General features: G+C 59.2%; 54 protein-coding genes and 1 pseudogene (2 of these 55 cut by a window edge). 23 read left to right on the top strand and 32 right to left on the bottom strand.

Annotation, left to right across the window (positions count from 1 at the left end; genetic code table 11):
* Positions 1 to 1088 carry the 5' portion of a homogentisate 1,2-dioxygenase gene (gene hmgA, locus UF78_RS09210; RefSeq protein WP_045161861.1) on the bottom strand. The gene continues 217 nt to the left of window position 1, outside the view, so the window shows 1088 of its 1305 coding nt (coding positions 1-1088); the start codon lies at positions 1086 to 1088; its stop codon lies off the left edge, out of view.
* Positions 1089 to 1204: 116 nt separating this feature from the next.
* On the opposite strand from hmgA, the gene UF78_RS09205 reads away from it, so the two are divergent.
* Positions 1205 to 2005, top strand: a complete 801-nt coding sequence (locus UF78_RS09205) for an IclR family transcriptional regulator (protein WP_045161860.1) — start codon at positions 1205 to 1207, stop codon at positions 2003 to 2005.
* Between the two features lie 168 nt (positions 2006 to 2173).
* Here the strand turns inward: UF78_RS09205 and UF78_RS09200 are convergent, their stop codons facing one another.
* The gene (locus UF78_RS09200; RefSeq protein WP_045161859.1) at positions 2174 to 3163 is read right to left on the bottom strand and encodes a zinc-dependent alcohol dehydrogenase family protein; all 990 of its coding nucleotides are present in this window, start codon (positions 3161 to 3163) and stop codon (positions 2174 to 2176) included.
* A gap of 107 nt (positions 3164 to 3270) precedes the next feature.
* Here UF78_RS09200 and UF78_RS09195 point away from each other — a divergent pair, with 107 nt between their 5' ends.
* The 3 genes from UF78_RS09195 to ttdR all read left to right on the top strand — a co-directional run bounded on the left by UF78_RS09195 (position 3271) and on the right by ttdR (position 5933).
* Entirely contained in the window at positions 3271 to 4188 is a 918-nt protein-coding gene (locus UF78_RS09195; RefSeq protein ID WP_045161858.1) for a LysR family transcriptional regulator, read from the top strand.
* A 165-nt stretch (positions 4189 to 4353) separates the two neighbouring features.
* On the top strand, positions 4354 to 4899 hold the full coding sequence (locus tag UF78_RS09190) for a DUF4256 domain-containing protein (RefSeq protein WP_045161857.1): 546 nt from the start codon (positions 4354 to 4356) through the stop codon (positions 4897 to 4899).
* Between the two features lie 119 nt (positions 4900 to 5018).
* On the top strand, positions 5019 to 5933 hold the full coding sequence (gene ttdR, locus UF78_RS09185) for an L-tartrate utilization transcriptional activator TtdR (RefSeq protein ID WP_045162060.1): 915 nt from the start codon (positions 5019 to 5021) through the stop codon (positions 5931 to 5933).
* Between the two features lie 112 nt (positions 5934 to 6045).
* On the opposite strand, the gene leuD is transcribed toward ttdR, so the two are convergent.
* The 9 genes from leuD to UF78_RS09145 all read right to left on the bottom strand — a co-directional run bounded on the left by leuD (position 6046) and on the right by UF78_RS09145 (position 15765).
* Positions 6046 to 6654 (bottom strand): 3-isopropylmalate dehydratase small subunit, encoded by a 609-nt coding sequence (gene leuD / locus UF78_RS09180; protein WP_045161855.1) that lies wholly within the window; start codon positions 6652 to 6654, stop codon positions 6046 to 6048.
* Between the two features lies 1 nt (position 6655).
* Positions 6656 to 8077 (bottom strand): 3-isopropylmalate dehydratase large subunit, encoded by a 1422-nt coding sequence (gene leuC, locus UF78_RS09175; RefSeq protein ID WP_045161854.1) that lies wholly within the window; start codon positions 8075 to 8077, stop codon positions 6656 to 6658.
* Positions 8078 to 8308: 231 nt separating this feature from the next.
* Positions 8309 to 8518, bottom strand: coding sequence for a hypothetical protein (locus UF78_RS22870; RefSeq protein WP_155397617.1), 210 nt, complete (start codon positions 8516 to 8518; stop codon positions 8309 to 8311).
* 144 nt (positions 8519 to 8662) lie between these two features.
* Complete coding sequence (locus UF78_RS09170; protein ID WP_045161853.1) at positions 8663 to 9952, bottom strand: MFS transporter; 1290 nt, start codon at positions 9950 to 9952, stop codon at positions 8663 to 8665.
* Positions 9953 to 10026: 74 nt separating this feature from the next.
* Entirely contained in the window at positions 10027 to 10395 is a 369-nt protein-coding gene (locus tag UF78_RS09165) for an ethanolamine utilization protein EutQ (RefSeq protein ID WP_045161852.1), read from the bottom strand.
* Positions 10392 to 11720, bottom strand: coding sequence for an NAD(P)/FAD-dependent oxidoreductase (locus tag UF78_RS09160; protein ID WP_045161851.1), 1329 nt, complete (start codon positions 11718 to 11720; stop codon positions 10392 to 10394). The genes UF78_RS09165 and UF78_RS09160 overlap by 4 nt, the downstream gene beginning before the upstream one ends.
* A 10-nt stretch (positions 11721 to 11730) precedes the next feature.
* Entirely contained in the window at positions 11731 to 13113 is a 1383-nt protein-coding gene (locus UF78_RS09155) for an FAD-dependent oxidoreductase (RefSeq protein ID WP_045161850.1), read from the bottom strand.
* A 5-nt stretch (positions 13114 to 13118) separates the two neighbouring features.
* The gene (locus UF78_RS09150; RefSeq protein WP_045161849.1) at positions 13119 to 14564 is read right to left on the bottom strand and encodes an aldehyde dehydrogenase family protein; all 1446 of its coding nucleotides are present in this window, start codon (positions 14562 to 14564) and stop codon (positions 13119 to 13121) included.
* 10 nt (positions 14565 to 14574) lie between these two features.
* Positions 14575 to 15765: an aromatic ring-hydroxylating oxygenase subunit alpha gene (locus UF78_RS09145; protein WP_196298650.1), complete on the bottom strand. Its 1191-nt coding sequence runs from the start codon at positions 15763 to 15765 to the stop codon at positions 14575 to 14577.
* 410 nt (positions 15766 to 16175) lie between these two features.
* Here UF78_RS09145 and UF78_RS09140 point away from each other — a divergent pair, with 410 nt between their 5' ends.
* Positions 16176 to 17882, top strand: coding sequence for a BCCT family transporter (locus tag UF78_RS09140; RefSeq protein ID WP_045161847.1), 1707 nt, complete (start codon positions 16176 to 16178; stop codon positions 17880 to 17882).
* Positions 17883 to 17956: 74 nt separating this feature from the next.
* Here UF78_RS09140 and UF78_RS09135 read toward each other — a convergent pair whose 3' ends face one another.
* Positions 17957 to 18865, bottom strand: a complete 909-nt coding sequence (locus UF78_RS09135) for a LysR substrate-binding domain-containing protein (protein ID WP_045161846.1) — start codon at positions 18863 to 18865, stop codon at positions 17957 to 17959.
* 630 nt (positions 18866 to 19495) lie between these two features.
* On the opposite strand from UF78_RS09135, the gene UF78_RS09130 reads away from it, so the two are divergent.
* The 3 genes from UF78_RS09130 to UF78_RS22865 all read left to right on the top strand — a co-directional run bounded on the left by UF78_RS09130 (position 19496) and on the right by UF78_RS22865 (position 22661).
* The gene (locus UF78_RS09130; RefSeq protein ID WP_045161845.1) at positions 19496 to 21244 is read left to right on the top strand and encodes an ATP-binding protein; all 1749 of its coding nucleotides are present in this window, start codon (positions 19496 to 19498) and stop codon (positions 21242 to 21244) included.
* A 52-nt stretch (positions 21245 to 21296) separates the two neighbouring features.
* The gene (locus UF78_RS09125) at positions 21297 to 21983 is read left to right on the top strand and encodes a hypothetical protein (protein WP_045161844.1); all 687 of its coding nucleotides are present in this window, start codon (positions 21297 to 21299) and stop codon (positions 21981 to 21983) included.
* A 138-nt stretch (positions 21984 to 22121) separates the two neighbouring features.
* Positions 22122 to 22661, top strand: coding sequence for a hypothetical protein (locus UF78_RS22865; RefSeq protein ID WP_155397616.1), 540 nt, complete (start codon positions 22122 to 22124; stop codon positions 22659 to 22661).
* 249 nt (positions 22662 to 22910) lie between these two features.
* Here UF78_RS22865 and UF78_RS22860 read toward each other — a convergent pair whose 3' ends face one another.
* The 4 genes from UF78_RS22860 to UF78_RS09110 all read right to left on the bottom strand — a co-directional run bounded on the left by UF78_RS22860 (position 22911) and on the right by UF78_RS09110 (position 25820).
* Positions 22911 to 23876, bottom strand: coding sequence for a hypothetical protein (locus tag UF78_RS22860; protein WP_155397615.1), 966 nt, complete (start codon positions 23874 to 23876; stop codon positions 22911 to 22913).
* Positions 23877 to 24292: 416 nt separating this feature from the next.
* The gene (locus UF78_RS09120) at positions 24293 to 24664 is read right to left on the bottom strand and encodes a DUF7079 family protein (protein WP_045161843.1); all 372 of its coding nucleotides are present in this window, start codon (positions 24662 to 24664) and stop codon (positions 24293 to 24295) included.
* A complete protein-coding gene (locus UF78_RS09115) occupies positions 24661 to 25266 on the bottom strand; it encodes a hypothetical protein (RefSeq protein WP_045161842.1) in 606 nt (201 codons plus the stop codon). The genes UF78_RS09120 and UF78_RS09115 overlap by 4 nt, the downstream gene beginning before the upstream one ends.
* Positions 25263 to 25820, bottom strand: coding sequence for a PAAR domain-containing protein (locus UF78_RS09110; RefSeq protein WP_045161840.1), 558 nt, complete (start codon positions 25818 to 25820; stop codon positions 25263 to 25265). Before UF78_RS09110 ends, UF78_RS09115 begins: the two co-directional genes overlap by 4 nt.
* 479 nt (positions 25821 to 26299) lie before the next feature.
* Between UF78_RS09110 and UF78_RS09105 the strand changes: the two genes are divergently transcribed.
* The 4 genes from UF78_RS09105 (at position 26300) to tcyN (ending at position 29629) form a co-directional block, all read left to right on the top strand.
* A complete protein-coding gene (locus UF78_RS09105) occupies positions 26300 to 27298 on the top strand; it encodes a D-cysteine desulfhydrase (protein ID WP_045161839.1) in 999 nt (332 codons plus the stop codon).
* 110 nt (positions 27299 to 27408) lie between these two features.
* On the top strand, positions 27409 to 28206 hold the full coding sequence (tcyJ, locus tag UF78_RS09100; protein WP_045161838.1) for a cystine ABC transporter substrate-binding protein: 798 nt from the start codon (positions 27409 to 27411) through the stop codon (positions 28204 to 28206).
* Positions 28203 to 28871: a cystine ABC transporter permease gene (tcyL, locus tag UF78_RS09095; RefSeq protein ID WP_045161837.1), complete on the top strand. Its 669-nt coding sequence runs from the start codon at positions 28203 to 28205 to the stop codon at positions 28869 to 28871. The genes tcyJ and tcyL overlap by 4 nt, the downstream gene beginning before the upstream one ends.
* Positions 28871 to 29629 (top strand): L-cystine ABC transporter ATP-binding protein TcyN, encoded by a 759-nt coding sequence (gene tcyN / locus UF78_RS09090; protein ID WP_045161836.1) that lies wholly within the window; start codon positions 28871 to 28873, stop codon positions 29627 to 29629. The genes tcyL and tcyN overlap by 1 nt, the downstream gene beginning before the upstream one ends.
* A 292-nt stretch (positions 29630 to 29921) precedes the next feature.
* Here tcyN and UF78_RS09085 read toward each other — a convergent pair whose 3' ends face one another.
* The 3 genes from UF78_RS09085 to UF78_RS09075 form a co-directional block, all read right to left on the bottom strand.
* A complete protein-coding gene (locus UF78_RS09085) occupies positions 29922 to 30401 on the bottom strand; it encodes a VOC family protein (protein WP_045161835.1) in 480 nt (159 codons plus the stop codon).
* Between the two features lie 133 nt (positions 30402 to 30534).
* Positions 30535 to 31194 carry a glutathione S-transferase family protein gene (locus UF78_RS09080; RefSeq protein WP_045161834.1) on the bottom strand — a complete coding sequence of 220 codons (660 nt, stop codon included), beginning with the start codon at positions 31192 to 31194 and terminating at the stop codon, positions 30535 to 30537.
* Positions 31195 to 31607: 413 nt separating this feature from the next.
* A complete protein-coding gene (locus tag UF78_RS09075; RefSeq protein WP_045161833.1) occupies positions 31608 to 32036 on the bottom strand; it encodes a DoxX family protein in 429 nt (142 codons plus the stop codon).
* A gap of 305 nt (positions 32037 to 32341) precedes the next feature.
* Here UF78_RS09075 and UF78_RS09070 point away from each other — a divergent pair, with 305 nt between their 5' ends.
* Positions 32342 to 33004 carry a hypothetical protein gene (locus UF78_RS09070; RefSeq protein ID WP_155397614.1) on the top strand — a complete coding sequence of 221 codons (663 nt, stop codon included), beginning with the start codon at positions 32342 to 32344 and terminating at the stop codon, positions 33002 to 33004.
* A 284-nt stretch (positions 33005 to 33288) separates the two neighbouring features.
* Here UF78_RS09070 and UF78_RS09065 read toward each other — a convergent pair whose 3' ends face one another.
* Both UF78_RS09065 and UF78_RS09060 read right to left on the bottom strand, forming a co-directional pair.
* Positions 33289 to 33756 (bottom strand): GNAT family N-acetyltransferase, encoded by a 468-nt coding sequence (locus tag UF78_RS09065; protein WP_045162058.1) that lies wholly within the window; start codon positions 33754 to 33756, stop codon positions 33289 to 33291.
* A 91-nt stretch (positions 33757 to 33847) separates the two neighbouring features.
* On the bottom strand, positions 33848 to 34621 hold the full coding sequence (locus UF78_RS09060; RefSeq protein ID WP_045161831.1) for an AraC family transcriptional regulator: 774 nt from the start codon (positions 34619 to 34621) through the stop codon (positions 33848 to 33850).
* A 233-nt stretch (positions 34622 to 34854) separates the two neighbouring features.
* On the opposite strand from UF78_RS09060, the gene UF78_RS09055 reads away from it, so the two are divergent.
* On the top strand, positions 34855 to 36066 hold the full coding sequence (locus tag UF78_RS09055) for an MFS transporter (protein ID WP_045161830.1): 1212 nt from the start codon (positions 34855 to 34857) through the stop codon (positions 36064 to 36066).
* Positions 36067 to 36089: 23 nt separating this feature from the next.
* On the opposite strand, the gene UF78_RS22440 is transcribed toward UF78_RS09055, so the two are convergent.
* From UF78_RS22440 to UF78_RS09040, 3 genes are all read right to left on the bottom strand, one after another.
* Positions 36090 to 36686, bottom strand: coding sequence for a TetR/AcrR family transcriptional regulator (locus UF78_RS22440; protein WP_196298649.1), 597 nt, complete (start codon positions 36684 to 36686; stop codon positions 36090 to 36092).
* Positions 36687 to 36690: 4 nt separating this feature from the next.
* Positions 36691 to 37980: a beta-ketoacyl-ACP synthase II gene (gene fabF / locus UF78_RS09045; protein WP_045161828.1), complete on the bottom strand. Its 1290-nt coding sequence runs from the start codon at positions 37978 to 37980 to the stop codon at positions 36691 to 36693.
* A 103-nt stretch (positions 37981 to 38083) separates the two neighbouring features.
* Entirely contained in the window at positions 38084 to 38629 is a 546-nt protein-coding gene (locus UF78_RS09040; protein WP_045161827.1) for a PaaI family thioesterase, read from the bottom strand.
* A 258-nt stretch (positions 38630 to 38887) separates the two neighbouring features.
* Between UF78_RS09040 and UF78_RS23275 the strand changes: the two are divergent.
* A pseudogene (locus UF78_RS23275) lies at positions 38888 to 39124 on the top strand (SDR family NAD(P)-dependent oxidoreductase); the annotation flags it as partial.
* Here UF78_RS23275 and UF78_RS09030 read toward each other — a convergent pair.
* Both UF78_RS09030 and UF78_RS09025 read right to left on the bottom strand, forming a co-directional pair.
* Positions 39121 to 39687 (bottom strand): TetR/AcrR family transcriptional regulator, encoded by a 567-nt coding sequence (locus UF78_RS09030; protein ID WP_045161824.1) that lies wholly within the window; start codon positions 39685 to 39687, stop codon positions 39121 to 39123. The pseudogene UF78_RS23275 and the gene UF78_RS09030 sit on opposite strands and share 4 nt — an antisense overlap.
* A 123-nt stretch (positions 39688 to 39810) precedes the next feature.
* Positions 39811 to 40734, bottom strand: a complete 924-nt coding sequence (locus UF78_RS09025) for a LysR family transcriptional regulator (protein ID WP_045161823.1) — start codon at positions 40732 to 40734, stop codon at positions 39811 to 39813.
* Between the two features lie 176 nt (positions 40735 to 40910).
* Here UF78_RS09025 and UF78_RS09020 point away from each other — a divergent pair, with 176 nt between their 5' ends.
* On the top strand, positions 40911 to 41615 hold the full coding sequence (locus UF78_RS09020; RefSeq protein ID WP_045161822.1) for a pirin family protein: 705 nt from the start codon (positions 40911 to 40913) through the stop codon (positions 41613 to 41615).
* A 161-nt stretch (positions 41616 to 41776) separates the two neighbouring features.
* Here the strand turns inward: UF78_RS09020 and hppD are convergent, their stop codons facing one another.
* On the bottom strand, positions 41777 to 42856 hold the full coding sequence (gene hppD, locus UF78_RS09015) for a 4-hydroxyphenylpyruvate dioxygenase (RefSeq protein ID WP_045161820.1): 1080 nt from the start codon (positions 42854 to 42856) through the stop codon (positions 41777 to 41779).
* 579 nt (positions 42857 to 43435) lie between these two features.
* Here hppD and UF78_RS09010 point away from each other — a divergent pair.
* Complete coding sequence (locus UF78_RS09010) at positions 43436 to 43810, top strand: YgaP-like transmembrane domain (protein WP_045161819.1); 375 nt, start codon at positions 43436 to 43438, stop codon at positions 43808 to 43810.
* 210 nt (positions 43811 to 44020) lie between these two features.
* Positions 44021 to 44236 (top strand): hypothetical protein, encoded by a 216-nt coding sequence (locus UF78_RS09005; protein ID WP_045161818.1) that lies wholly within the window; start codon positions 44021 to 44023, stop codon positions 44234 to 44236.
* Between the two features lie 31 nt (positions 44237 to 44267).
* On the opposite strand, the gene UF78_RS09000 is transcribed toward UF78_RS09005, so the two are convergent.
* The 3 genes from UF78_RS09000 to rfbD form a co-directional block, all read right to left on the bottom strand.
* Positions 44268 to 44465 carry a hypothetical protein gene (locus UF78_RS09000; RefSeq protein WP_045161817.1) on the bottom strand — a complete coding sequence of 66 codons (198 nt, stop codon included), beginning with the start codon at positions 44463 to 44465 and terminating at the stop codon, positions 44268 to 44270.
* The gene (locus tag UF78_RS08995; RefSeq protein ID WP_045161816.1) at positions 44462 to 45631 is read right to left on the bottom strand and encodes an NAD(P)-dependent oxidoreductase; all 1170 of its coding nucleotides are present in this window, start codon (positions 45629 to 45631) and stop codon (positions 44462 to 44464) included. Before UF78_RS08995 ends, UF78_RS09000 begins: the two co-directional genes overlap by 4 nt.
* Positions 45632 to 45746: 115 nt before the next feature.
* Complete coding sequence (rfbD, locus tag UF78_RS22435) at positions 45747 to 48218, bottom strand: dTDP-4-dehydrorhamnose reductase (protein ID WP_230623593.1); 2472 nt, start codon at positions 48216 to 48218, stop codon at positions 45747 to 45749.
* Between the two features lie 37 nt (positions 48219 to 48255).
* Here rfbD and UF78_RS08980 point away from each other — a divergent pair, with 37 nt between their 5' ends.
* Positions 48256 to 49290, top strand: a complete 1035-nt coding sequence (locus UF78_RS08980; protein ID WP_045161815.1) for an NADP-dependent oxidoreductase — start codon at positions 48256 to 48258, stop codon at positions 49288 to 49290.
* Between the two features lie 111 nt (positions 49291 to 49401).
* Here the strand turns inward: UF78_RS08980 and UF78_RS08975 are convergent, their stop codons facing one another.
* Both UF78_RS08975 and UF78_RS08970 read right to left on the bottom strand, forming a co-directional pair.
* Positions 49402 to 50748 (bottom strand): esterase-like activity of phytase family protein, encoded by a 1347-nt coding sequence (locus UF78_RS08975; protein WP_045161814.1) that lies wholly within the window; start codon positions 50746 to 50748, stop codon positions 49402 to 49404.
* An 83-nt stretch (positions 50749 to 50831) separates the two neighbouring features.
* Positions 50832 to 51656: an aldo/keto reductase gene (locus UF78_RS08970; RefSeq protein WP_336434156.1), complete on the bottom strand. Its 825-nt coding sequence runs from the start codon at positions 51654 to 51656 to the stop codon at positions 50832 to 50834.
* A gap of 561 nt (positions 51657 to 52217) precedes the next feature.
* Between UF78_RS08970 and nirB the strand changes: the two genes are divergently transcribed.
* The 4 genes from nirB to UF78_RS08950 all read left to right on the top strand — a co-directional run.
* Positions 52218 to 54776, top strand: coding sequence for a nitrite reductase large subunit NirB (gene nirB, locus UF78_RS08965; RefSeq protein WP_045161812.1), 2559 nt, complete (start codon positions 52218 to 52220; stop codon positions 54774 to 54776).
* Positions 54776 to 55153, top strand: a complete 378-nt coding sequence (gene nirD, locus UF78_RS08960) for a nitrite reductase small subunit NirD (RefSeq protein WP_045161811.1) — start codon at positions 54776 to 54778, stop codon at positions 55151 to 55153. The genes nirB and nirD overlap by 1 nt, the downstream gene beginning before the upstream one ends.
* Positions 55154 to 55260: 107 nt before the next feature.
* Positions 55261 to 56073, top strand: a complete 813-nt coding sequence (locus tag UF78_RS08955; protein WP_045161810.1) for a formate/nitrite transporter family protein — start codon at positions 55261 to 55263, stop codon at positions 56071 to 56073.
* A 43-nt stretch (positions 56074 to 56116) separates the two neighbouring features.
* On the top strand, positions 56117 to 56261 hold the beginning of the coding sequence (locus UF78_RS08950) for a bifunctional protein-serine/threonine kinase/phosphatase (protein ID WP_045161809.1). It continues 1577 nt past the right edge of the window; only the first 145 of its 1722 coding nucleotides appear in the window; the start codon lies at positions 56117 to 56119; the stop codon falls past the right edge of the window.

The raw sequence follows: 56261 nt of genomic DNA, 5'->3' as shown, positions 1-56261 counted from the left end.
TTGTGCAGCGAAGCACCACCGGGCGAGAAACCGTCGGCCTTGGCATCGTAGGCGCCATCGATCAGGCCCATGAATTCGTTCATCAGGTTGCGGTGGAACCACGGCGGTCGAAAGGTGTTTTCCGCCACCATCCAGCGTGGCGGGAAGATCACGAAGTCGATGTTGGCCATGCCGTGGATGGCGCTGGGCGAGGTCAGTACGGTGAAGATCGAGGGATCCGGGTGGTCGAAGCTGACAGTGCCGATCGTGTTGAACCGGCGCAGATCGTACTTGTAGGGCACGTTGTTGCCATGCCAGGCGACCACGTCCAGCGGCGAGTGCCCGAGCTCGGTGGCCCAGAGTTCGCCGAGGAATTTCTGCACCAGCTGAACGGGTTCGTCGCGCTCTTCGAATTGCGCAACGGGCGCCAGGAAGTCACGCGGATTGGCCAGGCCGTTGCTGCCGATCGGCCCCAGATCCGGCAGACGCAAGGCACAGCCATGGTTCTCGCACACGTAGCCGCGGGCAGTCGTGTCCAGCAACTCGACGCGAAAGCGCATGCCGCGCGGGACTACCGCGATCTCAAGCGGGCCCACCTCGAGCACGCCCAGTTCGGTGACCAGCTTCAGCGCACCTTGCTGCGGCACCAGCAACAGTTCGCCATCAGCATTGAAGAAGACTCGCTCCATCGACACGTTCGCCGCGTAACGATAGATGCTCGCTCCCGCCGGCTGGTCGGGCTCGAAATTGGCCGCCACACACATCAGACCATCGAGGAAATCCGTCGCGGTCTCAGGGAATGGCTCGGGGTTCCAGCGCAGCCGATTGGGTGTGACCGGTCCCAGCTCGCTGCCGAGCTGACGATCCAGACGCTGATACTGGCCATGGTTGGCCGAAGGACGGATTCGATACAGCCAGGCCCGACGCGCTTCGCTGCGGGGCACGGTGAAGGCCGTGCCGGAGAGCAACTCGGTGTAGAGGCCGTACGGCACCTTCTGCGGGGAGTTCTGGCCGACCGGCAGCGCGCCCGGCAAGGCCTCGCTACTGAATTCATTGCCGAAGCCGGACAGATATCGAGCAGTTTCACCAGATTGTTGTTGTCGTTGCATAGCTGTATCTCTTTAGCGTAATGCGTTTACGCAAAAAGTAATTTGAACTCACCGAGGCGTCAAGCTATAAACAGCGCCTTCAGAAAAGTGGCCGCAGACACAGGACAGCTGAACTCATGGCAGACAGCAACGCGGATACGGCGCCTCGCCGACAGAAAGTACAGGCCGCCGAGGTGGGCACGGACATCCTCACTGCATTGGCCGAACTGGCTCCTGCCACGTCACTGTCGCGCCTGGCCGAACACGTCGGCATGCCCGCCAGCAAGGTCCATCGTTATCTGCAGGCGCTGATGGCCAGCGGCTTCGCCGAGCAGGATCCGCTGACCAATCACTACGGCTTGGGCCGCGCTGCCTTGTTCGTCGGGCTGGCCGCGCTGGGCCGGCTGGACGTGGTCAAACTGGCCACGCCGCATCTGGCGCAACTGCGCGACGAGCTCAACGAAACCTGCTTTCTCGCCGTCTGGGGCAACCGCGGGCCGGCCGTCGTGCATGTCGAGCAGGCGGTCCGGGCCGTCACGCTGGTGACGCAGGTGGGCTCGGTGCTGCCGCTGCTGGGTTCGTCCACCGGTTTGGTGTTCAACGCCTTCATGCCGAATGCGGAAACGGCCGAGTTGCGCGAGGAAGAAATGAAGCTCCCGTCCGCCCCTTCCTCCACCGCCCTGTTCGCCACCATGAGCGAACTGCAACGCACCCACATCCAACCCGTGCACGGCCTGCTGATGGCAGGCGTCAACGCACTGTCCGCGCCGCTGTTCAGCGGCAATCAGCGGTTGGCGGGCGTCATCACGATAGTCGGCGCCGAGCCAGGCTTCATGGCAGAGGTGGATGGCGAAGCGGCGCAGCGCTTGCTGGGCGCGGCTAGGAAAATCAGTGCCCGGATGGGAGCGGGTTCGTTCACTCCATCGGCGGATGAATGAACCGCGGGAACGAACCACCGGATACCAGGCACCAGGGCACGTCGCAGAAACATAGGGCGTGGAGCTTGGCGGCAGCTTCCCACCAAAGCAGATGACGGGGCGAGCAGTGAAGCGACATCTGCACCACACCTTGCTCGCCACCACCCATAGCCCGCACCGCCCTGGCACCTATAGCGTAACCACGACCTTGCCAAACTGCTCGTTCGATTCAACGAAGCGATGCGCTTCAGCTATCTGCTCGAAGGGAAGCACCTTCGCGATCACCGGACGCAGCACACCTGACTCCAGACCGTTGAGAATAAAGGTCTTGGCCGCCTGGAGACGTGCGCGGTCAGTGGTGATCTCGTGCACGAGGTAACCACGCAGAGTGAGCGACTTGCTGAGCACCGTGAATAGCGGGAACGGCGTTGGCTCCGGGCTGAGCCCACCGTATTCGAGGAGAATACCGCCTTGCGCCATCGCTTCGGTCAACGGCTCGAACAGCGGGCCGCCAATAGGGTCCAGCACTACCCGTGCACCCCTTGGGCCTGTGATTTCCTTGAGACGGACAGCAAGATCCTCCTCTGCCATCGCAATCACATGGCGGGCACCGGCCGCACTCAAAGCGGATCGTTTGGCTGATGTGCGAGTGACGGCGATTGGCGTTGCGCCCACCAGATTGGCGATCTGGATAGCCGCCAGGCCGACGCTGCTGGAGGCTGCCGTCACCACCACGAAGTCATCCTTGCCGAGCTCGGCGATGTCCACCAGCGCGCCGTAAGCGGTGAGGTACTGCATCCAGATCGCCGCAGCCTCCTCCCAGGCAAGAACAGGCGGATGCTTGACGATCAGTTCGGCAGGAAACAGCGCCAGCTCGCCATATGCGGGCCAACGGACCATGGACTGCGGCGGCACTACACTGACCGCGTCCCCTGGCTCCAGCCCTTCCACCTCTTCACCCACACTCTCGACGATGCCCGCCGCCTCCAGTCCAAGCCCCGAGGGGAAGATGGCTTGCTCGATATAACGCCCCTCGCGCAACAGCGTTTCCGCCCGATTGATTCCCAACGCCTTCACGCGTATCCGGACTTCTCCCCGTCCCGGCTTCGGTATATCCACCTGCTCGATGCATAGGACTTCGGGGCCGCCATGTTCGTGAAACCGCACTGCTCGCGTCATTTCCTGCCTCCAAAATAGAAACCAAATGGATGCAATCAACTATCCCAAGCCCGGAGATGCGTGATAAATGACGGATAAGATAAAACACTCGAAACCAGGAGTTTCCAATGGACCGGCTCACCAGCATGGCGGTATTCGTCAGGGTCGTCGAACTCGGGTCTTTCGCTGCCGCAGGCAACGCTCTGGACCTTTCCGGGCCTATGGTGGGCAAGCACATTCGCGCGCTCGAAGAGCGCCTCGGCGTGCGGCTGATTTCCCGGACCACGCGGCGTCAAAGCCTGACGGGTATCGGCAATGCCTACTACGAACGCTGTCGGGCGATCCTCGCGGAAGTGGAACTGTCCGAGGCGCTCGCCGCTGACCATATGGCCGAGCCAAGGGGGAAGCTGAGAGTCACGGTGCCTGTACACTTCGGTAGACACTGCGTCGCGCCGGTTCTGCTGGAACTGGCCCGGCAATACCCCGCCCTCGAACTCGATATCTCTTTCAACGATCGGCTCTCGGACCTGGCCGAAGACGGCTTCGACCTTGCGATCCGCACCGGCGTCCCGGCGGATGACACCAACCTGGTGGCGCGACGCGTTGCAAGGCAAACCATGGTGGTCTGCGCCGCCCCCGGCTATCTCCTCGAACATGGCCAGCCACAGCGGATCGAGGACCTAAGCGAGCATCAAGCCATCGCCTATCGACGCTCAGGCCCGGTGGCGCCCTGGCTATTTCCCCACGATGGTCAAGCACCTCTGGAAATTCTGCCCCGTTACCGCCTATGCCTGGACGACCTCGACGCGATAGCTGACGCAGCAACCACTGGCATCGGCCTGGCCTGGCTTCCCTACTGGCTGGTACATGAACGCATCCTTGCCAACACACTGGTGCAGGTGTTTCCCCAGCAGCCAGGCCATCTCTACGATGTGTACGCGCTCTGGCTGCAAACCCCACGGCTACCGTTGAGAGTGCGTCTCGCCGTCGATGCATTGGCCGCACAGCTGCCAGGCAGTGCCCCACTCATCCGCGACGTCGAATGAATCTGCAGACACATCGGTCGGTCCGTCATGCCTCGGGCAAAACAGACGGAACAAGACCGCTACGAGCACCTGCTAATCTGCCAGTCATTTCATCAGTCGCACGGCTCGGATGGGTTCTGCGCTGAACGATCGTATTCGAGATGACACGTCAGGGAGGTTGCGGACATGAATGCAAAGCAGCGAGAGGCGCTAATTGGCACGCTGAAGGTTCGCTTCGAGGCGAACATGTGCCGGCATGAAGGTATTGAATGGCCTCAGGTGTGTACCAGGCTGGAGGCTTCGCCGGAAAAACTGCAAGCGCTGCAGAACATGGAGAGCACTGGCGGCGAGCCAGACGTGATAGCTCGCGATACGGACACGGGCGAGATCATCTTCGTCGACTGTTCTGCCGAAAGTCCCGCTGGCCGTAGAAGCCTCTGTTATGACCGGGCGGCCCTGGACTCAAGAAAGGAGAACAAGCCGGCCAACTGTGCTACCGAGATGGCTGCCGACCTGGGCATCGAGATTCTGACGGAAGCCCAGTATCGGGACCTGCAGAAACTAGGCTGCTTCGATGCCAAGACCTCCAGCTGGGTGCAAACACCCTCTGCCATCAGAAAGCTTGGGGGTGCGCTCTTTTGTGACCGTCGCTATGACTGTGTTTTCGTTTATCACAACGGCGCGCAATCTTATTACGCCGCGAGGGGGTTCCGCGGCACGTTGGTGGTCTGAGCAGGCGGCCAGCTTGGATGTTTGGTGTGTGGATTTAGGGGAGCGGACTCGTCTGATAAGCCCAGCTGTCACCATGTTATATTCACCAAACGTGAAACAAATAGGTGGAACATGGCGCCGTGAACACACTTCGTGATCAATTGCCATTACCGGAAGACCTGCGGGTTTTCCTCACGGTAATTCGCAAACAGAGCTTTGCCGGGGCTGCGGATGAGCTTGGGGTATCCCCCGCCTATATCAGCAAGCGCGTCCAAATTCTGGAAAGCGCACTGAAAGCGCGGCTGCTGCACCGCACCACTCGCCGTATCGCTTTGACTGAGGATGGCGAACGCGCTCAACGCTGGGCCGTGCGCATCCTGGGTGATTTGGACGACCTGTTCGACGAACTCTCGCAAGCACGGCAGACCCCGAGGGGATTGCTGCACATCAGCAGCTCGTTCGGATTCGGCCGTAACCACGTCGCGCCAGCCATTTCCTTATTGGCGGAGAGCTATCCTGAATTGGAGATCCGCCTGGAGGTGTTCGACCGCGTCGTTGACCTGGTCGGCGAAGGGTTCGACCTTGAGATTCGCGTCGGCGACGACCTGCCGGGGCAGCACATCAGCAAACGCCTGGTGACCAACAAACGGATTCTCTGCGCCACACCCGAATACCTCGCTCGGCGCGGCACGCCGCAAAGCCTCGACGACCTCCAACGCCACGATTGTCTGGTATTGAAAGAGCGTAACAACGCATTTGGCGTCTGGGCGCTGGATCGTGCCGGCAAGCAGCATAGCGTTCGCATCAGCGGCCCGCTGTCCTCGAACAACGGAGAAATCGTGCTGCAATGGGCGCTGCACGGTAGAGGGATTTTGCTGCGCTCGTTATGGGACGTGAGGCCGCTGCTGGAAACTGGCGAGTTGGTACAGGTGCTACCGGACTACAGCCAGAGCGCGAACGTCTGGGCAGTCTACCCGACGCGCCTGTCCAACTCGGCCAAGCTAAGGGTCTGTGTGGAATTTTTAGAAGAACACTTCCGCGCGATTTCACTGTAATCCGCACAGTACTGTGCGACGCGCCGACGCGAATGACGTCTCACAGGCCCCGCTGGGGCTGGTTCGCCCTGGGCCAAGCCGGGCCGAAGCCAGGGCCGGCCCAGGGCATAAATCAGGCAAGCCAGGGGTTGGCCTGCAGGTGCCGGATCTCGAACGCCGTGATCTGATCGGTGCGCTGCAAGGTGCTGCCAATGGCGTCCAGCCCGAGCAAGAGGGCTTCTTTGCGCAACGCGTCGATGGCGAACTCGATCGACCGTCCTTCCTGAAGTACTATCTTCTGTTCGCCGAGGTCGATGCGAATCGTCGCGAACTCAGGCCGGGCGACCAGTTGCCCGACCTCACGCAGTTCCGCATCGCTCAGCTGGATCAGCAACAGGCCATTGCGCTGACAGTTATCGAAGAAGATCCCAGCGAAGCTGGTTCCGATCAATGCGCGGATGCCGAGCTGCTTGAGCCCCCAGACCGCATGTTCGCGGCTCGAGCCACAACCGAAATTGGGCCCGACGACCAGAAAACTGACCTCGTTCCAGGGCCGCTGATTGAGCACGAAGTCCGGGTTCGGCTCACCGTTCGGCAGCCAGCGCAGATCGAAGAACACGCCGCGATCGAGACCGTTGCGGTCAATACCCTTGAGGAACTGCTTGGGCATGATCACATCGGTGTCGACATTGGCCGCCAACATGGGGGCAGCCGTGCCGCTAATGGTAACGAAGGGTTCCATCTCAAGCCTCCTCGGACAACGAACGAACATCGGTCAAACGGCCCGACACCGCAGCGGCAGCGACCATCGCAGGGCTCATCAAATGCGTACGCGCTCCTGCCCCCTGACGGCCCTCGAAGTTCCGGTTGGTACTGGACGCACAGCGATCACCGGGAGACAGCACATCGTCATTCATCGCCAGGCACATCGAGCAACCTGACTGGCGCCATTCGAAACCCGCATCAAGAAAGATTTTGGCAAGCCCTTCGGCTTCGGCTTGGGCACGTACCTGGGTGGAGCCAGGAACGACCATGGCCCGTACGTGAGCCGCCACTTTGCGGCCACGCACGACACGCGCCGCATCGCGAAGATCCTCGATCCGCGCGTTGGTACAAGAACCGATGAAGGCGTGGCTGATCTCGATATCCGACAAGCACTCTCCCGGTTCGAGGCCCATGTAACGCAGGGCGCGCTGAGTATCCTGACGGCGGACGGCATCGGGCTCATTCAGCGGGTCCGGAACCCGGTCACTGATTGCAGCCGCCTGATCGGGACTTGTACCCCAGGTGACCATGGGCTCCAGCGTGCCGACATCCAGATCGATGTCGGCGTCGAATTCAGCGCCCGGGTCGCTGTATAGCTCACGCCAGCGCGCCACGGCCTGTTCCCAGAGCGCGCCTTCTGGTGCACGGGGTTTGTCCGCGAGATAGGCGTAGACCTTTTCGTCCGGCGCCATGAAGGCGCCACGCGCACCCGCTTCGACCGCCATGTTGCAGATCGTCATCCGAGCTTCGACACTCAAGGCTTCGATCGTGGGTCCGGCAAATTCGATCGCGTATCCGGTCGCGCCAGACGCACCGATGCGGCGGATCAGCGCCATGATGATGTCCTTGGACGTCAGGCCGTTACCGAGCTCGCCCCGCACGTGCACGCGCATGGTTTTCAGGCGCTTGTAGACCAGCGTCTGGGTTGCCAGCAGGTGTTCGATTTCGGACGTGCCGATGCCAAAGCCAAATGCACCCAGCGCGCCATAGGTGGTGGTGTGGCTGTCCCCTGCTGCGACCACCATGCCGGGCAGAATGAAGCCCTGTTCAGGGGCGACGACGTGTTCGATGCCCTGTCGCTTGTCCAGCACATCGAACAGCTCGATACCGAAGTCGCGACAGTTCTCCCCGAAGGAGGAAACCTGCCGCGCACCGCCTGGATCGGGCATCGTGGCGATACGGTCCGGGCTCGTTGGGTTGACATGATCGACGACTGCCAACGTGGCTGCCGGGCGCCAAACCTTGCGGTTGGCATGCCGCAGGCCGCTGAAGGCCTGAGGGCTGGTGTATTCGTTGGCGACTTGGCGGTCGATGTAGAGCAATACATGGCCTTGGTCGTCGAGGTTGCAGACCGTATGGGAATCGATGTGCTTTTCGTAAAGAGTCCTGGGGCGATTCATGGCTGTTCTCGCTTGAGCTTGTTATGCGAGTGTCCGAAGACACGGCACCTACTGTTAGACCTGCTCGGCAAGATCATTGAATGCAATACGTAACTCAATATCGTATCTTCGTTTTTTGAATTCATGATTCGTGAATAATCATTCAACACTGAATGGTAGAACGGCTCACGAACGTTCCGGCAAAACAAAGCCCAGCTCAAAGGCTGGGCTCGTTTTCTGTTCTGGAACGGATTAAGGGAGCGGATTACCCAGACCCGGCTCATTCGGGTCGAACTCTGGCGCTTTTCCCGGCTGATCGGTGGGCCTTGTGCCATTACCAGAACCTGGCTGGACGTCTGGATTATCCGTGATGAAATCAGGCTCAGGGGAATGACTGGGGTTCTGGTCCTGCCCCGGCACGGGCTGCTGGTCATGGGGTCTGTCGAGCGGATCGATACTCATGAATCACCTCCGGTCGAGCCGTGAATGGCTCACAGATTCGAGGCTGTTTCATTCGATAAGTGCGGGCCGCATGTCGCGCAGCAACCGATGCGCCGCCCCATGTATCCAATGGCAATCGCCCCGATCGACCGAACACTGAGCTCATTACGCCGGGCGCTCGACTGACGCCTCCTCGTGGCTTTGTGACGAAGTTCCCTCCTCGGCAACCGCGCTCTGCTCCACGGATGCAATGATCGCCGAGCTCGCCAGGGCGTTGGGCATGACGGGCTGATGCAACGGTGCGTCTTCACGCAGATGGTCACCTTTCACCTTGCGCTGGCTGACCGCGACCGCCAGTAGCGCCGCGCAGACGGCGAGATAAGCATAAAGCCAGGACGAGCCATACAGGTGCATCACGCCCCCGGCGATCAGCGGACCGAGACAGGCCCCGGCGCCGAACGTCAGCAATACCATGCCCGCCAACGGGACTCGCAGCTCCGACTCGATGTTGTCGTTGGCCAAGGCAGCGCCGAGCGGGTAAAGGCAGAACTGAAAAAAACCTACCGATGCGCTGAAAACCAGCAGCCACGGCAGTGTCAACTGGACGATGCCCGTTAGCGGCAAGCACGCGATGGACAGGAGTAACGCAACGACGCGGATCAGGCTGGCGCGCGGCAACCGATCGGAAATCCAGCCGAGCGGCCATTGCGCCAGCAGGCCTGCGCCAATCGCCAGCGCCATGAACTGCCCTACTTCTGCGGTCGATAAGCCCAACTTCCTTGCATAGATCGCGGACAAGCCGAAGAAGCTGCCGTTGATCATGCCGGACACCAGGATGGTGGCGAGCGACAGAGGAAGCCGCCGAAGGAACAAGGTGATCGAAATGGGTACGGGCTCCACCGCAGCGGGATGCAGGCTACGGGTCAATGCGACCGGCACCAGGCACAGCGAGAAGGCTATCGCGACAACGATCAGCACCTGCGATCCGAGATCGCCGTTGACCGTCAAGGCAAGCTGCCCAAGCGCCATCCCTACGTAGCTGGCGACCATGTACAAGGCCAGCGCCCGGCCTCGGTGCTCGCTATGTGTCTGCTCGTTCAGCCAGCTCTCCAACACCATCAATTGGCACATCGTGGCCGCACCCATGACGCAGCGTAACAGCAGCCAAATGCCGAGATTGTCGAAAAACGCGTGGGAAAGCACCACGGCAGCAATGATGCCTGCGCAGGCTGCGTAAGTTCGAATGTGCCCCACGGTCTGAATAAACCGGGAACCGATACTCGCCCCCAGCACCATGCCAAGCGAGTTGGCCGCCATCAGCGCACCGCCACCGAGTCCTTCGCCACCATTGCCGGCCATGCTCAGTGCCAGGTACGTCATCATCAACGTAGCCCCGAACTGCATTAGCACCGTCGCCAGATAGAGCGCACCGAAGCTTCGTGCAAGCATCAACATGTTTTTGATTTCCAGCTGAAATGAAAAGCGCCGCCGCCCCTGTAAAGGAGTGGCGGCACGTTATCGCTGCAACATTACTCGAGCCCGTGACGAGCCTTCCAGTCGCCTGGGTGGACGACGTAGCCGAACAGTGCCTGCCCCCCATAAACCAGCTCAGTTCCCTCTGGAATCCATAGCAACTGGCCGGGACGGACGCGATACACCTCCCCGTTCGCCTTCAGCTCGAAAAGTCCTTCTATGACGAAAATCGCCTCATCGTAGAGGAGCGTCCACGACACTTCTGCACCTTCCCAACGTGCGAAGCCGATGCCCATGTTCGGTGAGATCTCGTTGCTCACCGCACGCGCCACATAGGCCGCGCCAGGCGGGCCGCCTCGCAAGGTGAATGCCAGATCCTCGTGATCGATGTGCAACACGGGGGATTGCGACGCGGGGCGGATCATAGCTCGCTCCGGCTGTTCCAGGCGGCCAGGCGAATTCGCGAACGCACGCCCAGGCCGAGAAACGGCTCAGGAGGATTGAGCGAAGGCATCCCGGTGACCGTGCGAATATCGTTCAGCTGAGAGGACTCCACCCCGGATACAAGGTCAGCCAGGAGCGTTCCGGAGATGGTGCCCCATGCCGCGCCGACCCCATTGTCGCAAGCAGAGGCATACACCCCTTTCTCCAGCTCGCCGAAGAAGTTGGTGAAGTTACGCGAGATAGCGTACACACCGCCCCAGGTATGACTGAAGGGCACAGCGGCCAGCTGCGGGAAGCGCTTCAGGAACGCTGCACGATGCGCTTCGCGGACCTTTTCGCGCATGCCGTCGCTCGTGCTGCGGCCATATCTGGGCACATGCTTGTAGGTGTTGCGGATGATCAGCCGACGGTCCTGCGTCATACGCACCGTTGTGCCAGCGTGGTCAGCCGGGGTAAGGCCCCAGTCCAGCTGCCCGCCATAGGCCACCATTTCGTCGTCCGTGAGCGGGCGCGTCCAGCTAGCGAAGGTCATCACCGGCAGCAAGCGATTGCGCAAATAACCGAACTCACGGGTAAAGATGCTGGTTGCCAGCAACAGTTGATTGCAGTGCGCTGTGCCCTGCCGCGCATGCAGCAGCCATCCCCCCTTCCCGTCCCGCTCCAACCGATTGATGGGCGACTCTTCCAGCAATTCCACATTTGCCGGCAAGGCGTTGGCCAGCCCGGCGACCAACGCCGCCGGCTGCATGAGATAACAGCCCGGCGTGAAGATCGCGCCGCTGTAATGATCGGTCCCGAGGGTCTTTGCCAGCGCTTTTCGTTCGACATCCTGAAACGGCTCGCCGAGATCGGAGAGCAGATGCCGGAAATGCTCGAGATAGGCCAGGCCTCGCTCGCCCACCGCCCCTTGATACTTACCGGCGCGGGACCATTGGCACTCGATGCGATGCTGCTTGACCAGCTGCTCGAGCTGGCTGATCGCAGCACGGTTGAGGCCAAGCAGTCGCTGCTTGTGAAGCGGATCGGGATGCTCCAATGCGAACTTGTGCGGCAGATCGATCACAAAACCCGAGTTGCGACCCGAAGCACCGTAGCCAACGCGCTGAGCATCAATCAGCAGGATGCGCGCCTGAGGGTTGAGCACCGCCAGCCGCCGGGCCGCCGCCAGCCCGGCGAAGCCGGCGCCTATAACCGCGTAGTCGGCGCGCTGCTGACCGTCGAGCCGTTTGATTGCCGCCCGTTCCGGCAGGTTGGCGTACCAACCGCATGTGCTGTCGTCGTGCGGTAGGTTGATTGTTGTAGTCATCAGGATTCCCTCAGGCAACCGCACGATCAGTGGTATGGCACGACTGCAGCCAGGCATTGCGCTGGGTTTGCGCTTCCTTGCCGAGCAGTACGAACCCGCGCAGATGACCCTGCGTGTCGTAGAAGCCGGCGCTCATGCCATCGGTTGTGGCTGTGCATTTCCAGTCCCCCTCACAGCCTGGTGCAGGCGGCAGCACGCTGAGTGGCGCAGCCGGCGTCTTCACAATGATCGGCATGTGCGGGTAGCTGACCCGGGTCGGCTGGCCGAGCAAGGTCCGGGTCAGCGCTTGCACGCCTTGGTTGATGGGCGCGAGATACGGCAGCAACTGCCCATCGATCTCGATGCAATCACCCAGAGCGAAGACGCCCGGCTGCGAGGTGCGCATGTGGTCGTCCACCTGGATACCGCGGCCGATCGCCAACCCGGCGCGCTCTGCCAGGGCGACGCTTGGACAAAGTCCAACCGCCGATAGGACGATGTCCGCCTCCAGCTGTGCGCCGTCAGCGAGCAGCAACCGATAACCAGCATCGGTCTTATCGACACGCTTCAGGGTGTTCTGCAGATGCCATCGCACCCCCTGCGCCTGCAAAGCGTTTTGCAGTTGCGCACCGACTTCCTGGGGCAGCAGCCGCTCCATTGGCCAGCGCCCCAGCCCGATGACACTGACCTCGAAACCACTGGCGGCCAGGTCGTTGGCAAACTCGCAACCGATCAGGCCGTCACCCAGAATCGCAATGCGCCGCTTGCCGACCAGGGCGCTGCGAAACGCCTTGTAATCCTCGAGGTTGTTCACGCTGACGATGGCTTCCCGGTTGCCGTCGATCGGCAGGCGAATCGGTTCCGCACCGCTCGCCAACACCAGCTGCCCGTAGGCCAGATCGCCCAGGTTGGTATGCAGCGTTTTCGTAGCGGTGTCGATACGCTGGACCTCACAGAAGGAACGCACGCTGATCTTCAGGCGTTTCTCGATGGCGAACGGTGCTTCGCCGCTGAGCGTCTCGATGCTCTTGCCCTGTGCCAGGCCAATCGACAGCGCGGGCTTGGAATACAGATGACCGCATTCGCGGGTGATGACGATGATTTCCACTTTCTCGTCAGCCTTGCGCAGCGCCTGCACGAGACCGTAACCCGCATGGCCGCTGCCGATGATGACGATGGGCTGCTGCGGTTGCGCAAACGTCGGCGGCACCGGAACGGGCGCCTCGCTGACGGCTGCCGCCACCTCGCTGACGTCTAGCATCTCGAAATCGCTCTTGCCCACCCCGCATTCGGGGCACAGCCAGTCCTCGGGCACGTCCTCCCAGCGTGTGCCAGCCGCGATACCGTCCTGCGGCCAGCCCTTCGCCTCGTCGTAGATCAAGCCACATACAACGCACAACCATGTCTTGAACATGACGGTCACTCCTGCGCTACGCGAATCGCCACGTTCTTGGTGCGAACGTAGCTGTACAAAGCCTCTTGCCCCTTCTCACGGCCGAACCCGGACAGGCCGACCCCACCGAAGGGCGTCTCGATGCCACCGGCATACCACTCGTTGATGAATACCTGGCCGGACTTCAGCCGGCGCGCGCAACGCATGGCCCGGCTCAGGTCCTGGGTGAACACACCGGCGACCAGACCGAACTCCGTGCCGTTGGCGATTTCGATTGCCTGCTCTTCGGTATCGAACGGAATGATCGCCAGCACCGGCCCGAAGACCTCTTCCTGCGCGATGCACATGTCCGGCGAAACGTCGCGGAACACGGTCGGGCGCATGAAGTGGCCGGCGCGATCATTGAAGGCCTCGCCGCCGGTCGCGACGACCGCGCCCTCGGCAACAGCGCGCTGGCAAAGGGTCTGAATGCTGTCCAACTGACCGGCGCTGATCACGGGGGTCAACTCGGAATCATCCTGTCCCAGACCGACCTTCAAACCTTCGGCCAGCTGAACGACGGACTCGATCACCTCTTCATAGATGTCGCGCTGCACCAGCAGACGAGACATCGCGGAGCAGACCTGACCGGCGTTGAAGAAGATGCCGCTCTTCACGCTGCTCAGCAGTTGCGCCAGGTCGGCATCAGCGAACACCAACGCGGCCGACTTGCCACCCAGCTCCATGACGCTGGGGATGGCCCGCTCCGCCGCGGCACGCAGAATGCTCTGCCCCGTCGGCACCGAACCGGTAAACACGATCTGGTCCACCGAGGGGTGGGAAACGAGGTGCGCGCCGATCTCACGGCCGCGCCCGCAAAGCAAGCTAACCGCACCACGCGGCAGGCCGACCCGATTGATCGCCTCGATCAGCATGCAGATGCCCAGCGGTGACAGTTCCGGCGACTTGACGATCACCGCGTTGCCGGCCGCGAGGGCGGGCGCCAGCGAACGCGCACAGATCGAAACCGGGAAATTCCAGGGGACGATCTGCACGGAGACGCCCATCGGGTCATAGACGGTGAAGTCCATGTAGTCGTCGCCCAATGGGATCGAGGCGCCTTCGATCTTGTCGGCCATGCCGGCGTAGTACTCGAAGTAGCGCGCAGCTTCGATGAACTCGTCTCGTGCATCCCTCAGGCTCTTGCCATTTTCCTGGCAGAGCACCCAGGCGCCCTCTTCGGCCACCGAGCGAACTTCATCAGCAATCGCCAGCAGCCAGCTGACGCGTTGCGCCGGGCGCACTTTGCTCAACGCGCGACTATCCACACAGCGCCGAGCCGCGACCAGTGCCCGCTCAGTATCGGCGATGCTGGCCTCGGCAATGGTCGCCAGGGGCTCTCCGTTGCCGGGGTTGTTCACGGTCAGGTGCCTATCGCTGTCGCACCACTCACCGTCGATGTAATTAAGCCAATGGGAAGCTAACGAATTCATGCGAGCGTCCTCAGGCCGACCGTTGAGCGGCGAGGAACTCGCGTGCCGCCCATTTGTGGAAATGATGGGTGGGGACGTCCATTTCAGGAGAGAACACGCCGCCGGTGTAACCCGGAGATTGCCGACCTTTCTGCATGCCTTCGACCGAGGCGATGTCCTCGGCGAATACCACCTTCCAGGATTCCAGAACGGCGTTGCGACAGCCCGCGTACTCGTCCTGCAGCGCTTCGTCGCCGACGTAGAACACACGCAGGTGCTCCAGGGTGCGACCCGGCGCGATTGGCTCTAGCTGCATGGCGAAGGCGTGATCAGCCTGGATGCCCAGCAACACGTTGGGGAAGAACGCCACGTACTCCGCGTTTTTCAGGCGGTCCTGCGGCCAACTCGGAAATTTCGGCAAGTGCGTGCCGGCGACATCGGACAGGTTGTAGGCATAGCTGCCCTGTCCGGCAAAGCGCTCGTTGAACAGGATGTTGTAGTGGTCTTCCAGGCGGGAATAGGTGTTCAGGCTCGGGTGAACCCATGGCAAGTGGTAGGCCTCGCAGTAGTTTTCAACGGCCAGTTTCCAGTTGCAGGCGATATCCAGCATGGTCGCATCCTGGCCGGGCCGGCTGCGCAACAGCGACATGCCGTCCTGACCCAGGAACTGCGACCAGCGCGCAGTCAACGGAGCGAGCATTGTCTCCAGCGGCTCGGCGTCACCGGACAGGTTGACGAATACCATATCCATCCAGATGGCACTGCGGATGGGCTTGAGGCCGTGCTTCTCGCAGGCGAAGCGCTCGTCCTTGTGCTGGTTGATGCCGCCGACATGCGGCGTGCCGCGCAGGCTGCCGTTCAAGTCGTAAGTCCACGAGTGATAGGGGCAACGAATCACGCCTTGTACTTCACCGGCCTGCTCCACCAGCTTCATGCCACGGTGGCTACACACGTTGTGGAACACCTGCACCAGCCCTTCACGGTTGCGCATGAGCAGCAAAGGCAGGCCCATGAAATCGACGGGCTTGACCGATCCGTTTTTGGTCAGGTCGCTAGCGAAACCGACGCACGCCCAAGTGTGGCCGAACAGGGTGTCGCGCTCGTATTCGAAAATGCGCTGCTCGGTGTAGAACTCGTTGCTCAGGCCAGTCGCTTGATGGATGGGGCCGAGTACGGTTTCCAGCTGCTGGATCGGGATACGTTGAGAGATGGCGTTGTTCATTGTTTTGTCTCCCCTCATTGGGCTTGTTTTCTATTCTCGGAAGGCACGCAAGCCGTATCCGTTGTCGCCGAGTGTGGAAAACGCACACTACTGCCACAAACGATTTTTTCTCGCCCAATTAGTGAGAAATTTGCATGAATTACTTTTCTAGCTTTCCTGCATTCACGAGGGAGTCGAAAAAGAAGAGGTTCTCTTATTGATTCCGATAACTCATGAATCAATGAAAATAAATAAGTTGTGCCGCCAGAGTCCCGAAGTTCATTTTGTCGCGGCAAGCGGGGCCCAAAAAAACACAAGCACACCGCCCACCTGACCAGCCGAAATGTGGCAAGACGCCACCGTGAACGGTTGGTTTGCAGCAGAGCCCCGCACGACAAGAACCCTTAACAAAAACAAAAGGGGACATTCCGATGCGTGCACAGACAGGCCTTTTCAAGGGCCTTAATCCCACCGTAACCGTTGCGTCAAAGCTGTTGGTCATTAGCTTCGTCCTGCTCTGCGTCATACTTGCAGAACAAGCTGGCGCATTCTTTCAACACACCTCCGATGCGATACTGAGCCACTTCAAGTGGTTCTATCTAAGCCTGGTCACCGGCGTCCTTGGGCTGCTCGTGTACCTGATGCTCAGCCGGTTCGGGCATATCAGGCTGGGCGCCGATGACGAAACGCCGGAATTCGGATTCACGAGTTGGATCGCTATGCTGTTCAGCGGCGGCATGGGCATAGGCCTGATCTTCTGGTCCGTCGCCGAGCCCATCTGGCATTACTCGTCGAACCCTTTCACCGTCGATATGAGCGACGAATCGGCCACCATGGCGATGCGCCTGACACTCTTTCACTGGGGCCTGCATCCTTGGGCGATCTTCACCATCGTAGGTCTGTCCCTTGCCTACTTTGCGTATCGCAAAGGCCTGCCGCTCAGCATGCGCTCCATCTTGTATCCGTTCATTGGCGACAGGATCTACGGCCCGATCGGTCACGTAACCGACATCCTTGCCGTCGCTATTACCGCCTTTGGTGTTTCGACGTCACTGGGACTGGGTGTTACCCAGATCAATACCGGCTTCAATCAGGTATTCGGATTGCCCGTCAGCTTCGGTGTACAGGCGATGCTGATCGGACTGATCAGCTTGTGCGCCATCCTTTCGGTCATGTCCGGCGTCGCCCGAGGCATTCGCAGCCTATCCGAATGGAACATGCTGCTGTCGATTCTGCTGCTGGTCGTGGTGCTTGCGATCGGCCCAACGCGCTATTTGCTGAACCTGATGCTCGAAAGCTCCGGCGATTATCTGCAGAACCTGGTAGGGCTGAGCTTTTGGACAGACACGCAGAAAGACAGCGGCTGGCAGAACTGGTGGACGGCGTTCTACTGGCCTTGGTGGATGACTTGGGGGCCCTTCGTCGGACTGTTCATTGCGCGGGTATCGCGTGGTCGCACGATTCGAGAGCTCATTGCAGGCACCCTGCTCGTTCCAACCCTGGTCACCATCGTCTGGATGTCAATCCTTGGCGGCTCCGCCCTGAAAGCCGAGCAGGAAGATCGTCAAGCTCATCAGCAACAGGTCGAGCAAGGCGTGTTGACTGGTGACGCCGCGACGTTTACCGGGGGTGACATCCTGACCGCGACCAAAAAGGAAACCACGTCGGCGATGTTCACCCTGCTGTCGAAAATCGACATCGGGCTGATCGGCCAGGGCCTGAGCATCCTGGTCTGTCTGCTGCTGGCCACCTACTTTGTGACCTCCGCCGACTCAGGAACACTGGTGCTCTGTACGCTCTGTGCAGAGGGGCACCCGGAACCGCCCCAGGGAATCCGTGTGCTATGGGGCATTCTACAAGCGCTGATCGCCATGGCCCTGCTCTACGCCGGAGGTTTGAAAACAGTCCAGATGGCTTCGATCGCCGCAGGTCTGCCCATCGCCGTGTTCATGTTGATCATGAGCATTGCCCTGATGCGCTGTTTGCGCCAAGAAGGCTTCGCCGGACTTCCACGGCCATTGGCAACCGCATCTGCAGTCCCACCTCAAGCGCACCCCAAAGAAGGCAAGGACGCGACGATCGCCCTGAATCTAGGAAGTGCTAATCCTGTGGTCGTCCACGCACAAAAAGCCAGTTAGCCACTAACGTCCAGCGAAGCTCACGGACCTCAGGGCCGCCGATAATGAATCGGCGGCCTTTTCTTTTTCCTGCGTCAGGGATGGACCGGCAATTGATCCATCAGCCAGGCATGGAACAGCCTGACGCTCGGGCGAGCACGGCCCCGTTCCAACGGCTCGAGAAGGCAGAACTGAGCATCGGTGGTCAACGAGGCTTCGATCGGACGCACCAGGTCGCCGCTCTGCAAATGGCTATCGACCAGATTCAACCACCCCAACGCAATCCCCTGCCCACTCAAGGCAGACTGGACCAACATCGAATAACTGTTGATATTGATCCGGCGCTTCGGCTCCGGAGGCTTGCTTCCGAGTCGCTCGAACCACTCGTTCCAGCCGATCCAATCCCTTTGCGAGTCTTCGAGCCACAGCCAGGTGCATCCAGCCAACTGATCGATATCACGCAGCTCTGGATGCTTCGCCAAGTACTCGGGACTGCACACCGGGAACACCTCCTCCCGGAACAGAGGAGTCACCAACATGTCGTTCGGCGTGCTGCGGCAGTAGTAAAGCGCGAGATCGCATTCCAGACGTGAATAACTCTTCACGTGGTCATGGGCGATGATGCGAAGATCGATGTCCTCGTTCGCCCGCTGAAATTCTGTGACTTTGGGCAACAGCCAAAGCGAGGCCATTGCCGTACTGGTAGCCACCGTGACCTGCTGCGCGCCTCGCCAGTGCCTGATCTCACCGGTGGCCTTGGCAACATCGAGCAAGGCCGATCGCACCGTTTCATAGTACTGAGTCCCGGTCGGCGTCAGGCGCATCGAGCGAGTCGTCCGCTCGAACAGACCTTTGCCCAGATACTCTTCCAACAGACGAACCTGACGGCTGATAGCACCTTGCGTGACGCTCAACTCACTTGCCGCCGCGGTAAAACTCAGGTGGCGCGCGGCAGCTTCGAACGCCACCAGGCTATTGAGTGGGGGAAGCGGCTGGATCTTCATGATTCACGGTCTGGGAGTTATTTTTGTCGGAGCAAGCTTATCGCGTCGTGACTGAGAGCTACAGCGAACACATGCGCTCCAGCCTACGATTCATTGGATGATCTCAGGCAGTTCACCACCGACTGCAGCTGACCGCACGGCTGCCTGCCAGGTGTGATATCCGCAGCCAGATGCGGGTGCGATGTTATCGGCTCACTAGGGCAACAAACAAAATCCATAAACCGCCAACAGCGATCATCTAACAGCTTTGGCCTGTCTCAACAAATAAACTTAGCCTGAGCTGTTTGTGACTCGGTATTAGCCCAGACCAGCGACTATCCATAAAGAAAAACCGAGAGCCTGCCAAATACAAAAGAGGCAATGCTACTGGCGTAAGATGACGGACAACGAAAGGCCGCTTTCGGCCAGAAGCGGACGGTTAGCCCGTGAGTAAATCTGTCACCTTATTACGCAACGTACCTATAGGCCTCTCTGTGACGGCCCCTCATGCTCCTCGGTACAACGTCAATTGAGGCCAATTGCCATCAATGGTCGTATCGGTTAAAACTTCGTATTAACCGGTATCCGTGAGGCGTCCTGCCCGGAAGGATTCGTATTTGAGCGGATGAGAAATAGGGACATGGTCGCGCGATGAAAAAATTACATTTCCAAGTGGACTCACGATTGGCAACTCTACTCAGCCAAGAGTACTCATCCACTGAGAAGGCATTGAAGGAGCTAGTAGATAACGCTTGGGATGCTGATGCGGAGCAGGTGTCGATCACTCTACCTGCCCCCCTCAGCAATGATCCAGTTTTAGTCATAGATGACGGGACGGGGATGACCGCCCAGGAACTCTCCGCTCATTACTTAAAAATTGCATCTGATCGTCGCTCCAAACGCGGCCTGCGAACGACTGGAAAGCAACGACTAATCAAAGGTCGAAAAGGAATCGGTAAGTTCGCAGGCTTGATGGCTGCATCAGTTATGAAACTGACAACTTACGCACGGAGCAGTGAAGTCAGCTTCACGTTGAGTTTAAAAGCGCTGGAGGAGCAGGCTGATATCGAACACTTACCAATTGATGCTGAAGTGGTGCCTTGCTCACCAGAGCTTCACGGCACCACAATAACGCTGTCGGATCTACACCAAGAACTAGCCTACCCCGATGCCATTAAGCTTCGCCAGATTCTTCTCCAAGAGTATGGCAGACAGAAAGGCTTCAGTATCATGGTCAATGGCAAGCCCCTGGCCATCGACGATCTCTCTGGGACTTACCGCGAAGACAGCACCACTCTACCTGATGTAGGTGATGTAATCTTGCGCTTCGCCATCAGTGATGCCAAGACCGGCCTGCGCCAGCCGGGAATCACGTTGATGGTCGACGGTAAAGCCGTGGGAAAGCCAAGCTTCTTCGGCCTAGACGAATGCGATGATTTTCCGCCCAAGCTTCTCAGAAAAATGTTTGGTGAAATCGACGCCGATGGGTTGAGCGAACATGTCACTGCGGGATGGGATGCTGTTGTAGAAAACAGTGAGTTATTCCACCAAGTGTCAGAGCACGTACAGGCGAAGCTTAGGGATGCGTTTGTAGAGACGCACGGAATGGAGATGCGTCTGGCTCACGCTCGGTTGCAGAAGACAATTCATGAGCGATTGGCTGGAATGCCAGAGTTCAAGCGTGAGTACGCAGATCGTGCCATCAAACGAATCTTGGAAAAGTACTATGACGAAGCCCCTAGCAAAGTCGAGCCAATCGTATTTGTAATTTTGGAAGCACTCGAACGGTCCGACTACCGAATTCTTCTTGAGCATGTTGCCGATGCAAAGCGTCGTGACATCTCTGCCGTAGTGGACTCACTCAGCGAATTTGGCCTTGCAGATATGGCCTTCCTTGTAGAACAAGCCAACGCTCGATCCGCTTACTTGGATCAACTCGAGATGTTGGCAGCAACGACCAACACCCTTGAGGCGACTATGCATCGAGCGATAGAGAACAGCCTCTGGATACTTGGGCCAGAGTACTCGCTGTTCAGCTCTAACAAGACACTACAACGTCAGGTGGAAGACTATCTCGGTGACCGGTACGTAGGCGAACTCGCCTCCAAACGACCTGACCTCCTCCTAAGCGAAGACCTCAATGGAGCATATTTGCTGATTGAGTTCAAACGCCCCAGTCATGCACTCAAATACGTTGATTACCAGCAAGCGACCAGCTATCGCCATGATTTCGCCAAACATGTCAGCAAACCAATCAAGGTGCTGATAATCGGAGGCAAGCGGTCTGAGGATTTCCCCGCTGCCAACCTCGAACCTAACGTTTCGGCAATGCTTTTCGTCGATGTCTTTTCCACTGCCAGAAGACAAATTCAGTGGCAGTTGCAATCACGTCCGGCCTAGTTCTCCTCGCCACATTAGCAATCACACCCTCAAGGTTTACAGGAAGTCGGGCATGACCTTTGACGCTAACATCTACGCTGAAGCCTATTACCAAAACATCCTGCCCTCGCCGGGCAACGATTATCCAAGACTCAAAGCCTGGGAGTTCCTTTACGAGTACATCTGGAACGAATCCCGTGCTAACTGGGCTGACCTCATCTCAGAGGATCAGATAGAGACCACTGCGCTACACATTGGCTTCTACCTAGCGAACTGGGGAATGTTTCGCGGCTCATCAGGGCTTTTGCAGAATAGCAACCTAGATCTGATGAAGGCTTTAGCCAAGCTTCTGTTTGAAGGTCAAGGCCCCGAGTTGTTGGAGCTTTCTATGGATGATTTCGCCCCAGGCGCTCCGAAACTGGTATACCACCAGACGTTGATGGACTCAGTACTGGGCTCCATGGAATCGTTAGCATCTAACGTCTCTTGGACTGCTACTCTCAAGACGAAAATTCTGATGGGGGTCTGGGGAGAATGCCCGGCGCTTGACCGTTTTTACATCGCGGCCTGCCGTGATTTATTTCCCCGACGTCCCTTCATAACCGCCGCCAGCGGGAAGGGACTTACCGCTTTGGCCGGCGTGGTTCGGGAGCTAAACGCCCCCACCTTGCACCTAGAAACAGGACGTCTAAAACTTCCATACCCCACTGCGCGAGTTATGGACATGGCGCTATTTCAATACGGATTAGAAATCGCGTAATTAAACACTCCGTCCTTTTTATAAGTATGTAATGACTACTCTTGGCCGGTATTTGCCTATCGTGTCAGGCTCGAAGCGGCCAAAAGTAGCCGGCCTACCCTATAAATAAGTCCACACCCATTTCTCATAGGAGTAAGCATGGATTGGAAGTTCTTGATCACAACGGCAGTTGCAATATTGGCACTTGGTATTTCTTGGAAAGCACGGCGAGAGGCCAAGCAGGCATCGAATGCAACTTTTGATTTACAGAAACGCTTGGAGCAATACGAGCATTTCCCCATCATCAAAGTTTCTGTTATGCCAGAAAATGATCGCGTTAGGGTTGATGTTGCTAACATAAGCTCCAGGAATAGTGTTTCGTCATTCAAGGTTAGGTTCATTTTGCGTATATCTGCTGGAAACAATACATTCAGCGTAGTGAAGGAAGACTATACTTATCTTGGTGGTCTTATTAATCCGAATAGTGTGGAGCGCATCTATCCAGATGAAATAAATGAGTGCATTGCTCACGCGCTTCCAGTATTAAGCAAATACCCTGCAGAGCAAAACCATTTTGTCTTGCGTGCATATGTAGAATGCACTCCTCCATATAATAATTCGGAAAATATACACGTAAATAACGCTGGATATTTTGCGCTCCGCAATGGAACTCTTGTACTCACAGACTCGCCACGCTAAAGCATTAGGGCGTTGCAGACCCGATCTTATCCTGCCGTTATGAATAGATGCAGCGTCGCAGGCCAGTTTTTGTGGTGCACTAGTGGCGTTCGCTTCAGGCCGTTTGCTGTAGATCATCACAGGCAGCTTCTGGCCCGGAAGCGGTCATTCCAAAGTACCCTTTAGCGTTGCATCCGCTCCATATTCCTGAGCACCATGTGCGCACGCTAGTTATCGCTGAGTAACTTGAAATGACACCGGCTTAGGCAGCTACTTCCGAAAGCTGTCAATCTCCGTATATAGAGACACCCACAAGCTGCCTGAAACACTTTTGCTTTTATTCAATGGGCTTAAATTGAGTTCGAACGAGGAGTCTATTAGGCTTACGGCCAGAGCCGACGAATTTAGATCTTTGATAGAGATATTTTTCCAGGAGGTTGAGCCTTCCTTATTCGTAACTGCTGCCAACACAGAATTATCAGTTCCTTTGAGGTTTTGGTAGGACGGAAGGGGTGCTGCCTCTTTCCCGGAGCTATCCATGATTAAACTTGCTCGTGCAGTAAGCTCTTCAGAAGAAGGCCATTCTCTCCAGGACTGCTCCGCTTCACTCATCGCGGAAACTAGGCTTGCATCCGCCAGCAAGGTCGTAATCTGTCCCTGAAAACCATCGCTCACTGAAATATGAGGTTGTGTATCATAAACCTTGATACGAAATTCAGCATCTCGCGTCGATAATTCAAAGAAAGCTACCTGCCGTTCAGCAGAGGTAAAAGCGCCAGAATCATCAAACGCTATCGACGATAAAGACTTCCGGTCCAGACTTTCAAAAGGATTGTCCGAAGATGCGTCGTCATATAAGGATTCAGCACCATACTGAATATTCAGGAGATAATTAGCGGCTTGCTTGGCGAGCCCGACTCGACCTGGATCATTGGATTTCGGTATTTCTTTAAGAATATCTGCATCTTTTCCTTTTGCGGACAATTCGCTATGCATGTTCTGGATGAAGCTATCAAACGAGGCGGCGGACGCATTCGAGTTAGTGGTGCTACGCTTAAGGATTGTGGCTATTTCTAAAGCAGCGGAGGATAAGGAAACGTCATTTTTAGGGAAACTGCTAGATGCATGCTGGAGGGGCGGCAGGAATTCGTTAGTTCCTATCTGTATATACTTGGATAATGACCCTGCCTGCCTATCTATCGTTGACATAATAGTTTCGGCACGAATTCCATGCATGTTATACCCCGGCATATAGTCTAAATAATTTAAATTAACCTATTTGCATATCGGCAAGCGCCTCCCAATCTTTAGAGTGAATTTTATTTGCAAGTATCGATAAGGATTTCAATACAGCAGATTGTACGGTTGAGTATTGGCTAAAAGAGTGCCTCCCTTTTCAGCAGCGTGAGGCTGGGCGGTTACAAATTAAGCAGAGCTGAGCGTATGGTTCACGGCGACGGTCAGGTAGAGAAGTGGCAAGCGCCGCATACGGCCCGGAAGGACTGGTGTAACTGATGTGCCGAAGTAAGGACGACTGCTTCTGGCCGAAACCAGTCATCGCCACTGCTTCTTCGCTTCAACGATGGGCGCGCTCATGGGGCGAGACGGCCTGACTCGCTCGATGCGCAGCAGGCAGCGCTATTATCCAATTCTCAGCCAGCCCTTTGCGAATCTTGCCCTTCCAACTCTTGCTCGATGCGACTCCAATCCCCACGAAGTCGAAAACGCAGATAGGCGACCAGAACTTTGTGGCGCATGCGGCGGAACCTGGAACTCCGACGAGCCTGCTGGTTGCTGTCAATGGTATCGGCAAGCCGGGTGCTGTCGAATGCCGTCCATATCGGTGGTATAGGTGCCTGCATGTTCGAGTAGCAAACGGGTGCCACCTCCTCGAAAAAGGCTTCCTTTACCGCAGCACGGTCGTATCCTGCCACCTCCCGTGCTATTGCCGGATAATCGATCTCGTTGTCGATGAAGACATCTGAAAGCGCCGACCATAAACGAACTTTGTCGTCGTGTGTCAAAACACTTCCCAATTGGAGAGCTCCTCGAGTTCGTCATCTAGGGCATCGGCCGCCAGGCTGCCTGCAACTCCGCCAGCTGCACTGCCTGCAAGTACCAAGGCAATGGCACAGAAAGGAGCGCCAGGGCCGCAGACGAGCGAGACGCCAAGGCCTGCGAGAAACCCGCCAGCAGCACCGGCGCCGATAATCATGCCTTGGCGTGCAGTCTCCTTTACCTTCTTACCAAACTTGCGGGCGGCGTACTTTTCGAATAGTTCAGGCAGGGTTGGTGGAGTTTGCTTGTGCTGCTGTGCTTTGGCGAGCCCGGTAGCCGAAGTCAGCTTGCGGTGCTCCGCCATGATTTTGTTGCGCATCTCGTGGCAGAACTCGACCCCTGCCTGGCTGCTTATCCTGCCTGCTGCCACATCCGACCGTACCTGAGCGGATATCCGCTTGATGTTTGCGGCGTAGCTGGCGCGTGTCTGCGCGTCGTTGATGGCATCAAGTGAAAATCTTGTCGCCACGCCTTCCATGCTGGCGAGGGCCTCGTCGAGTGGCGAGCCGGGCAGGGTGTGAACGCTCTGAGTCTGGTATTGGCCAAGTACCTCAATGCTCCCCGTCATACTTGGCTACTCTCAAAGATGATAGCGAGCAGCTTGTCCGTTACGGCGGGCTGCTCGCCAGCCTCTGGTACGGGGATCTCAACGCGGGTGCAGATTGACCCCGAGAGATTGCTAAAGGCCACTCGGTTGTCGCTGCCGATGACGCCATCAAGGCTAGATCCGTCATCGAAGTGGGCGATGCACTTCCAACCGGTGTAACGCTCAGTTGCCGGAATCTGGAAGCTGATCCATTTGTCGGTCGCCAGAGGTGGCGGAGCGGTGAAGGGCGACGTGATAACCGTATCGCCAATCAGCACATCACCCGATCCGCCGATGATTACTCCGCCATGGCTCAGCGTACTGTCTAGCATCGCGGCATTCTTGCCGTTGATAAATACGGTGGAGGAGAAAGCACCGGATATGGCCTGGCCACAGCCAGCAGCATCTCCAAGGCGCGCAGCGGGGAGGTTATTGAACAGCACATCCGGGGAGCCGGACGTGATGGCCGGTGTGCCATGTCCGGGGACCGGGCAGGAGGTTGGGTCGCTCAGGCGAGCTGCGGGTTTGCCTGACATGAGAGTCCTTCTCGTGGTTTCGTCCAAATATGGATCCGTTGGGTCACTGCCTACTGTAGCTAACGGGTGAGCGTTGCGGTGATTTTCGTCGCGCATTGCATTTATGGTCAGCCTCAACGAGGTCCTATGCGCCATAAAGTTGGAGGTCGGAATCTTCCTTTGTTTCGTAGATGCTCAATGACCCCTCTTGGCCGGTAGAGGCCATTCGAACTATGTAGAGATCGGTCAGCAAGCACTTGCTAGCAACTACACCCCAGCATGTTCGCCCTCCCCCACACCGCGCACGACAAGGGCTTGCTGATGCAGGTCTCGAACCTTTAAGAGCATTGGCAAGGTTCTACCGGTCCAACGGCCATCCTTTGGTCCTTACATTCCCTCAACGACAAAAAATGCAGCGCCAACCCGCCGGATATCGGCTTGCGGCAGTTATGGATCGCCTTCTACAGTGATCACTTATCTCTGTGCAGAAGCCTGCTCTCATGCTCACCGACGCCCTCGCCCGCTTCCCTCGCCTTGAGTTGGTTGCCGCAGCCACACCTCTCGAACATTTACCGCGTCTGTCACGTCACTTGGGTCGGGATGTCTGGATCAAGCGCGACGACCTCACCCCGCTGGCCCTCGGTGGCAACAAGGCGCGCAAGCTCGAATACCTAGGCGCCGATGCCCTGGCCCAAGGTGCCGAAGTGTTGGTCACCGCCGGTGCCATCCAGTCCAACCATGTACGCCAAACCGCGGCGCTGGCGGCCAGGCTCGGTCTGGGTTGTCTGGCGCTGCTGGAGAATCCGCTGGGTACCACCGAGAGCAATTACCTAAGCAACGGCAACCGCGTGCTGCTCGACCTTTTCGGCTGCGAGATCGAAGCTGTCGCCAATCTGGACAACGCCGACGAACTGCTAGAGACCGCCGCCGAGCGCCTGCGCAACGCCGGACGCAAACCTTACGTGGTGCCCATCGGCGGCTCCAACCCGCTCGGCGCACTGGGTTATGTGCGTGCCGGCCTGGAGCTGGCCGAGCAGATGCACCGCAAGGGTGAGGATTTCGCTGCTGTGTTGCTCGCCTCCGGAAGTGCCGGAACCCACAGTGGTCTGGCCTTGGCGCTGGAACATGCACGGCCAGGCAGTCGGGTGGTCGGCGTCACCGTATCGCGCCCGGAGGCGACCCAGCGGCCGAAGGTCGAAGGCCTGTTGGAGCGCACCGCCGATCTGCTCGGTGTCGACGTGCCGGCGGGGCTTCAGATCGAACTCTGGGACCAGTATTTCGCGCCGCGCTATGGCGAGCCGAATACCGGCACCCTGGCCGCCATCCGCCTGCTTGCCGAACAGGAAGGCGTGCTGCTCGATCCTGTATACACCGGCAAGGCCTTCGCCGGCCTGCTCGACGGCATTGCCCAGGGTGCCATCCCTGGCCGGGGTCCGCTGTTGTTCCTGCATACCGGCGGTGCCCCGGCGCTATTTGGCTATCATCCATGGGCACTGTAGTGCGTTACATATTCCAAAAATATCGGACATGATATTTTCTAATTATTTTATCGAATAAACCTACACGCTTAGAGTTGACCGACACTCACCTGCCCATCCCGAGGCCCACCATGAAATTCACAACGCTGCGTCGTCGTTTTCTGCTCGGCACCCTGAGCCTTCTGCTCGGCTCCAGCCTGTTCTCCCCGGTGTTCGCCGCCGATCTGCTGGATGAGGTAAAGGCCAACGGCACCCTCAAGGTTGGACTGGAAGGCACCTACCCGCCCTTCAACTATCAGGACGAAAGCGGCCAATTGACCGGCTTCGAGGTCGACTTCGCCAAGGCGCTGGCCAAGGAGTTGGGAGTCAAGGCCGAGTTCCAGCCGACCAAGTGGGACGGCATACTCGCCGCTTTGGAATCCAAGCGCCTGGACGTGGTGATCAACCAGGTGACCATCTCCGAGGAACGCAAACAGAAGTACGATTTTTCCACGCCCTACACCGTCTCCGGCATCCAGGCACTCACCCGTAAGGCTGATGCCGACAGCATCAAGAATCCCGCTGACCTGGCTAGTAAGAAGGTCGGCGTCGGCCTCGGCACCAACTACGAGCAATGGCTCAAAGAGAACGTGCCACAAGCCGATATCCGCACCTACGATGATGACCCGACCAAGTTCCAGGACCTCAACGTCGGTCGCATCGACGTGATCCTGGTCGACCGCCTGGCGGCCTTCGAGATGGTAGAAAAAACCGGAAATCGCCTAGCCGTGGCCGGTGATGCCTTCTCCCGCCAGGAGTCCGGCATCGCGCTGCGCAAGGGCAACCCGCAACTGCTCGCCGCCATCGACGCGGCCATCGCCAAGCTGCGCGCTGACGGCACTCTGAAACAGCTCTCCGAGAAGTGGTTCAAGGCTGACGTCACGCAATGATCGATGACAGCCTGCAGTTGGTGCTGGACTCGCTCCCCTTCCTACTGAAGGGCGCGTGGTGGACCGTGGTGCTGAGCCTGGGCGGAATGTTCTTCGGCCTGCTGCTGGGCTTCGGCCTGGCCCTGCTGCGACTGTACGGCTACTGGCCGCTGCAGTGGCTGGCTCGGATCTACGTGTCGTTCTTCCGTGGCACGCCGCTGCTGGTGCAGCTGTTCATGATCTATTACGGCATGCCGCAACTGGGCATCCAGCTCGATCCGCTGCCGGCCGCGCTGATCGGTTTCTCGCTGAACATGGCGGCCTACACCGCCGAGATTCTGCGCGCCGCCATCGCCTCCATCGACCGTGGCCAGTGGGAAGCGGCCGCCAGTATCGGCATGAGCCGCGCACAGACTCTGTATCGGGCCATCCTGCCGCAGGCCGCACGCACCGCCCTGCCGCCTCTGGGCAACAGCTTCATCTCGCTGGTCAAAGACACCGCCCTGGCCGCCACCATCCAGGTGCCAGAGCTGTTCCGCCAGGCGCAGCTGATCACTGCTCGCACTTTCGAGATTTTCACCATGTACCTGGCCGCCGCGCTGATCTACTGGTTGCTGGCCAGCGTGCTGGCGTACTTCCAGGGTCGCCTGGAAGACCGGGTCAACCGCCACGAGCAGGACGCCTGATGATTACCGTGCGTAACCTGAAAAAATCTTTCAACGGCCAGGACGTCCTCAAGGGCATCGACCTCGACATAGCTCCCGGCGAAGTGCTGGCGATCATCGGCCCCAGCGGTTCGGGCAAGACCACCCTGCTGCGCTGCCTCAATCTGCTGGAGCAACCCAGCGGCGGGCAGATCAGCGTCGGTGCGATCCACATCGACGCCGATAAACCGCTCAAGGCGCAGCAACGACTGATTCGCCAGCTGCGCCAGCACGTCGGTTTCGTGTTCCAGAACTTCAACCTGTTCCCCCATCGCACCGCCCTTGAGAATGTCATCGAAGGGCCCGTGCAGGTAAAGAAGGAGCCGCGCGCCCAAGCGCTCGAACGCGGCCGCGCTTTGCTGGCCAAGGTCGGCCTGGCCGGCAAGGAAGACGCTTACCCCAAGCGTCTCTCCGGCGGCCAGCAACAGCGCGTGGCGATTGCCCGTGCACTGGCCATGCAGCCGGACGTGATTCTGTTTGATGAACCGACCTCGGCGCTCGACCCGGAGCTGGTCGGCGAAGTGCTCGCCACCATTCGCGGCTTGGCCGAAGAAAAACGCACCATGGTCATCGTCACCCACGAGATGAGCTTCGCCCGTGACGTGGCCGATAGGGCGATCTTCATCGATGACGGAGTGATCGTCGAACAAGGCGAGGCCAGGCAGTTGCTTAGCGCGCCGCAACACGAACGCACAAGACAGTTCCTCAGCAAGTTCATCGGCAACCATCCAGCGCACTAGACCAGCCGCCGTCCGCTTCCTTCCCCTTCAAGGGCATGGGCATTCCATGCCCGAGTTTTCCGAGGTGAACTGTGGATACGGCTTGTTGCTCAGTAACGGCGCTAATGAAGGTGTACGTGCCAGCAGCTTCAGAAGATAGCTCGAAGTAGTCAAAGCGCTGGGAGTGGGGTGCACCGCTGTCGTAACGCAACGCGGTAAACACGCCTGCTCCTCTCAACGGCCCCCGCAGCTGCAGAAGCAGTATCTGCAGCCAATGGGTGAAACCTTGACGGCACTCGATGCTAAATGCCGATCAACCCTTCAACGCCGCTTCGATCGCAGCAATGTCGATCTTTTGCATGCCCATCATTGCTTCGAACGCGCGCTTGGCCGCTGCTTGATCAGGGCTGGTATAGGCGGCCGTCAATACGCGTGGCGTTATTTGCCAGGACAGGCCCCATTTGTCCTTGCACCACCCGCATGCGCTTTCTTCGCCGCCGTTACTGACAATCGCATTCCATAAGCGGTCCGTCTCGGCCTGGTCGTCGGTTGCAACCTGGAACGAGAACGCCTCGTTGTGTTTGAACGCCGGCCCCCCGTTAAGCCCGAGGCAAGGAATGCCCATCACCGTGAACTCGACAGTGAGCACATCGCCCTGCTTGCCCGACGGAAAGTCGCCTGGCGCGCGATGGACGGCGCGCACCGCGCTGTCCGGGAAGGTTTCGGCGTAGAAGGTTGCGGCCTCCAGTGCGGTGCCGTCATACCAGAGGCAAACGGTGTTTTTGCTGATCATGTTGGGTCTCCATGCTTGGCTGATAGATGAGTTCGTGAAGCTGCGGCAGGGTACTGCTTATCCCCCCGCGCTCGCCTCGAAGCTGCCGATAGACAACGCTAGTAACAGACTAGAAATAGCGCCAACCGCGGATCTACCCGGCCACCGTCGCATCGCCGGTAACGGCCTGGCTTTCAAGCGCCGCGAATGCCTCTGCAATGGTTGGCGGTGCCTTGGGCCGGGCGTACATCGACTGCAGGTACGCTTTCAGCCGAGGCGCGCCCTCGAGCATCTTCTCCTCGTTCGCCCAGTCCAGCGTATAAGCGGCGTTGAAGTCGGCCACGCTGATCCGGTCGGCAACCAAGAATGCGCGGTCCCGCATGTGTCGCTCGAGCACCGCCACCATCTCCAAGCATTCCAGCTTCGCCAGCTCGATATCCTGAGGCAACCGTTTCTCTTCCGGGTACAGGAAAGTGTGACGCACGATGCGCCATAGGGGCTGCTCGATCTCAGTCATCAGAAAGAAAATCCAGCGATACATCTGGGCCCGATCCTCTACCGACTCCGGGATGAAACCCGCCTGGGGATATTTCTCAGCCAGATAAAGCTGAATCGCGGCCGACTCGGTTACCACGAGGCTTCCGTCGACCAGCACCGGGACTTTGGCGGCGGGGTTGAGCGCCAGAAATTCCGATTGTCGGTTTTCACCTTCAAGGATGCCCACCGGGAGCATCTCGTAGTCCAGGCCTAGCTCGTTGAGTAACCAGATAACGCGCAACGCGCGGGTCGGGGGTGTTCCGTACAGTTTGATCATGGTCAGCTCCGTCGGTTTAGATACCGCAATTTCGATAACTGCTGGTCTAGTCGTACGGGCGTCTGTGAAATCGACACGTCCGAAAATTTGTCGCGTCCGATTTAACCAATGGATGCATAGCGCTACAGGTGTGTCGCGTATCGGCTATGTCTTACTGCTCCGAGTCGTCTGGCAACGTTTCGATAGCGTGCCGGTGGCCGATCGAAGCGCATCTGCCTGATTGTCGGACCGTTGCGCGCACAAGAGCCTGGCAATAACCAGGCTCTTGTGCGGTCGCGCTCTTTGTCTGGCGTCGACTCCAGCGCTCGCGCACCGGGCCGTCGACCTGGGCTGGGGCACTCGCTCGGCGTTGATCCTCCCCTACTCTCGTCTCGACAGGGGGGAGGACTTCACCCAGCGAGCAACCGGTGAGATCAACCGCGGCGCGCGTCCAGACTGAAACGACCGCCACCGAACGCCACCACTTGCAACAGCCCACCCGCCATGGCGAGGTTCTTGAAGAAGTGAATGAACTGATTCTGATCACCTAGCTGGTTATGGAACGCCAGCGCGGTCACCACGCTGAACAATGCGAGACCCGCAGCTACCAGTCGAGTCCGATACCCGAGCACCAGGGCGATGCCGCCAACCAGTTCGATCAGAATGGCAAGCGTGAGAGCCAGCGCCGGGAACGGCAAGCCGACGGATTCGATATAACCGATCATTCCGGCAGGCGCGCTGACTTTCGAGAGCCCCGACAGAATGAAGATGGCGCTCAGCAGAACGCGTCCGGCGAGTGCCGTCGAAGCGAAAGCGGAAGTGGCGTTGTGGGTGGTGCTGGAGCCTGCGATTGAATGGGTCATGTCGTATTCCTCTGAGTGGGCCACCACCTTGGTGAGCCGCAATGAGGAAATGATGCACGGGAGCTTCTTAACTAAATAGCCGTTAAATTTAGATGATTAGGTTCCATAAAATAGAACAGGGCTGAAAGGGACGGCCGACTTGATCGGTCGACGATGTGCAAGCAGAGCAAGCCAAGCTTTATGAGCACCCACTTCACCCTTCACCCTTCAACCTTCAACAACAGGCGCGGGATAACCATCGTCCTAGTGGATGACGATTGGTCGTCTAATTATAATTGGTTTTTCAAAATCGAGATCTTTGTAACATGGAACCAATGATTAAAAAAATAGCAAGCACGCTGAAGGCCATTATTAAACATAAATTTCGGGCCACAGCAATATTAGTAATACTTGCATTCACCCTTTTCGGTTATTGGCTTATCGACCTCCTAATTGATGGAGATTACTTTACTAAATATAAAGAGTTAGATCCGTTTGCTAAAGAATTAGTCTCGATAGAGGGCTGGTGGCTTGAAACCCTAATAGGGGGTTGCGTCCCAATGTTCCTTGTTTTTGGCATACAGTTCTATTTGCTTAAATTTGACTTAGAGCCGGAGAAAAGAGAATTCATTTTCGCCGCCCTTCCGTTTATACCTAAACTAAAGTGGCTCACGAATAAGCCCATTATTTTTATGCTCGGCACAAGCTCAATATTTTTAGGAATGGTGTTGTATCTCGGAATTGAGGGGAACACGAAATACTTAGCAGCCTTGTTCATACCGGCATTATTGTTTTTATTTATTTACTTACTGAGAATAAGCTCATCACAAATTTCATCAGGTGAGGGTTTTTCCAAGTTCACTCATAAAAAATGTGTATCCATTGGCTGGGCCTGCATTGTTCTTTCTTTTTCCTGCTGGGTATATGCCGATGTTATTTTGCCTTTCAGTGACGCACTGAAACTCTGGAGTGAGCTCAACAAAAGCTAACAAGACGTATGGACAAGTCCCCACAACCAGTAAGAAAAAGCTTTTCCGATCCTATCGTCAGCGCGGATGCATTCATATATCCGGCGTGTTCCGGGCGATGCCCTGGCATTCTGTAGTTCGCGCAACAGGGGCCAAGCGATCAGGCGATCAAACGATCGCGAAAATCATCTTTGTTATTGGTCTTGTTCTGCTACTGGACTCGCATGTTCCGACAGCCTCGCTCTCACTACACCAATTAACCTTGATAACCCGCAGCTCTTGGCAGCGACGAGCTTAACCCGCATTTAAGCAAAATCAGAATTCATCAAGTAACGCTCCATTACGATGGTTCGCTCCTCGCCGTGAAAGGCCTCGCGTACAACAGAGTAGCCAAGCTTTTTATAGAAGCGCTCTGCTGTGATCGAAGATGGAACTCGCAAGACTTCGATTCCCAGGCCCCTCGCTGTTTGCTCGAGGGTGCTCATGAGTTGGCTGCCAATACCTTGTCCGTGCGAGGACGGATGGACAAATACGGTCCTGACAACTTGGTCATCGAGGCTGGCAGTCCCAATAACTTTGCCCGCTTCTAGAGCGACAAAAACCATGCGCTTGGATATCAACGCTGCGACAGCGTTCGGCGAAAAACTTTTCTCGACCTGCTCGATTACAGCCTGAGCATAATCCTTGGCGTTGGTGGTTCTCAGGGCTGCGATGATGACTTCGCTTATGCCTTCAGCATCATCTTCGTTGGCGGTTCTAATCTCGATTGCCATCCATCCCTCGCCAGACATCGCCGCTATTCTCCAAACAGTCCGTCCCAACACCAATAGCGTATGTGAAGCCGCCAGAACTTTAAGCTGGCGCTCATTTGAAAAAGTGACTTGGCGTCGTCCCGAACTGTTTTTTGAACATGGTGGCGAACGCGCTAGGACTGTCGTAACCCAACGCGCCTGCCACGTCGATGATTTTCTCGCCTACGGCGATGCGCTCAAGCGCCAACAGCAGCCGCGCTTGCTGGCGCCACCGACCGAACGTCATGCCGGTTTCCTTGCGAAAGAGCCGCTGGATCGTCTTCTCGTCGAGATTCAGCCGGTCGCTCCACGTCGACAGCGTTGAACCATCACTCGGGTCAGATTGCAGGGCCGAACAGATCATTTTGATCCGTCGGTCGACCGGCTGGGGCAATTGCAGAGGCAAAGTCGGCAACAGGGTGAGTTCATCGAGGATCAATCGCATGAGCCTCGCCTCGCGCGAGTCATCCTCGTAGGGTGCCGTTATCGCGACCGAGCGCTTGATCAGCTCGCTCAGAAGCGCGGAGATGCTTACGGCTCGGGTTTCATTCGGCAGTTCACGAAACAGATCAGGCCGCACAAAAACGCTACGCATCTTCACCGAGCCAACGCAGCGAATCGAATGTATCTGCCCGCTCGGCATCCAAATGCCCCGGCTGGGCGGTACGGTCCACTGGCTCACTGCGGAATGCACAACCATCACGCCTTCGATGGCGTAGATCAGTTGGTGCTTGGCGTGTGAGTGGGGTTCGATAAACCAGCCTTCCGGATAATCGGTGGCGCTGCTAATGACCGGCCAGGGCACTTCGTCCACCGCAGCCAATAATTCTTTCAACGGCTTGGGCATAATTCCCTTTTTGCGAGAGCTCTCGCCCATATCAAGCAAGACAGACAATTTATTGGAAACCTAGGATAGCGCCAGGTCCCGTGGCCAGACAGCAACACTGAAAGGAGAACGCGATCCGCGATCCATACGGCGCCTGATTTTAACGCCTGCCGAGCCGCGAATGCCGACGCCTTGCTGTATGGCCTGGTCGGACACTCACCCTAATGTTCCCTTCCCTGTGCGGATGATTTGCGATGTCCAGCAGCATTACTCCCTCGGCGACCGCCTCGGTAGCCAGCCAAGCCAGTCCCCTGGTCATGCGCGTGATCGGTGCTTGCGCCTTGGCGCATCTGATCAACGACCTGATTCAGGCCGTGCTTCCCTCGATCTATCCCATACTCAAGGCCAACTACGGCCTTACCTTTACCCAGGTAGGGCTGATTACACTGACCTTTCAGCTCACCGCGTCCTTGTTGCAGCCTTGGGTCGGCTACCACACCGACCGCCATCCCAAGCCCTGGCTGCTGCCAGCGGGCATGGTCTGTACGCTGCTCGGCATCGTCATGCTCGCCGTTGTGGGCACCTTCCCTGCGATCCTGATCGCCTCGGCGCTAATAGGCATCGGCTCCTCGACCTTCCACCCGGAAACATCGCGCGTGGCACGTCTGGCCTCGGGTGGTCGTTATGGCCTCGCACAGTCGACCTTTCAGGTCGGTGGCAATGCCGGCAGTGCCTTCGGCCCGCTGCTCGCCGCAGCCATCGTCATTCCGTACGGGCAAGGCAGCGTTGCTTGGTTCGGCCTGTTCGCGGTGTTCGCCATCCTAGTGCTCTACGGGCTCAGCCGCTGGTATCGAAATCACTTGAATCTGTTCAAGCTCAAGCAGGGGGGCAAAGCGACCCATGGGCTTTCCAGGAGGAGAGTGACCTTTGCGCTGGTGGTGCTGGCGCTGCTGGTGTTCTCCAAATATTTCTACATGGCCAGCTTTACCAGCTATTTCACCTTTTACTTGATTGAGAAGTTCGATCTGTCCATCGCTAATTCTCAGCTTTACCTGTTCCTGTTCCTCGGTGCCGTCGCCGCTGGCACCTTCTTCGGTGGCCCCATCGGTGACAGGATCGGCCGCAAGAAGGTGATCTGGTTTTCGATTCTTGGTGTCGCCCCTTTCACTTTGGCGCTGCCCTACGTCGATCTGTTCTGGACCGGGGTGCTGAGCATGATCATCGGCTTCGTACTGGCCTCGGCGTTCTCTGCCATCGTGGTCTTCGCCCAGGAACTGGTGCCGGGCAACGTCGGCATGATCGCCGGCGTCTTCTTCGGGCTGATGTTCGGTTTTGGCGGTATCGGCGCGGCACTGCTCGGGCATCTGGCAGATGTCCACGGCATCGAATACGTGTATCGGCTGTGTTCCTACCTGCCACTGCTCGGAATTCTGACGATTCTGCTGCCGTCGACCAAAGGGGTGTGAGCCGTGTGTTCCGCTCCAGCGAGCTAGCAGCTACGCAGATCGAGGTCGCCATATGCTCGGACGAAGAGATCCACGGCGGCGGCGACACGGGATTCGCTTGTCGGCATGACGGTATTCGAGTCGAGGCTGCCAACGGCCAATAGCAGGAATTGCGAGGCCGCTTGCGCAGGATCGCTACAACCTGTACAGCGGGACAATACCTTTTCAAGCTGCAAGCGGTACGGGCGGTGGCGGCGCCGCCACTGTTTGGGTGGAATGCACGCAGACTGCGAAAGAATGCGCGCAACCGTCAGCGAAGCCGGATGGGTGGCGTGCCGAACCAGCGCTTGCGCAATTGCGTTCAGCTGCATGCGTAACTGCCCATCGGGAGCATTCACCGATACCGCGTCGGGGAGCTCATTCAATCCGTCATGTACGACGGTTCGAAACAGCTCGGCCTTGCTGCCGAAACACGCATACAAGGTTCCCTTCGTCACGCCCGCGGCTTCAGCGATTAAAGCCATGCTGGAAAGCTCGTAGCCGAGCGCGGTGAAGGTATCGCTCGCCGCCTGGATCATCTCTCGCCGCTTGGCCAACCGGGCCTGTTGCGATCGATCGGGAGCGGGCACAGTCTGGGCCAAAGAATCACCTGGAAGAATCCCAACGACGGAACAGCGCGCTGGCATTGACGCCGCCGAACCCGAACCCGTTCGACAAGGCGTACTCGATCGGCATTCTTCGCGCCGTCAGGCCAACTAGATCCAGGCCGTCGGCGGCCTCGTCGGGGTTGATGAGGTTCAGCGTGGGCGGGACGATCTGATCGCGTAGCGCCAGCACCGTGAAAATGGCTTCGATTCCACCGGCGGCGCCGAGCAAATGGCCGGTACTGGATTTGGTCGAGGTAATCGCTGCGCCCGACCCTGTCCCGAACAACGATCGAATGGCGCCTAGCTCGCCCCGATCGCCCACCTGGGTAGACGTCGCATGGGCGTTGATGTGCTGCACCTCGCCGGGAGCAATACCGGCCTGCCGCAGCGCCTGCTCCATCGCGCGTCGGGCGCCGCTGCCATCCTCAGGGCCGGCCGTCAGGTGATAGGCATCGGCGCTGGTGCCGTAACCGACCAGTTCCGCCAGAGGCTGCGCGCCGCGTGCCAGAGCATGTTCCAATGACTCGATTACCAGCAGGCCAGCGCCCTCAGCCATAACGAAGCCCTCGCGATCACGATCGAACGGGCGCGATGCTTGCTGCGGACGGTCGTTGAATCCGGTGGACAACGCACGCGCCGCCGCAAAGCTTCCGAGGGTAACGCGGTGGATGGCGGCCTCGGTCCCGCCGCAGACCGCAATATCCGCTTCGCCGCTGCGGATCAGCCGGGCCGCGTCACCGATGGCCTGCACACCTGCCGCGCAGGCGGTCACCGGCGCCCCGAGCGGGCCCTTGAAGCCGTGCTGGATGGACACGTGTCCGGCCGCCATATTGGCGAGAAACGAAGGGGCGGTGAATGGCGAGAGCCGACGTGGCCCGCGACTGTCGGTGGTGCGCACAGCCTCGGCGATTGCATCGAAGCCACCGACGCCGGAAGCGATAATGGTCGCGGTTCGTTCGCGTCTTGCCTCGTCGGTGGGGTGCCAGCCCGCTTGCTCAAGCGCCTCGCGTGCAGCCACGAGAGCAAACTCGATGAAACGATCCATCTTCTTGCGGTCTTTGGCAGAGATGTGGCGATCCGGATCGTAGCCCGCCTCGCTATCGTCGGCCAAGGTGGGTACCTGCCCCGCGATGGCACAGCCGGTACCCTCCGATATTTCGTCAGGCAGCGCGCGGATGCCCGATTGCCCAGCCAACAGACGAGCCCACACCGTCGCCGTTCCACATCCCAGGGGCCCGACGACACCTGTGCCCGTCACTACGATACGGACTGAATTTCCACTACTCATTTCATACCTCGCTTTCAAATGGTCGACACACCATCAGGCTATGCAGATGACGGCCTGCGTACTGTCCTGTGGGCTCGCCCCCAGGAGCGGCACCTCCGACGGCTTAGCCGCTGGCGCTCAGATCAAGAATCAGGCAACTAGTCGAGCCGATGGCATAGAGGCGGTCCTCCACGTCGTACAGACGCCCCTCGGCGACAGCGGTCGATCGGCCTACATGCACCACCCTGCCCTCCGCGCGCACGGGCCCGACACCGGCGCGCAGTGCACGGATGTAAGTGATCCGTAGGTCAGTCGTCGTATAGCCCTGCCCTGCCTGGAGTCGGGTATGCACCGCGCAGCCCATGCAGGAGTCCAGAAGCGTCGCTGCGTAGCCGCCATGCACGCTTCCCAACGGGTTGTAATGGCGCTCGTCCGGGGTGCCCTGGAACAGGAAATAGCCTGACGCCCAGTCCACCGGTACGAAGCCCATCAGCTCGCCCATCGGTGGACGCGGCAGTTCACCCCGACCAATGGCATCGAAGAATGCATGAGGCGTCATCGCGGCGGCCTCGGCGAGCGGCACGGTACCGAGCGTTCCCAATTGGGCGCGCGCAGCGTTCTCTGCATCCAGCCAGGTGGCCAGACGTTCTTCACGTTCTGCATAGTTCATGGCGAGTCCTCGACAGATGGGCGGTTGCAAGCCTTATTAAATTATGGTCAACATATAAAACACATGATGGCCATCATGTAAAGCACGCAGCATCTATCTATCGAGGAAAGCCCCATGCCACGGCCGCTGTCACCACCACGCCCCCATCCTCATGCTGCTGACAGCGCGATGCCCATGCCGACCGATTCGGCAGATCTCCGGAGACATTCCATGCACATCGCCAACACCCACGAAACGGCACCGATCATCGGCGCTTCCAGCACCAAAATATGGGAGCGCAGCGGAGGCGGCCTCGACCACGTGCCGGCGCAGATGGTGATGGAAGTGGAAGCGATGGTGGACGCCGCCTTGTGCGGGTTCGACCTGGGCGAGACAGTCACCCTGCCGTCGTAGCCGGACGCCGAGGACTGGAACCGCCTGCTAGCGGCACGCGCGGCGTTGGGGCCGAATCTCTCGCGTAACCAGCCGGCACCGCGCGACAGAGCGAATGCCTAGGACTGCGGTATATCCGCGCCAGTCAGCTTCAGCAGGCTGGCGCGGGTGTCCTCGAGCAAGCGGTCGGACAATTGCGGATCGACCACACTGCGCGACAACATCAACGCGCCTACCAGGGCGCTGAGCACCATCGCCGCGTGCTGGTCATCTTCAAGGTGGGCGCCAATCTGCGCCAATCGGTTGCTCACCGACTCGTCGGTGACCGGGCTGGCCTGACCACGCTGGCCCAGCTCGGCCGACAGAGTGGGAAACGGGCAGCCCTGCGCCGGGGTGGCGCGGTGGCCTTTCGACAGGTAATGACGAATGAACGTGGCCAGCGGTTGGTCGCCTGAGAGGCTGCTGGTGGTGATTTCGTCGAGCTCACTCGCGCAATAACGCAGTGCCTCCTCGACCAGCTCATCCTTGGATTTGAAATGGGCGTAAAACCCACCGTGCGTCAAGTCCAGCGCTTTCATCAATGTCTGCAGGCCGGTGGCGTGCACACCGTCGCGACGAAAACGCCGTGCGGCCTCTTCGACGATGCGTTGGCGGGTCTGGGCTTTGTGATCTTCGGAATATCGCATCAGTGCCTCGATGATTCATATGCTACCCGTCATGCTACGCCTTTAGGCTGGTTGGGCAAGTCCACAGTCGCGGCGAATCCCAAGCGGTGGCAGCGAATAACAAGGGCGGCCTGGGCGATCACGTCAGCCCCCATCGGCCTGCGCCCACGGCGCGGCGGCGAAGCGTTCGGCCAGGTATTCGATCAACGCTTGCACGCGAGCCGGACGGCTGCGCCCTGGCGGGGTCACGATGTGCAGCGCGATCGACTCGACTTGCCAATCGTCCATCGCCGTCTCCAGCGCTCCCGATTGCAAGTCTTTCCAAGCCAGAAACTCCGGTTGCAGCGCCATCCCCAGTCCCGATCGCAATGCCGGTGCCAACGCCTCGGCATTGTTGGCCAACAGCGACGCGGACAGCGCCTGGGCGAACTCTCCATGCCGTTTATGGCGAAACCGCCAGTTGTTGCCACCGCGAGAGTAGCTGTACTGCAATATGCGATGTCCGGTCAGATCGCGTGGGTGGCCGGGACGCCCATGGCGCTCGAAATAGGCCGGTGAGCCAACCAGCAGGATGCGCACGGCGCACAAGCGCCTGGCCAACAAGCTGGAATCGGCCAGGGTCGAAATCCGCAGTGCCAGATCGACCCCTTGGGCAACCAGATCGACCATCTCGTCGCTGAAACTGACGTCGAGCACCACGTCGGGATGACGCGCCATGAATTCCGGCAGGAGCGGCGCGAGGTGCGAAACACCGAACGACATCGGTGCCGCAATCCGGATGGGCCCGCGCAGGCTGGTTGATTGCTCGGTTACCTCGGCCTCCACCGCCTCGCCCTCGGCCAGGATGCGAGCGGCGCGCTCCAGCGCGGCATGCCCGCTTTCGGTCAGCGACATCCGCCGTGAGGTCCGGTGGAAGAGCATGGTTTTCATGCGCGCTTCCAGTCGCGTGATGGCCTTGGAAATGGTGGCTTGCGACAGGCCCAGCTCGGCTGCGGTCCGGGCGAAGGAACCCGTTTCGGCCACCTTGGCGAAGATCGCCCAGGCTTCGAGATCCGGTAGCCTCTTCATAACACGCCTCGAATTAATTCGATCATGACCATTCCTGACTTCCTCGCGGTTACTTAGCAGGCGCCTGATATTAATCTAATAAATGGAAAGTATCTTATTCCATCCATTCCATTCTAAAGATTGTTCCTGCTGCCTATAGTGGCTCCATCGAAAACGAATCGACCTGGAGAAACAGCATGATCGAACATCGCCCTTTTAATACCCTTGGTGGCGCCCATCACGGTTGGCTCGATGCCAAGCATCATTTTTCGTTCGCCGAGTACCATGATCCGGAGCGCGTGCACTGGGGAGCACTGCGGGTCTGGAACGATGACACCATCGCTGCCAACACTGGCTTTCCACCACATCCCCACGCCGACATGGAAATCATTACCTATGTGCGTGAAGGAGCGATCACCCATGAGGACAACCTCGGCAACAAGGGTCGCACCGTGGCAGGTGACGTACAGGTAATGAGTGCCGGCACCGGTATTCGCCATTCCGAGTACAACCTCGAATCGGAGGTCACGCAGATCTTTCAAATCTGGATCATCCCCGACCGCCGTGGCGAGCCGCCAGCCTGGGGTTCCAAACCGTTTCCCAAGGATGACCGTTCCGGCCAGTTCGTGGCCTTGGCCAGCGGACTGAAAGGTGACGAGGATGCGCTGCCGATCCGCGCCGATGCGCGAGTGCTAGGCGCAACTCTGAAGGCCGGTGAGACGATCGAGTACCGCTTCGCCGATGCTGACCGCTACGGTTATCTAGTGCCGGCCAAGGGCAAGGTGGAAATCAACGGCGTGGCGCTGGAGACGCGCGATGGCGCCGCTATCCACGGCGAGACGCTCATCAGGGTCACCGCCCATGAGGGCGCCGAACTGGTGCTGGTGGACGCCGCAGGCTAAACGGCCCTGGGCATGTAAGGACGCCCAGTCGGTCGAAGATGGCAGATGTTGGCGCGATGCAGCGATGCCGGGCAACCGCATTTGACATCGCTGGGGTCGTAGGAAACGCGGGATTGCTTCGAGATAGCGGCAGCCGATCATGCCCGGCTGCCGTCTATCGATCAGTCGGTGGTACTTAAAACGCCACGCTGAATCTGATCACGCTCGATGGATTCGAACAGCGCCTTGAAGTTGCCTTCGCCGAAGCCACTGTCGCCCTTGCGCTGGATAAATTCGAAGAACACCGGCCCCAGCAAGGTGCCGGAGAAGATCTGCAGCAGCAACCGCTGTTCGCCGTTCTCGGAGGCGCCATCGAGCAGGATGCCGCGGGACTTTAGCGCTTCCACCGGTTCGCCGTGGTTGGGCAGCCGCCCTTCGAGCATCTCATAGTAGGTTTCCGGCGGTGCAGTCATGAAAACCGTGCCACTGGCCTTCAGCTTGTCCCAGGTCTGGATCAGGTCGTCGGTGAGGAAGGCGACGTGCTGGATGCCTTCACCGTTGAACTGCATGAGGAACTCCTCGATCTGCCCCGCCCCCTTCGACGACTCCTCGTTGAGCGGGATACGGATCATGCCGTCCGGCGCGGTCATAGCCTTGGAAGTGAGGCCGGTGTACTCGCCCTTGATGTCGAAGTAGCGAATCTCACGGAAGTTGAACAACTTCTCGTAGAAGTCCGCCCAGTAGGCCATGCGACCGCGGTACACGTTGTGGGTCAGGTGATCGATGATTTTCAGCCCGGCACCCACAGGGTGACGATCGACACCTTCGAGGAAGACAAAATCGATGTCATAGATCGAGCTACCTTCGCCGAAGCGGTCTATCAGGTACAGCGGCGCACCGCCGATGCCCTTGATCGCAGGCAAACGCAGTTCCATCGGGCCGGTAGGCAGCTCGATGGCCTGAGCACCCAGCTCCAGCGCACGGGTATAGGCCTTCTGCGCATCTTTCACACGAAACGCCATGCCACACACCGACGGGCCGTGCTCGGCGGCGAAATACGCCGCGACGCCCTTGGGCTCGCGGTTGACGATGGCGTTGATTTCGCCCTGACGGTACAGCGCCACATCTTTCGAGCGGTGATTAGCGACATGGGAGAAACCCATGCTCTCCAGCACCGGTTCGATGACGTTCGGGGTGGGCGAGGCGAATTCGATGAACTCGAAGCCCATGAGGCCCATTGGGTTTTCAAACAGGTCGGCCATGATTGGCTCCTTGATTAACTGTGCATGAGAGGGTCGACGCGAAAGCGTCAGGCCGGTGGTGCACAGGAAATGCCCCGAACGCTGCGACCGAGGTGGTCGCCAAGCGTGAGGCGGAAGCCAAGGATTTTCATTCAGCGACTCACTGGGGCTTCGCTGATCATCGGATAGAAATCAGCGGATCGCGGCGCCACCACCCTGCTCTGCCGGGTCAAGGTGAAACGGCGCGACTGCTTATGCTCATCAGCGTGACAGCACCGAATAGCCGGAACCGTGAGGCCATTCATCTCTCTGGACGCCCAGGCGCTCCGGAGCCGACGAGGCGAAGGGGTACGGTAGTAGGTGTGTGCATCCATATTCTTTGCCACGACTGCATGTTGGGGCGCGCTATTGTGAACGCCATTCTTATTTTCGCGTAATCAGATTACGTTTAGCGCAATCTGCGGTAGCCATGCTCGACTGTCAAGCCTTTATCGGTGTGGCACCACAGCGCCGACGATCACGCCACTCATCCACTGCTGAGAACGAGTTGTCGCACGACGATGCCAAACCTTATGACAACGACAAGCCACATAAGGAACCATCATGAATCGACTTTTCGACAAGGCCACTCCCCAGAATGTGCATGGCTGGGAACGCAGCGCGTCAGTCGCTGGCGGGCTAGTGCTGTTGGGCAAAGGCCTGCGCCGCGGAGGCATAAGCGGCCTGCTGCAGCTGGCAATGGGCGGCATGGCATTGGCGCGCGGGATCAGCGGACGCTGCGAGGCCAAGCGCATCCTGACCGAGGTCGAGCAACGGACACGGCATCAGAACGTGACGGATAAGCAGCGGTACAGCCACATGCCCCTCGATTCGGAAGTGCACAGCCCCGACTTCGCAGAGCCTGAAGTGACGCTGCCCAACACCACGCCGATGGGGCATGAAACGCATCCAGGGGAGCCGCGCAGAAGTACTTGATACGGCACTGGGGCGCCACGGGATTCGCTCATTTCGATGAGGCGCCAGTCAGGGTCGGCACAGGCAGCTTGTCGGCTTATTTGCATTTCTGAGCGCTAAAGCCGACCTCCTTTAGCCCTGCCGCCGAACGGCAATTGTCGATCTTTTGACGGCATGCTATCTATGCGCCGTGATTCCGTCACACCTCGTAACATTTCTAAGGAAGACATCATGGACATGACGAAAATGGACACAGAAGACGCTGGCCAGTGGGGAGTCGTTTACTCCTACGGCAGCGTGCTGGCAGTGTTTCAAAACGAGCAGGATGCCCAGTACGAAGCCGCTAGCTTTGGCGGTGCGGTCGTTCGCATAGCGCGAAACCTTTTCACTGCGGTCAGCGAAATGGGTGCAACCGCTACATTTGGCAATCAGTCCCGACCGGCATGATTCAATCGGTTAACGTGAACCGCCTCCCCATTCACGCAAGAAGGACCCAGGGCGTCCAACCACGCCCCGACTTGGCCTCTGGCAAAGGCATCGGCACCGAGACTGGCGGCGTCGAAGATAAGGGACGGGACTCATGGTGATACGGGACCAGACCGGTCCCGGTTCGCTGGAACTCGACGAAGCTGTAGCCGTCTGCCCAAATTTCCGCCTCGTCTTGAAGCTTGTTCATTGTTCCTGAACCTGCTGAACGATCCCATCCGGCTGGCTGCGCAACTGGCCCCGCTCCATCACTTTCTGACGCTGTTGGAAAACGAGGTCCAGGGCGCGGCTGGGCTGTATCTCGATATCGTCGAAGGTGATCAATTGCCCTTGCTCGACGGCCCGTTTGAGCACGGTGTTGCGCAGCAGACCGATGGGCACATGGTCGAGTTCATCGGCGAGCCGCACCGCTTCGCCGCGCACATCGAAGCCGCCAATACCCCGGCTGATCATGTCGCCCGCCCGCATATCGCGCTTAGCGATGGCCGCAACACCTAGGGTGGGCTCAGTGGAGTTGTTCAGTAGCACGCCGCCGCCGGCCAGAACACGGCGCACTGTCTTTCCGACCTCGAGTGAGCACAGATGAAACGGGCGTGTCAGCACGTAATACGGGCCGGGACCCAGTTTGAAGTACTCGATCGCCGGGGCTTGCTCCTGGTCGTGACGGCAGACCAGAAAGACCCCGCCAGCCGGGTAGCCGCTTGGCAGAACGTAATCGACGATGGGTTGGCCGATGCCATCAGCGATCAGCCCAAGGATATTGCCGCTGCGGTTCAGATCGGTAGAAGCCAGGCCTTCCAGGCCACGTCGAGTAATGGTCGCGCCGAAACCATTGCCGACCACCACCTGCTCGATCTGCACTTTGGTGCCATCGGTGAAGGAGGTGGTCTGCTCGATGCTGATGCCCTGCCGCTTGGACCAGTAGGCCATTTCTTCGCGGCTCGGGTCGTGGTTCAGGTAGCCCTTCATGTTGCCGTATACGAGCGGCTGAAAGCCCATCTGCAGGGCCTCCTCGCGTAACGCGGCCAATGACCCGGGCTGGTCGCCTTCGGCTTCGGTCAACAAACCCTTGCCGGCCAGATAGGACCCAGTGGTGACCTGGAGTTCAGCATTGACGGTAACGACCGGCAATCCGGCTTCGAATGCCCGCTCGATCACTTCCGTCCCGAAGAATACGTCCCCAGTGCACTCGACGATGATGTCCGAGTGAGCAATGAGTTCGTCAATGGAATTCGTCAATGTTTCCGGCAAGGGGAAATCGCCTAACGTGCCGATACTTCTGCGGGTCAGGACCCGGCTGACGTGCAGGTCCTTATAGTGCTGCATGATCAGCCGAACGAAACAGTGCGAGATCATCCCTGTACCTGAAACACCTACGCGTCGAACAGCTGAATCGGTCATCACGGAATTCCATTCGCTAAACGTGCAGCTCAGACCGTTACATTCGGAAAAAGTTTTCACCCTGAACGGTTCAGCGTTGGCCTGCTCCTTGCGCAATCGCAAATCGGGCCAGGCTAGGCCCTTCACCGCCAATCTGTGGATAGGCTCTGAACGGTACACGGCTGGGTGCCGGCCCGAAGGGCACGGACGGAACATCGTTCATCTGCCTGATCACATGGCGCAGCTCGTCGCGCCACGGCTTGGGCTTGATGCCAAAGGTACTTTCGATCCGACTGCAATCGAGCACCGACCAGGCCGGTCTGGCCGCAGCGCGCGGCAGGCTCCCGCTGGTCACCGGCAACACCTTGGGCGCCTTGTCGATCAAGCCGACCCGCTCGGCTTCCCGGAAAATCTCGACAGCGAACTCAGCCCACGAACAGGGCGACGTGCCGCTGTAATGATAAAGCCCCCATTCGAGATCGCCGTCGCGGCAGTAGCGCAGCGCCAACTCGATCAGCACCCGCGCAACACTGCGTGAGCGGGTCGGGCAGCCGATCTGGTCACTGACGACTGAAATTTCGTCGGTCTTGCGGCCCAAACTCAGCATGGTCTTGACGAAGTTGTTGCCGTGCTCGCCGTAGATCCAGCTGGTGCGCAAGATCAGGTATCGGTCCAGTGTCTCGCTGATGGCGATCTCCCCTGCCCTACGCGTTTCGCCATAGACGCAGATCGGCACTGCCGGGTCGGATTCCCGATAAGGCACCGAGGCTTCGCCCGAGAAAACGTACTCGCTGGAGAGGTGGAACAATGGAATCCCGAAGTGCTTGGCGGCCTGAGCCAGATTGGCTGCACCTTCGCTGTTCACCGCTTCGGCATGAGCGACCTCGGCTTCGGCATGATCGAGGTTGGTATAGGCCGCCGCGTTGATGATGAGCGCCGGCTGGTACTGTTCGATCGCCCGATTGATCTGCGCAGGAAGGGTTATATCGAGATCCTGATGCGTCAGCCCGATGGCCTCCAGCCCAAAGCTGGCAGCTTGATTGACCAGACAGCTGCCCACCTGGCCTCCGGCGCCACACACCAGGACACGCATGTTCGACTTTGGTTGAGGTGCAAGCGCCGAGTCCATGGTTTCCTGCGTCACTGTAAGCTCACTTGCTACAGCGGTTGGCGCATCGACCGGAGCCTGTGAAGGGTCAGCTGCCTTCAGAACAGCACTCGACAACTTTGGGATCAGTTCGCGCACGCTTACACCCAGCGCCTCCACCGGTGCGTCGGCCGCTTCTGGCTCTGGCGAAAAGCGCACGCTTTCAAGCAGGCCATTCACAACAATCCTGGCCTTGGTAAATTGACGGCGCCGCAGCATCTGCAGGACTTGCCCCATGCGTGAGAACAGCAAGCCCAGGATACGGCGCTTGCGAAAGTATTTACGCGCCACGAAGAGTTCGTTGCGCACCAGATGTCGATGCAACGCAACCCGCTTCGGATCCGTTTCCCGGAGGATATCGATGGCACCGCTGACCCGCCGCACATGCAGCACCCTGCTCGCCGCCACCAGATAACCCGGTACCTCCTGGCTGATGCGCAAGGTGAATTCGGTATCGTCGCCCCACATGAACATGGGTGCGATAGGCAGGCCATGCTGTTGCAACGACGCCCGAGGCACGAGGATCGAAACGAAAGTAGCCGGACGTACGGGGATCACCCCGATGTCGAGCAGTGCCGGCCAATTTTCATAATCAATCGCATTGGTACGTTCATCGATGCGGGGAACATTAGTCAGCAGCCCCTCGTCGGTATGAGCCGTCGAAATGAGGAATGAGCATGGCTTTTCACGCTCCCGGAGCCGCTCATTAGCCTCTACCAGCTTTTCCAGAGCATCCGGTTCGGGGATGACGTCATCATCCATCATCCAGACAAAATCGGCTCCTTGCTGATAGGCGATGCGAAACCCGGCACTGAACCCCCCCGAGGCACCGGTATTGCGCGACAGCACGTATACCTTGAGATTTGCAATTCCTGAGTCGAGCAGCATCTCCTCAGTTCCGTCATGGCTGGCGTTGTCGACGACGATGATGGCGTCGCATGGCCGGGTCTGAGCACTGATGCCATCCAGGCAACGCTTAAGCAAGCCTTTACGCTTGTACGACAATACGACGGCGTATATCTGATCCATAAGTCGCTTGATCCATGATCGAGAGGCAGGTGTCATTCCGGTCTGGCGTTTGAGCACAGCGCTCAGCTCGGACCGAGGAACGCGAATGAGGTTCAGTGCCCCGCAACGAAATGAAGCAAAAATCGAACGTGACCTATTGACACGCGCAAAGAGCGACCGTTTCAGCCGTTTCGAAAGGGGCTCAAACGCCGCACTTGCCTGGCTAAGCCGCACCGGTAGCGGCAATGCGCGCCCGTCGCCAAAGCTTCTCGAACTCGGCTGGCCCGCCCTGTTCAGATGCTGGGCAGCCTGGCGACGGCAAACGATCCAAGCGTCCCTGGTGAACACAGCGTTAGATACACCCGCCCGCTGAACATCGGCACAGGCTGCTCCCTCCATCAACTTCATTTCGGCTATACGTTGCCCAGACGTTGGAGACACCTCGATGACCCAGAATCCGCAACATAACCGTCGCGTTCACCTCGCCTCCCGTCCCAACGGCGCACCGACGCCCGATAACTTCCGCCTGGAAACCGCTCCAGCCCCTAAACCCGAGGACGGCCAGTTGCTGCTGCGCACTGTTTACCTGTCCCTGGACCCTTACATGCGCGGACGCATGAGCGCCGGGCCGTCCTACGCCGCGCCCGTGGAAGTAGGTGATGTCATGGTCGGCGGCACGGTCAGTCGGGTCGTCGAATCCCGCCATGCGGATTATCGCGAAGGTGACTGGGTGCTTAGCGGCAACGGCTGGCAGGACTACGCCGTGTCCAGCGGTGAAGGCCTGCTCAAGCTCGACCGGGAAATGCAACATCCCTCCCATGCCTTGGGTGTGCTGGGCATGCCGGGCTTCACCGCGTACATGGGCCTGCTCGATATCGGCCAACCGAAGGCCGGGGAGACGCTGGTGGTTGCCGCAGCCACAGGCCCCGTTGGCGCTACTGTCGGCCAGATCGGCAAATTGAAGGGCTGCAGGGTTGTCGGCATCGCGGGCGGGCCCGAGAAGTGCCGGCATGCGGTCGAGACGCTTGGCTTCGACGCTTGTATCGACCACCGCGCGGACGATTTCCCGCAGCAGTTGGCCGAACGCTGCCCGAACGGTATCGACGTGTATTTCGAGAATGTCGGTGGCAAAGTCTTCGATGCGGTGTTGCCGCTGCTCAATACCAGCGCACGGGTACCGGTCTGCGGGGTGGTCTCGCAATACAACAGCACCCAGCTGCCAGATGGACCGGATCGCCTGCCGCTGCTGCTCGAAACCATCCTGAAGAAACGCATGCGCATGCAGGGCTTCATCATCTTCAACGACTACGGCCATCGCTACAGCGAATTTGCCCGGGACATGAGCGCCTGGTATGCCGAAGGCAAGATCAAGTATCGCGAGCAGATTGTGCAGGGATTGGAAAACGCACCCGAGGCATTTATCGGCCTGCTCGAAGGCAAGAACTTCGGAAAGTTGGTGGTGCAGGTGGGCGAGGCCTGATAGGCCTGTCGTTGTGCTTTATTGTGGCAGGCTAAAACCACCCTATGCCGGACAGGCTGGCGTGGAGCGTCGCTTGTTTTCAGCAAAGCGCTCATCTGCACCCCAAGCGGATCAGCCCGTGCTCAGGCCTGTCGACGCATCGCAGCGGCGTGCATCTCTGGCCTGCCCCGTGGGCGGCGGACGCACGCCGGGAATCGGATTAGCCAGGCGGATTTTCAGGAACTCGGTTACGTCCGCATTCAAGGCCCGCCCTCCTCCGTAAGGAAAATTGTTGTCGTTGACGACCAACAAGGTGCGCGAATCGAGTGGTAACAAGCTCTCGATGGTCGCGTAGGGGAACGTGAAGGTGCGTTTGCCGTCGCCGTTCAGGTCATCGGGGTCGGCCAGCCGCATGAGGTCGACCACCTCTGTCTTGGGCACTTCCGCGCCACTGGCGACACCGCGGATGTCGATCAGGTAGATCTTCTTGAATGGAGTGCCGTTAGTGGCCGTCGCGCCATTGCGCTCGATAACCAAAAAGCGTGTCTCGTCGATCGCAGTCATTTCACCGATGGCGAGTCCGGGTTCTTGCAGGCGGTAGAGGAACACCTTACCGGTGTAACGCTCCTGATTGATGTCGAACTCGTTGATGCGCAAGGTACCGGTTGCATCACCGCTGACGGTCTTCTCCAGCAGTGCGTACAGTCGCTCCCCGCTCGGATTGATCGCCATGCCTTCGAAACCGCCTGAGCCTTCCAGGTTCGCGGTTGCGCTTCCAGCCACCACATCGACATGCTGCGGCGCGTAGACGCCTGGCAGTGAGATGGCGCTGCGAGTGACGGTGCCCGACGCATCGGTCTTGATCAGGTAGGGTCCGAACTCGTCGCCAAACCACATCGCGCAATTCTTGTCACGGCGCACCGATTCGATGTCCAGGTCAGCGCCTGTCAGCAAGCGGCCGAACTCGATTGCACTGTCAACGCGTGGCCTGGAGTCGTCGTTGTAATAAAAGCGGTAATCGGCCTGAATCGGCAGTTCGAGCTTCTGGTTGATGTCGTTCAGAGTGAGGCGCGACGCGTGAGTGAAGCGAGCCAGTGGCGCACCGCTGAGATAATCGCTCGCACTGACACTCCCGCTCCCGCCCTTGGCCGAGCGGAAATCAGGCCGCACGCTATAAAGCCGCAACAGCGTATCTGCAGAGTTTGTCTGACCACCGAAGCCGTTGTCAGTCATGAATATGAAGCTGTTTTCATCCGCACCCGGCAGCACGGCGGAAAAACCCTGCACAGGCTGACGATTCTCATACGGGGGCACGAAGGTGCCGTAGGGGTTGGCGTTGGCCATCTGAGCCGATGTCGGACCGTCAGAGAAGGTGTCGGCAGGCATCATCGCCCAACCCACCAGGGTATTGCTGCCGGCCATCGCAGCGGTGGAGATCGCAGCGGCCAGCGCCACGACCAGCGGCTTCGAGATTCCCATGAGCAGTGTCTCCATCCGGCGGAGCCGGCTAGCTGACGCTAGACAACTCAATTACGCGATGCAACTGGCCTCAAGCTCTCGTACTAGGCCACCCCGTGTCCACGTGCCGCCTGGGCGAGATGGAACCATGTAGGCGTATCCAGCTGCAGATCGGCTCCCTGCAAGGCCTCCTCGATGCGCTCCCAGCGCAGGCTACCGAGGATCGGCACTGGCTTGCCTGGCAGTTTACGCAGCCAGGCCAGGGCGACCTGATTGGCTGTGGCGCCCAGCGCCGCGCCAACCTCTTCGAGCGCCTGCTGCAATCGAGGGCCGAAACGTCCACCTCCCATCGGTGACCAGGCCAGCACATGCAACCCTTCGCTTTCCATGGCGTGCAGCCGCCCATCCCACGCCGCCGACTGCGCCTGCAATGACAGCTCGATCTGGTTACAGCGCAGGGGCAGCTCGCGGGCCAGTATCTGGCAGTGCAGGAGTTCGGCGTTGGATACGCCAAGCCAGCCGATCTTGCCGCTGCCGACCAGATCGTCCAGCGCCCGGGCAACCTCGTCGACCCGCAGCAAGGGGTCTGGGCGATGTAGCAGAAAGCCATCCAGGCGTTCCACGCCCAGCCGCTTCAGCGAGCCCTCCACCGCCTGGGTGAGATAGTCCGCCTGGGTGTTGTAATGCTTGACCTGCCAGCGCGACCGGTCCTGCGCAGCCGGCACGATGTCGGCCTTGCCGATCAACTGGATCTGCTCGCGCAAGGCAGGGCGCAATTTCAAAGCGGCACCGAAATGCGCCTCGCATTCTCCCGCACCATAGATGTCGGCATGGTCGAAAGCGGTTACGCCGCGTTCCACGCAGCGTTCCAGGAAGCCGAGCAGCGCCTGAGGCTGCGCCAGTTCGGGGTATTGCATCAGGCGCATCATGCCCAGCAACAAAGGATGTTCGACGACCTTGTTCAAGTGATCTCCGCGATTCATCAGTGATTGAGGCAGGCGGCAAGGTTAACCGTGCCGAGGTTTGGACGTCGTACTGACCGAGCCCGCCACGCAAGGTTCGGCTCCGCTCGGTTGCACCAGTCGTTTTCAGATGGGCGACGGCAGACGAATCGCCCCAAAAAAGGGAGCGGGTTACGAGTACCGCACCCTTGTGGTTCGCGTGGACAAATAAGTCCGGTATGTAGGGTGAGCTCCAGCCCACCAAATACGGCAGTCAGCCCCGGCGCACTACCCGCTACACACCGCTGGCACGCAACCTGCTATGGGACAGGTATCGCCTGCCGAACGATTCGGCAGCGCATCCCGCCGGTCAACGAAGACCATCAGCCGCGAACGGCACGGGACGGGTGCTACGAGCAACGCCGCTCGAACCATCACCTCACAATTCTTGAATACCAGGCAAAGGCGCCTGGAGCTGCCCGACAGCTCCAGGCGCCTTTTTGTTTTTGTACGACGACGCCGAACAGGGCTTCGACGGAGGAACCGGTCATGAACGCAATCGTCACCCCGATCAAGAGTGAAACGCTGGTGGTCATCGGCAATGGCATGGTGGGGCATCACTGCGTCGAGCAGCTGGTCGAGCGCGGCGCCCTTGGCCAGTACCACATCCATGTCTACGGCGAAGAACGCCAACGGGCGTACGACCGAGTTCATCTCTCCGAGTATTTCGGTGGCCGCGACGCCGAATCGCTGGCCATGTGCGAAGCCGACTACTACGCGGCCCACGGCGTACACATGCACCTCGGCGTGCAGGTGTTGGAGATCGACCGCGAGCGCAAGGAAGTGGTCACCCGCGAAGGCCGCCAGCCCTACGACAAACTGATCCTGGCCACCGGCTCCTACCCGTTCGTGCCGCCGATTCCAGGCGCCGAAGGCAGTTCGCGCCTGGTCTACCGCACCCTGGACGATCTGGATTCGATTCGCGCCGCTGCCAACAACGCCAAGCGCGGCGTGGTCGTCGGTGGCGGCCTGCTCGGACTGGAAGCGGCCAACGCACTCAAGTCGCTCGGCCTCGAAGCCCATGTCGTCGAGTTCGCCCCGCGGCTGATGCCGGTACAGCTCGATGACGACGGCGGCAAGGCGCTCAAGGCCCGTATCGAGGCGCTGGGCGTCGGCGTGCACCTGTCCCGCGCCACGCAGGAAATCGTCATCGGTGAGGAATACGCCTACCGCATGAACTTCCAGGACGGCGAATACCTGGAAACCGACTTGATCGTGTTCTCCGCCGGCATCCGCCCGCAGGACGCGCTCGGCCGCAGTGCCGAACTGGAGATCGCGCCGCGCGGCGGTGTGGTGATCGATGCTGACTACCGCACCAGCGACCCCTCTATCTATGCCATCGGTGAGTGTGCCTCCTGGAACGGCATGGTCTTCGGCCTGGTCGCACCCGGCTACACCATGGCACGCAACCTGGCCGCCCTGCTCTGCGGCGAGCCGCACCAGCCCTTCAGCGGTGCGGACATGTCGACCAAGCTCAAGCTGCTCGGTGTCGATGTCGGCTCCATCGGCGATGCCCACGCTGCCACGCCAGGCGCCAAGAGCTATCGCTTCATCGACGAAGCCAACGCCAGTTACCGCCGCCTGGTGCTGTCTGAAGATGGCAAGCGCGTCATCGGCGCCGTGCTGATCGGCGACAACAGTTATTACGACACCTTGCTGCAGTACGCACAGAACGGCATCAAGCTGCCGGCCGATCCGTCCAGCCTGATCCTACCCCTGTCCGATGGCGCACCGACGCTGGGCGCCGATGCCCTGCCGGACACCGCGACCATCTGCTCTTGCCACAACGTCACCAAGGGCGCAGTGTGCTGCCAGGTGGACGCCGGGATCACCGATCTTGGCGAGCTGAAAGCCGCGACCAAGGCCGGCACCGGCTGCGGTGGGTGCTCGGCCCTGCTCAAGCAAGTGTTTGAGCACGAGCTGACCGCCCGTGGCATGGAAGTCGACAAAAGCTTGTGCGAACACTTCGCCCACACCCGTCAGGAGCTGTACGGCATCGTCCGGGTCGAGGGCATCATCAGTTTCGAGGAGCTGCTGGCCAAGCACGGCCGCGGTCACACCGGCTGCGATATCTGCAAGCCGGCGGTGGGCTCGATCCTCGCCTCCTGCTGGAACCAGCCGATCACCGACCCCGGGCTGATTCCGCTGCAGGACACCAACGACACCTTCATGGCGAACATGCAGAAGAACGGCACCTACTCCGTGGTACCGCGCATCGCCGGTGGTGAAATCACCCCAGACAAGCTGATCGCCCTCGGTGCGGTGGCCAAGAAATACGACCTCTACACCAAAATCACCGGCGGCCAACGCATCGACCTGTTCGGCGCTCAGCTGCATGAGCTGCCAGACATTTGGGGCGAGCTGATCGAGGCCGGTTTCGAGACCGGGCACGCCTACGGCAAGTCGCTGCGCACGGTGAAATCCTGCGTCGGCAGCACCTGGTGCCGCTACGGCGTACAGGACAGCGTCGGCATGGCGCTGCGCCTGGAGGATCGCTACAAGGGTTTGCGTTCGCCACACAAGATTAAATTTGGCGTTTCTGGCTGTACCCGCGAATGCGCCGAGGCGCAGAGCAAGGACATCGGCGTGATCGCCACCGAGAACGGCTGGAACCTCTACGTCGCTGGCAACGGCGGCATGCGTCCGCGCCACGCTGAGCTGTTCGCAACAGACCTCGATGACGAGACCCTGGTGCGCTACATCGACCGCTTCCTGATGTTCTATATCCGCACCGCGGACAAGCTACAACGCACCTCGGTGTGGCGCGAATCCCTCGAAGGCGGTCTCGACTACCTCAAGGAAGTCATCATCAACGACAGCCTGAGTCTCGCTACCGAGCTCGAAGCGCAAATGCAGCTGGTGGTCGATCGCTACGAATGCGAGTGGGCCAACGCCATCAAGGACCCGGAAAAGCTCAAGCGCTTCCGCACCTTCGTCAACGACCAGCGCGGTGACCCGGACATCCACTTCGTCAAGGAACGCGGCCAGCGCCGACCGGTACACGCACACGAACTTCACCTGATTCCCGTAACCGAGGAGGTGCTCTGATGAGCCAGTCCAACGCCGTACGTGTCGATTCCGTTCAACCCGCCGGTTGGCGCGCCCTGTGTAGCCGCCGCGATCTGGTGGCCAATTCCGGTGTGGTTGCCTGGCTCGACGGCGAGCAGGTCGCCCTCTTCCACCTTCTCGAGACCGAGGCCGGCGAGCAGGTGTTCGCCATCGCCAACAAGGACCCAAAGTCCGGCGCCAATGTCATCGGCCGCGGCATCGTCGGGCAGCTCAAGGGCGATCTGGTTATCGCCTCGCCGCTGTACAAGCAGCACTTCCGGCTGCAGGACGGCACCTGCCTGGAATATCCCGAGCAGCGCCTGCAGGTTTGGCCGGTGCGCCTGAACGGTGACGCGGTGGAAATCGCCGCAGCCTGAGCCTTACCGCAGCGGGCCTTCTGTGCGGTACGCCAGCACCGCCCAGGCCCACGAAAAGAGAAACCCGACCTCAGTCGGGACCGGATCGCCAATACAGAGAATCGAATATGTCCTACATCATCCCTTCGGAATTCGTCACCAAAATGGTCGACGCCGGTGAGTCCAAGATTTACATGTCTACCCGGGACACCTTGATTCGGGCCTTCATGGCCGGCGCGATCCTCGCCCTCGCGGCGGTCTTCGCCATCACCATCACGGTGCAGACGGGCTCGCCGCTGGTAGGCGCCATGCTCTTCCCGGTCGGTTTCGTCATGCTGTATCTGATGGGCTTCGACCTGCTGACCGGCGTGTTCGTGTTGACGCCCCTGGCGCTGCTCGACAAACGCCCGGGCGTGACGGTCAATGGTGTGCTGCGCAACTGGGGGCTGGTATTCCTCGGCAACTTCGCCGGCGCGCTGACGGTGGCCGTGATGATGGCCTTCGTCTTCACCATGGGTTTCTCAACCGACCCCGGCGCAGTGGGCGAGAAAATCTCCCATATCGGCGAAGCACGCACCTTGGGCTATGCCGAATTCGGCGCAGCGGGCTGGACGACCATCTTTCTGCGCGGCATGTTGTGCAACTGGATGGTGTCGATGGGTGTGGTCGGCGCAATGATCTCCACGACGGTCAGCGGCAAGGCCATCGCCATGTGGATGCCGATCATGCTGTTCTTCTATATGGGCTTCGAGCATTCGGTGGTGAACATGTTCCTGTTCCCTTCGGCCATGATCCTGGGCGGCGACTTTTCGGTGATGGATTACATGATCTGGAACGAAATCCCCACCGCGTTGGGTAACCTTGTCGGCGGCCTGGCATTCACGGGTCTGACGCTCTACACCACTCACATCAAAACCGCACCCAAGCGCGCCCTGCGTTGAGTAGCCCAGCGAACCCCGGCCCTCCCTGGGTTCGCTGCATTTCATGACCGCACAACTCACGGTTTCGGTGGGCCAACACACCGACAAGGGTCCCAAGGAAAGTAATCAGGATTTCCACGGTGCCTATATTCCCAAAGAACCGCAGCTGAGCGCCAAGGGCATCGCCCTCGCCATCGCCGATGGCATCA

Source organism: Stutzerimonas stutzeri, assembly GCF_000952685.1.
Taxonomy (GTDB): domain Bacteria; phylum Pseudomonadota; class Gammaproteobacteria; order Pseudomonadales; family Pseudomonadaceae; genus Stutzerimonas; species Stutzerimonas stutzeri_E.
The sequence above is the reverse complement of the archived record's forward strand: the minus strand, read 5'-3'. Positions and strand labels throughout refer to the sequence as shown.

Excerpts from the sequence above, each read along its gene's own strand:
- UF78_RS09000 (WP_045161817.1), bottom strand. The coding sequence starts at position 44,465 with ATGAACAAGCTTCAAGACGAGGCGGAAATTTGGGCAGACGGCTACAGC.
- UF78_RS08970 (WP_336434156.1), bottom strand. The coding sequence starts at position 51,656 with ATGATGCGCCTGATGCAATACCCCGAACTGGCGCAGCCTCAGGCGCTG.
- UF78_RS09130 (WP_045161845.1), top strand. The coding sequence starts at position 19,496 with ATGAAAAAATTACATTTCCAAGTGGACTCACGATTGGCAACTCTACTC.
- UF78_RS09115 (WP_045161842.1), bottom strand. The coding sequence starts at position 25,266 with ATGACGGGGAGCATTGAGGTACTTGGCCAATACCAGACTCAGAGCGTT.
- hppD (WP_045161820.1), bottom strand. The coding sequence starts at position 42,856 with ATGGCCGACCTGTTTGAAAACCCAATGGGCCTCATGGGCTTCGAGTTC.
- nirB (WP_045161812.1), top strand. The coding sequence starts at position 52,218 with ATGAACGCAATCGTCACCCCGATCAAGAGTGAAACGCTGGTGGTCATC.
- UF78_RS22870 (WP_155397617.1), bottom strand. The coding sequence starts at position 8,518 with ATGAGTATCGATCCGCTCGACAGACCCCATGACCAGCAGCCCGTGCCG.
- UF78_RS09145 (WP_196298650.1), bottom strand. The coding sequence starts at position 15,765 with ATGAACAACGCCATCTCTCAACGTATCCCGATCCAGCAGCTGGAAACC.
- leuC (WP_045161854.1), bottom strand. The coding sequence starts at position 8,077 with ATGAATCGCCCCAGGACTCTTTACGAAAAGCACATCGATTCCCATACG.
- UF78_RS09160 (WP_045161851.1), bottom strand. The coding sequence starts at position 11,720 with ATGACTACAACAATCAACCTACCGCACGACGACAGCACATGCGGTTGG.
- UF78_RS09040 (WP_045161827.1), bottom strand. The coding sequence starts at position 38,629 with ATGAACTATGCAGAACGTGAAGAACGTCTGGCCACCTGGCTGGATGCA.
- tcyJ (WP_045161838.1), top strand. The coding sequence starts at position 27,409 with ATGAAATTCACAACGCTGCGTCGTCGTTTTCTGCTCGGCACCCTGAGC.
- UF78_RS09140 (WP_045161847.1), top strand. The coding sequence starts at position 16,176 with ATGCGTGCACAGACAGGCCTTTTCAAGGGCCTTAATCCCACCGTAACC.
- UF78_RS09085 (WP_045161835.1), bottom strand. The coding sequence starts at position 30,401 with ATGATCAGCAAAAACACCGTTTGCCTCTGGTATGACGGCACCGCACTG.
- UF78_RS09025 (WP_045161823.1), bottom strand. The coding sequence starts at position 40,734 with ATGAAGAGGCTACCGGATCTCGAAGCCTGGGCGATCTTCGCCAAGGTG.
- UF78_RS09135 (WP_045161846.1), bottom strand. The coding sequence starts at position 18,865 with ATGAAGATCCAGCCGCTTCCCCCACTCAATAGCCTGGTGGCGTTCGAA.
- UF78_RS22865 (WP_155397616.1), top strand. The coding sequence starts at position 22,122 with ATGGATTGGAAGTTCTTGATCACAACGGCAGTTGCAATATTGGCACTT.
- tcyN (WP_045161836.1), top strand. The coding sequence starts at position 28,871 with ATGATTACCGTGCGTAACCTGAAAAAATCTTTCAACGGCCAGGACGTC.
- UF78_RS08975 (WP_045161814.1), bottom strand. The coding sequence starts at position 50,748 with ATGGGAATCTCGAAGCCGCTGGTCGTGGCGCTGGCCGCTGCGATCTCC.
- UF78_RS09055 (WP_045161830.1), top strand. The coding sequence starts at position 34,855 with ATGTCCAGCAGCATTACTCCCTCGGCGACCGCCTCGGTAGCCAGCCAA.
- nirD (WP_045161811.1), top strand. The coding sequence starts at position 54,776 with ATGAGCCAGTCCAACGCCGTACGTGTCGATTCCGTTCAACCCGCCGGT.
- UF78_RS09075 (WP_045161833.1), bottom strand. The coding sequence starts at position 32,036 with ATGACCCATTCAATCGCAGGCTCCAGCACCACCCACAACGCCACTTCC.
- UF78_RS08980 (WP_045161815.1), top strand. The coding sequence starts at position 48,256 with ATGACCCAGAATCCGCAACATAACCGTCGCGTTCACCTCGCCTCCCGT.
- leuD (WP_045161855.1), bottom strand. The coding sequence starts at position 6,654 with ATGGAACCCTTCGTTACCATTAGCGGCACGGCTGCCCCCATGTTGGCG.
- UF78_RS09005 (WP_045161818.1), top strand. The coding sequence starts at position 44,021 with ATGGACATGACGAAAATGGACACAGAAGACGCTGGCCAGTGGGGAGTC.
- UF78_RS09155 (WP_045161850.1), bottom strand. The coding sequence starts at position 13,113 with ATGTTCAAGACATGGTTGTGCGTTGTATGTGGCTTGATCTACGACGAG.
- UF78_RS09020 (WP_045161822.1), top strand. The coding sequence starts at position 40,911 with ATGATCGAACATCGCCCTTTTAATACCCTTGGTGGCGCCCATCACGGT.
- UF78_RS09030 (WP_045161824.1), bottom strand. The coding sequence starts at position 39,687 with ATGCGATATTCCGAAGATCACAAAGCCCAGACCCGCCAACGCATCGTC.
- UF78_RS09125 (WP_045161844.1), top strand. The coding sequence starts at position 21,297 with ATGACCTTTGACGCTAACATCTACGCTGAAGCCTATTACCAAAACATC.
- rfbD (WP_230623593.1), bottom strand. The coding sequence starts at position 48,218 with ATGAAGTTGATGGAGGGAGCAGCCTGTGCCGATGTTCAGCGGGCGGGT.
- fabF (WP_045161828.1), bottom strand. The coding sequence starts at position 37,980 with ATGAGTAGTGGAAATTCAGTCCGTATCGTAGTGACGGGCACAGGTGTC.
- UF78_RS09070 (WP_155397614.1), top strand. The coding sequence starts at position 32,342 with ATGGAACCAATGATTAAAAAAATAGCAAGCACGCTGAAGGCCATTATT.
- UF78_RS08995 (WP_045161816.1), bottom strand. The coding sequence starts at position 45,631 with ATGATCTCGCACTGTTTCGTTCGGCTGATCATGCAGCACTATAAGGAC.
- UF78_RS09150 (WP_045161849.1), bottom strand. The coding sequence starts at position 14,564 with ATGAATTCGTTAGCTTCCCATTGGCTTAATTACATCGACGGTGAGTGG.
- UF78_RS09105 (WP_045161839.1), top strand. The coding sequence starts at position 26,300 with ATGCTCACCGACGCCCTCGCCCGCTTCCCTCGCCTTGAGTTGGTTGCC.
- UF78_RS09195 (WP_045161858.1), top strand. The coding sequence starts at position 3,271 with ATGGACCGGCTCACCAGCATGGCGGTATTCGTCAGGGTCGTCGAACTC.
- UF78_RS09190 (WP_045161857.1), top strand. The coding sequence starts at position 4,354 with ATGAATGCAAAGCAGCGAGAGGCGCTAATTGGCACGCTGAAGGTTCGC.
- UF78_RS09080 (WP_045161834.1), bottom strand. The coding sequence starts at position 31,194 with ATGATCAAACTGTACGGAACACCCCCGACCCGCGCGTTGCGCGTTATC.
- UF78_RS09110 (WP_045161840.1), bottom strand. The coding sequence starts at position 25,820 with ATGTCAGGCAAACCCGCAGCTCGCCTGAGCGACCCAACCTCCTGCCCG.
- UF78_RS09170 (WP_045161853.1), bottom strand. The coding sequence starts at position 9,952 with ATGTTGATGCTTGCACGAAGCTTCGGTGCGCTCTATCTGGCGACGGTG.
- UF78_RS08955 (WP_045161810.1), top strand. The coding sequence starts at position 55,261 with ATGTCCTACATCATCCCTTCGGAATTCGTCACCAAAATGGTCGACGCC.
- tcyL (WP_045161837.1), top strand. The coding sequence starts at position 28,203 with ATGATCGATGACAGCCTGCAGTTGGTGCTGGACTCGCTCCCCTTCCTA.
- UF78_RS09165 (WP_045161852.1), bottom strand. The coding sequence starts at position 10,395 with ATGATCCGCCCCGCGTCGCAATCCCCCGTGTTGCACATCGATCACGAG.
- UF78_RS22860 (WP_155397615.1), bottom strand. The coding sequence starts at position 23,876 with ATGCATGGAATTCGTGCCGAAACTATTATGTCAACGATAGATAGGCAG.
- UF78_RS09205 (WP_045161860.1), top strand. The coding sequence starts at position 1,205 with ATGGCAGACAGCAACGCGGATACGGCGCCTCGCCGACAGAAAGTACAG.
- UF78_RS09065 (WP_045162058.1), bottom strand. The coding sequence starts at position 33,756 with ATGGCAATCGAGATTAGAACCGCCAACGAAGATGATGCTGAAGGCATA.
- UF78_RS09060 (WP_045161831.1), bottom strand. The coding sequence starts at position 34,621 with ATGCCCAAGCCGTTGAAAGAATTATTGGCTGCGGTGGACGAAGTGCCC.
- UF78_RS09200 (WP_045161859.1), bottom strand. The coding sequence starts at position 3,163 with ATGACGCGAGCAGTGCGGTTTCACGAACATGGCGGCCCCGAAGTCCTA.